The sequence below is a fragment of the Virgibacillus xinjiangensis genome, assembly GCF_042643145.1.
GTDB classification, from domain to species: domain Bacteria; phylum Bacillota; class Bacilli; order Bacillales; family Amphibacillaceae; genus Virgibacillus_O; species Virgibacillus_O xinjiangensis.
Genome location: NZ_JBHRSA010000047.1, coordinates 1 through 57,671 on the forward strand (window position 1 = coordinate 1; position 57,671 = coordinate 57,671).

At 48.9% G+C, this 57,671-nt stretch carries 54 protein-coding genes, 1 pseudogene and 1 riboswitch (1 of these 56 running past the window's edge); of the genes and pseudogenes, 20 read left to right on the forward strand and 35 right to left on the reverse strand.

All coding sequences use genetic code 11. The annotated features are described in order from the left end of the window. Positions 1-127 precede the first annotated feature (127 nt). From ACFOGI_RS13355 to ACFOGI_RS13365, 3 genes are read right to left on the reverse strand one after another with little or no spacing between them, the layout of a single operon-like run. The gene (locus ACFOGI_RS13355; protein WP_390273518.1) at positions 128-811 is read right to left on the reverse strand and encodes an amino acid ABC transporter permease; all 684 of its coding nucleotides are present in this window, start codon (positions 809-811) and stop codon (positions 128-130) included. A 12-nt stretch (positions 812-823) separates the two neighbouring features. Continuing rightward, complete coding sequence (locus ACFOGI_RS13360; protein ID WP_390273522.1) at positions 824-1,702, reverse strand: transporter substrate-binding domain-containing protein; 879 nt, start codon at positions 1,700-1,702, stop codon at positions 824-826. A 59-nt stretch (positions 1,703-1,761) separates the two neighbouring features. Next, positions 1,762-2,628 (reverse strand): transporter substrate-binding domain-containing protein, encoded by an 867-nt coding sequence (locus tag ACFOGI_RS13365; protein WP_390273524.1) that lies wholly within the window; start codon positions 2,626-2,628, stop codon positions 1,762-1,764. Between the two features lie 238 nt (positions 2,629-2,866). On the opposite strand from ACFOGI_RS13365, the gene ACFOGI_RS13370 reads away from it, so the two are divergent. Then, a complete protein-coding gene (locus ACFOGI_RS13370; protein ID WP_390273528.1) occupies positions 2,867-4,807 on the forward strand; it encodes a heavy metal translocating P-type ATPase in 1,941 nt (646 codons plus the stop codon). 5 nt (positions 4,808-4,812) lie between these two features. Here the strand turns inward: ACFOGI_RS13370 and ACFOGI_RS13375 are convergent, their stop codons facing one another. The 3 genes from ACFOGI_RS13375 to ACFOGI_RS13385 are packed head-to-tail and all read right to left on the reverse strand — an operon-like array spanning position 4,813 to position 6,457. Further along, complete coding sequence (locus tag ACFOGI_RS13375; RefSeq protein ID WP_390273531.1) at positions 4,813-5,637, reverse strand: YihY/virulence factor BrkB family protein; 825 nt, start codon at positions 5,635-5,637, stop codon at positions 4,813-4,815. A gap of 20 nt (positions 5,638-5,657) precedes the next feature. Then, positions 5,658-5,972, reverse strand: coding sequence for a YtxH domain-containing protein (locus ACFOGI_RS13380; protein WP_390273534.1), 315 nt, complete (start codon positions 5,970-5,972; stop codon positions 5,658-5,660). A gap of 14 nt (positions 5,973-5,986) precedes the next feature. Continuing rightward, on the reverse strand, positions 5,987-6,457 hold the full coding sequence (locus ACFOGI_RS13385; RefSeq protein ID WP_390273537.1) for a low molecular weight protein-tyrosine-phosphatase: 471 nt from the start codon (positions 6,455-6,457) through the stop codon (positions 5,987-5,989). A gap of 155 nt (positions 6,458-6,612) precedes the next feature. Here ACFOGI_RS13385 and ACFOGI_RS13390 point away from each other — a divergent pair, with 155 nt between their 5' ends. Further along, positions 6,613-7,974: an alanine/glycine:cation symporter family protein gene (locus ACFOGI_RS13390; RefSeq protein ID WP_390273540.1), complete on the forward strand. Its 1,362-nt coding sequence runs from the start codon at positions 6,613-6,615 to the stop codon at positions 7,972-7,974. Positions 7,975-8,021: 47 nt separating this feature from the next. Here the strand turns inward: ACFOGI_RS13390 and ACFOGI_RS13395 are convergent, their stop codons facing one another. From ACFOGI_RS13395 to ACFOGI_RS13415, 5 genes are all read right to left on the reverse strand, one after another. Further along, a complete protein-coding gene (locus ACFOGI_RS13395) occupies positions 8,022-8,408 on the reverse strand; it encodes a hypothetical protein (protein WP_390273542.1) in 387 nt (128 codons plus the stop codon). Positions 8,409-8,592: 184 nt separating this feature from the next. Further along, on the reverse strand, positions 8,593-8,919 hold the full coding sequence (locus tag ACFOGI_RS13400; RefSeq protein WP_390273544.1) for a hypothetical protein: 327 nt from the start codon (positions 8,917-8,919) through the stop codon (positions 8,593-8,595). 38 nt (positions 8,920-8,957) lie between these two features. After that, a complete protein-coding gene (locus ACFOGI_RS13405) occupies positions 8,958-9,623 on the reverse strand; it encodes an SOS response-associated peptidase (protein WP_390273546.1) in 666 nt (221 codons plus the stop codon). Between the two features lie 19 nt (positions 9,624-9,642). Beyond that, the gene (locus ACFOGI_RS13410) at positions 9,643-10,638 is read right to left on the reverse strand and encodes a glutaminase (RefSeq protein WP_390273548.1); all 996 of its coding nucleotides are present in this window, start codon (positions 10,636-10,638) and stop codon (positions 9,643-9,645) included. Between the two features lie 243 nt (positions 10,639-10,881). Then, on the reverse strand, positions 10,882-11,853 hold the full coding sequence (locus tag ACFOGI_RS13415; RefSeq protein WP_390273550.1) for a CAP domain-containing protein: 972 nt from the start codon (positions 11,851-11,853) through the stop codon (positions 10,882-10,884). Between the two features lie 444 nt (positions 11,854-12,297). Here ACFOGI_RS13415 and mreBH point away from each other — a divergent pair, with 444 nt between their 5' ends. From mreBH to ACFOGI_RS13430, 3 genes are all read left to right on the forward strand, one after another. Next, positions 12,298-13,305 carry a rod-share determining protein MreBH gene (gene mreBH, locus ACFOGI_RS13420; RefSeq protein WP_390273649.1) on the forward strand — a complete coding sequence of 336 codons (1,008 nt, stop codon included), beginning with the start codon at positions 12,298-12,300 and terminating at the stop codon, positions 13,303-13,305. Between the two features lie 384 nt (positions 13,306-13,689). Beyond that, a complete protein-coding gene (locus ACFOGI_RS13425; RefSeq protein ID WP_390273552.1) occupies positions 13,690-14,832 on the forward strand; it encodes a CaiB/BaiF CoA transferase family protein in 1,143 nt (380 codons plus the stop codon). A 22-nt stretch (positions 14,833-14,854) separates the two neighbouring features. Continuing rightward, positions 14,855-16,057: an acyl-CoA dehydrogenase family protein gene (locus tag ACFOGI_RS13430; protein ID WP_390273554.1), complete on the forward strand. Its 1,203-nt coding sequence runs from the start codon at positions 14,855-14,857 to the stop codon at positions 16,055-16,057. 87 nt (positions 16,058-16,144) lie between these two features. On the opposite strand, the gene ACFOGI_RS13435 is transcribed toward ACFOGI_RS13430, so the two are convergent. The 5 genes from ACFOGI_RS13435 to ACFOGI_RS13455 form a co-directional block, all read right to left on the reverse strand. Further along, positions 16,145-16,462 carry a DUF3870 domain-containing protein gene (locus ACFOGI_RS13435; protein ID WP_390273556.1) on the reverse strand — a complete coding sequence of 106 codons (318 nt, stop codon included), beginning with the start codon at positions 16,460-16,462 and terminating at the stop codon, positions 16,145-16,147. A gap of 154 nt (positions 16,463-16,616) precedes the next feature. Beyond that, complete coding sequence (locus ACFOGI_RS13440; RefSeq protein WP_390273559.1) at positions 16,617-17,780, reverse strand: saccharopine dehydrogenase family protein; 1,164 nt, start codon at positions 17,778-17,780, stop codon at positions 16,617-16,619. Between the two features lie 36 nt (positions 17,781-17,816). Then, positions 17,817-19,313, reverse strand: coding sequence for an aldehyde dehydrogenase family protein (locus ACFOGI_RS13445; protein WP_390273561.1), 1,497 nt, complete (start codon positions 19,311-19,313; stop codon positions 17,817-17,819). A 19-nt stretch (positions 19,314-19,332) separates the two neighbouring features. Then, a complete protein-coding gene (locus ACFOGI_RS13450; protein ID WP_390273563.1) occupies positions 19,333-20,994 on the reverse strand; it encodes a thiamine pyrophosphate-dependent enzyme in 1,662 nt (553 codons plus the stop codon). A 3-nt stretch (positions 20,995-20,997) separates the two neighbouring features. Continuing rightward, positions 20,998-22,170, reverse strand: coding sequence for an aminotransferase class I/II-fold pyridoxal phosphate-dependent enzyme (locus tag ACFOGI_RS13455; RefSeq protein ID WP_390273566.1), 1,173 nt, complete (start codon positions 22,168-22,170; stop codon positions 20,998-21,000). 161 nt (positions 22,171-22,331) lie between these two features. Here ACFOGI_RS13455 and kynU point away from each other — a divergent pair, with 161 nt between their 5' ends. The 5 genes from kynU (at position 22,332) to ACFOGI_RS13480 (ending at position 28,113) form a co-directional block, all read left to right on the forward strand. Further along, positions 22,332-23,603: a kynureninase gene (gene kynU, locus ACFOGI_RS13460; protein WP_390273569.1), complete on the forward strand. Its 1,272-nt coding sequence runs from the start codon at positions 22,332-22,334 to the stop codon at positions 23,601-23,603. Then, a complete protein-coding gene (kynB, locus tag ACFOGI_RS13465) occupies positions 23,603-24,241 on the forward strand; it encodes an arylformamidase (RefSeq protein ID WP_390273571.1) in 639 nt (212 codons plus the stop codon). The genes kynU and kynB overlap by 1 nt, the downstream gene beginning before the upstream one ends. A 1-nt stretch (position 24,242) precedes the next feature. Then, complete coding sequence (kynA, locus tag ACFOGI_RS13470) at positions 24,243-25,091, forward strand: tryptophan 2,3-dioxygenase (RefSeq protein ID WP_390273573.1); 849 nt, start codon at positions 24,243-24,245, stop codon at positions 25,089-25,091. A gap of 298 nt (positions 25,092-25,389) precedes the next feature. Next, the gene (locus tag ACFOGI_RS13475) at positions 25,390-26,733 is read left to right on the forward strand and encodes a sodium-dependent transporter (protein ID WP_390273575.1); all 1,344 of its coding nucleotides are present in this window, start codon (positions 25,390-25,392) and stop codon (positions 26,731-26,733) included. 39 nt (positions 26,734-26,772) lie between these two features. Further along, on the forward strand, positions 26,773-28,113 hold the full coding sequence (locus ACFOGI_RS13480) for a CoA-disulfide reductase (RefSeq protein WP_390273577.1): 1,341 nt from the start codon (positions 26,773-26,775) through the stop codon (positions 28,111-28,113). Here the strand turns inward: ACFOGI_RS13480 and ACFOGI_RS13485 are convergent. The 11 genes and pseudogenes from ACFOGI_RS13485 to ACFOGI_RS13535 all read right to left on the reverse strand — a co-directional run bounded on the left by ACFOGI_RS13485 (position 28,098) and on the right by ACFOGI_RS13535 (position 38,272). Continuing rightward, complete coding sequence (locus ACFOGI_RS13485; RefSeq protein ID WP_390273579.1) at positions 28,098-28,844, reverse strand: hypothetical protein; 747 nt, start codon at positions 28,842-28,844, stop codon at positions 28,098-28,100. The genes ACFOGI_RS13480 and ACFOGI_RS13485 overlap by 16 nt on opposite strands. Before the next feature lie 76 nt (positions 28,845-28,920). Next, positions 28,921-29,592, reverse strand: coding sequence for a hypothetical protein (locus ACFOGI_RS13490; RefSeq protein WP_390273581.1), 672 nt, complete (start codon positions 29,590-29,592; stop codon positions 28,921-28,923). Between the two features lie 113 nt (positions 29,593-29,705). After that, positions 29,706-30,758 carry a C45 family autoproteolytic acyltransferase/hydolase gene (locus ACFOGI_RS13495; RefSeq protein WP_390273583.1) on the reverse strand — a complete coding sequence of 351 codons (1,053 nt, stop codon included), beginning with the start codon at positions 30,756-30,758 and terminating at the stop codon, positions 29,706-29,708. Positions 30,759-31,012: 254 nt separating this feature from the next. Next, a complete protein-coding gene (locus ACFOGI_RS13500; protein ID WP_390273586.1) occupies positions 31,013-32,902 on the reverse strand; it encodes an ABC-F family ATP-binding cassette domain-containing protein in 1,890 nt (629 codons plus the stop codon). 31 nt (positions 32,903-32,933) lie between these two features. After that, the gene (locus ACFOGI_RS13505) at positions 32,934-33,146 is read right to left on the reverse strand and encodes a hypothetical protein (protein WP_390273589.1); all 213 of its coding nucleotides are present in this window, start codon (positions 33,144-33,146) and stop codon (positions 32,934-32,936) included. A gap of 139 nt (positions 33,147-33,285) precedes the next feature. Then, entirely contained in the window at positions 33,286-33,753 is a 468-nt protein-coding gene (gene ribH, locus ACFOGI_RS13510; RefSeq protein ID WP_390273592.1) for a 6,7-dimethyl-8-ribityllumazine synthase, read from the reverse strand. A 35-nt stretch (positions 33,754-33,788) separates the two neighbouring features. Next, a pseudogene (gene ribB / locus ACFOGI_RS13515) lies at positions 33,789-34,397 on the reverse strand (3,4-dihydroxy-2-butanone-4-phosphate synthase); the annotation flags it as partial. A gap of 14 nt (positions 34,398-34,411) precedes the next feature. After that, complete coding sequence (gene ribE, locus ACFOGI_RS13520; RefSeq protein ID WP_390273595.1) at positions 34,412-35,062, reverse strand: riboflavin synthase; 651 nt, start codon at positions 35,060-35,062, stop codon at positions 34,412-34,414. A 182-nt stretch (positions 35,063-35,244) separates the two neighbouring features. After that, positions 35,245-35,392, reverse strand: a riboswitch (FMN riboswitch). Between the two features lie 282 nt (positions 35,393-35,674). Next, positions 35,675-36,706, reverse strand: coding sequence for a 4-hydroxy-2-oxovalerate aldolase (gene dmpG, locus ACFOGI_RS13525; RefSeq protein ID WP_390273597.1), 1,032 nt, complete (start codon positions 36,704-36,706; stop codon positions 35,675-35,677). Then, complete coding sequence (locus ACFOGI_RS13530; RefSeq protein WP_390273599.1) at positions 36,703-37,605, reverse strand: acetaldehyde dehydrogenase (acetylating); 903 nt, start codon at positions 37,603-37,605, stop codon at positions 36,703-36,705. Before ACFOGI_RS13530 ends, dmpG begins: the two co-directional genes overlap by 4 nt. Continuing rightward, positions 37,586-38,272, reverse strand: coding sequence for a GntR family transcriptional regulator (locus ACFOGI_RS13535; protein WP_390273601.1), 687 nt, complete (start codon positions 38,270-38,272; stop codon positions 37,586-37,588). The genes ACFOGI_RS13530 and ACFOGI_RS13535 overlap by 20 nt, the downstream gene beginning before the upstream one ends. 345 nt (positions 38,273-38,617) lie before the next feature. Between ACFOGI_RS13535 and ACFOGI_RS13540 the strand changes: the two genes are divergently transcribed. Beyond that, a complete protein-coding gene (locus ACFOGI_RS13540) occupies positions 38,618-39,604 on the forward strand; it encodes a DmpA family aminopeptidase (RefSeq protein ID WP_390273604.1) in 987 nt (328 codons plus the stop codon). Between the two features lie 266 nt (positions 39,605-39,870). Here ACFOGI_RS13540 and ACFOGI_RS13545 read toward each other — a convergent pair whose 3' ends face one another. The 3 genes from ACFOGI_RS13545 to ACFOGI_RS13555 form a co-directional block, all read right to left on the reverse strand. Then, positions 39,871-40,776, reverse strand: a complete 906-nt coding sequence (locus tag ACFOGI_RS13545) for an RluA family pseudouridine synthase (protein ID WP_390273606.1) — start codon at positions 40,774-40,776, stop codon at positions 39,871-39,873. A 26-nt stretch (positions 40,777-40,802) separates the two neighbouring features. After that, entirely contained in the window at positions 40,803-41,033 is a 231-nt protein-coding gene (locus ACFOGI_RS13550; protein ID WP_390273608.1) for an excisionase family DNA-binding protein, read from the reverse strand. An 87-nt stretch (positions 41,034-41,120) separates the two neighbouring features. After that, positions 41,121-41,405 (reverse strand): GNAT family N-acetyltransferase, encoded by a 285-nt coding sequence (locus tag ACFOGI_RS13555; protein WP_390273610.1) that lies wholly within the window; start codon positions 41,403-41,405, stop codon positions 41,121-41,123. A gap of 263 nt (positions 41,406-41,668) precedes the next feature. Between ACFOGI_RS13555 and ACFOGI_RS13560 the strand changes: the two genes are divergently transcribed. The 3 genes from ACFOGI_RS13560 (at position 41,669) to ACFOGI_RS13570 (ending at position 45,656) form a co-directional block, all read left to right on the forward strand. Next, positions 41,669-42,544 carry an ATP-binding protein gene (locus tag ACFOGI_RS13560; RefSeq protein ID WP_390273651.1) on the forward strand — a complete coding sequence of 292 codons (876 nt, stop codon included), beginning with the start codon at positions 41,669-41,671 and terminating at the stop codon, positions 42,542-42,544. A gap of 10 nt (positions 42,545-42,554) precedes the next feature. Then, positions 42,555-44,465 (forward strand): vWA domain-containing protein, encoded by a 1,911-nt coding sequence (locus ACFOGI_RS13565; protein WP_390273613.1) that lies wholly within the window; start codon positions 42,555-42,557, stop codon positions 44,463-44,465. Positions 44,466-44,696: 231 nt separating this feature from the next. After that, a complete protein-coding gene (locus ACFOGI_RS13570; RefSeq protein WP_390273616.1) occupies positions 44,697-45,656 on the forward strand; it encodes an AEC family transporter in 960 nt (319 codons plus the stop codon). Between the two features lie 807 nt (positions 45,657-46,463). Here the strand turns inward: ACFOGI_RS13570 and ACFOGI_RS13575 are convergent. Together ACFOGI_RS13575 and ACFOGI_RS13580 are read right to left on the reverse strand one after the other, a co-directional pair. Then, entirely contained in the window at positions 46,464-46,712 is a 249-nt protein-coding gene (locus tag ACFOGI_RS13575) for a hypothetical protein (protein ID WP_390273618.1), read from the reverse strand. A gap of 35 nt (positions 46,713-46,747) precedes the next feature. Then, positions 46,748-48,025, reverse strand: coding sequence for a GTPase family protein (locus tag ACFOGI_RS13580; RefSeq protein WP_390273621.1), 1,278 nt, complete (start codon positions 48,023-48,025; stop codon positions 46,748-46,750). Between the two features lie 227 nt (positions 48,026-48,252). On the opposite strand from ACFOGI_RS13580, the gene selD reads away from it, so the two are divergent. Both selD and mnmH read left to right on the forward strand, forming a co-directional pair. After that, entirely contained in the window at positions 48,253-49,305 is a 1,053-nt protein-coding gene (gene selD / locus ACFOGI_RS13585; RefSeq protein ID WP_390273624.1) for a selenide, water dikinase SelD, read from the forward strand. Positions 49,306-49,364: 59 nt separating this feature from the next. Continuing rightward, entirely contained in the window at positions 49,365-50,414 is a 1,050-nt protein-coding gene (gene mnmH / locus ACFOGI_RS13590) for a tRNA 2-selenouridine(34) synthase MnmH (RefSeq protein ID WP_390273627.1), read from the forward strand. An 85-nt stretch (positions 50,415-50,499) separates the two neighbouring features. Here mnmH and ilvB read toward each other — a convergent pair whose 3' ends face one another. The 3 genes from ilvB to ACFOGI_RS13605 all read right to left on the reverse strand — a co-directional run bounded on the left by ilvB (position 50,500) and on the right by ACFOGI_RS13605 (position 53,542). Next, entirely contained in the window at positions 50,500-52,155 is a 1,656-nt protein-coding gene (ilvB, locus tag ACFOGI_RS13595; protein WP_390273629.1) for a biosynthetic-type acetolactate synthase large subunit, read from the reverse strand. Between the two features lie 132 nt (positions 52,156-52,287). Continuing rightward, entirely contained in the window at positions 52,288-52,686 is a 399-nt protein-coding gene (locus tag ACFOGI_RS13600) for a hypothetical protein (RefSeq protein WP_390273632.1), read from the reverse strand. Positions 52,687-52,864: 178 nt separating this feature from the next. Continuing rightward, positions 52,865-53,542 (reverse strand): serine/threonine protein kinase, encoded by a 678-nt coding sequence (locus tag ACFOGI_RS13605; protein ID WP_390273634.1) that lies wholly within the window; start codon positions 53,540-53,542, stop codon positions 52,865-52,867. 432 nt (positions 53,543-53,974) lie between these two features. On the opposite strand from ACFOGI_RS13605, the gene ACFOGI_RS13610 reads away from it, so the two are divergent. The 4 genes from ACFOGI_RS13610 to panC form a co-directional block, all read left to right on the forward strand. Continuing rightward, the gene (locus ACFOGI_RS13610) at positions 53,975-55,204 is read left to right on the forward strand and encodes a CynX/NimT family MFS transporter (RefSeq protein ID WP_390273637.1); all 1,230 of its coding nucleotides are present in this window, start codon (positions 53,975-53,977) and stop codon (positions 55,202-55,204) included. A 350-nt stretch (positions 55,205-55,554) separates the two neighbouring features. Beyond that, on the forward strand, positions 55,555-56,397 hold the full coding sequence (locus ACFOGI_RS13615; protein WP_390273639.1) for a Rossmann-like and DUF2520 domain-containing protein: 843 nt from the start codon (positions 55,555-55,557) through the stop codon (positions 56,395-56,397). Then, positions 56,394-57,221, forward strand: coding sequence for a 3-methyl-2-oxobutanoate hydroxymethyltransferase (gene panB / locus ACFOGI_RS13620; RefSeq protein ID WP_390273641.1), 828 nt, complete (start codon positions 56,394-56,396; stop codon positions 57,219-57,221). The genes ACFOGI_RS13615 and panB overlap by 4 nt, the downstream gene beginning before the upstream one ends. Positions 57,222-57,262: 41 nt before the next feature. Further along, positions 57,263-57,671 carry the start of a pantoate--beta-alanine ligase gene (panC, locus tag ACFOGI_RS13625; protein ID WP_390273645.1) on the forward strand. The gene runs 434 nt beyond the window's last position, so the window shows 409 of its 843 coding nt (coding positions 1-409); the start codon lies at positions 57,263-57,265; the stop codon falls past the right edge of the window.

Here is a 57,671-nt window from a genome sequence, read left to right on the forward strand (position 1 = left end):
TGCCTTTAGCTAACGGTTACAATGACCTTCACCGCTCGGGACTCGAACCCTAAAGCGTGCGCACATGCCGGGCACACAAAAATGCGGAACAACTTATGACTCCAGTTGTTCCGCATTTTTCTTTTCACTATAAGTAGCTGCTGTACCTTTTCTCCAGACGTTCCTGCATGAACCCGATTACGATACAGACCGGCCAGTAGATGAAGGCAACCAACAGATACATGGTCATGGCATCAAATTCCCTGCCGGCGACTATCTGCGTCTTCTGGAACAGTTCCGGCACGGTAATGACTGCTGCCAGCGAAGTTGCTTTGACGATGTCCATGAATACATTGGTCAGCGGCGGAATGGCAATCCTGGTGGCCTGGGGCAGGATGATTTTCCTTAAGGCCGTCCAGTAGCCGATGTTCAAAGCCTTTGCCGATTCCCACTGACCCTCGTCGATACTGTTCAGCGAGGAACGGTCGATTTCCGCAATATAGGCGGCACTGTTGAGGCCGAAGCCGAGAATGGCCGCCGTGATGGCATTGAATTCGATACCGACAACCGGCAGGCCGAAATAAAGGATGAACAGAAACACAAGCATCGGCGTACCGCGCATGAAGGAGATATAGATTCTCGACGGCCAGCGGAGAAGCAGTTTCTGCGACCCCCGCGCCAAGGCCAGGAAAAGCCCCAGCACCAGACCGATCGCCATCCCTGCAATTGCAATCAGCAAGGTGACCGGCAGACCCTCCAGGACAAAAGGCAGACTGCGCCAGGCAAGTTCCACATCAAACAGGCCGCCGAAATCGAAGCCATTTACACTCATCATCAACTCTCCTTACAGATCCAGTCCTTCCAGCTCTTCAATCTCCTCTTCCGGAGGGCGGGAGGCGTCTTCTTCATAGAATTTGATGGCCAGTTCTGTCAGTGTGCCGTCTTCCCGCATCTCTTCAAGCGCACTATTGATCTCTTCCGTCAGCTTGTCCGCACCTTTCGGAATGACTACCGCCTGTTCCGTCGGATGGAATTTCAATTCAGGATGAAGATGGATATCGAATTGTGGAAATCCTGCGACACCGAACTTCGTCAGGAAATAATCGTTGATTACGACGTCTGTCCGGCCGTTATGTACATCACGCAGGTATGCCTCGTTCGGTGCATTCCCGTATGTTATGACTTCGGCCCCGAAGTGTTCGGCAATCTGACTGTAGATTGTCGTGGCACCCCCGCCAGCCTTCTTCCCTTCCAAATCTTCCAAGGAGTGGATGCCGGAATTGTCCTCTTCTCTCACAGCCATGGTAGTATAGGAATATTTATATGGCTCACTGAAGTTGAACTCCTCTTTCCGCTTATCGGTGGCTTCAATGTCATTGGCAGCTACATCGATCCGCCCGTTTTGGACGGCTGGGAGCATGCTGTCGATGCCCATGATTTCAAAAGAAACATCCAGTCCCAACCGTTCGGCTACCTCTCTCATCAATTCCACATCATAGCCTGTCAGCTGGTCCTGGCTTTCGCCTTCCCCCTCGTAATAGGAAGCAGCAATCAAGGTTCCAGACGTTCCTACCACCAATTCTCCAGATTCCTGGATTTCCTCCCACCTCTGATCCGTACTTTCTTCTGATCCACTATCGCTCTGCTCATTTGATTGCCCACAGGCACTCAACAGTACCAGCAAGGAACTCAATAGGAACAGATAAAAATATGTCTTTTTCAATGGAATACCTCCTCAATCATATAGTTTGTTCGTCCATAGGCTCCCGGACCCTTTCAGTTTTAGAGGTCCAATCCTTCTACCTCTTCTATTTCTTCGTCCGGTTTCTGTGAAGCATCTTCCTCAAAGAATTCTATTGCCAGTTCGGAAAGTGTACCATCCTGGCGCATCTCTTTCAAAGCATCATTGATTTTCTCTGTCATTGCCTCTGCACCTTTTGGAATGACGATTGCCTGCTCTGTCGGACGGAATCGCAGGTCCGGATGCAAATGGATATCGAGTTCCGGAAACTCGGCAATTCCGAATTTCTGCAGATAATAATCATTGATCACTACATCGGTCCGACCATTATGTACGTCTGTCAAATAGGCTTCATTCGGCGCATTTCCATAGGTGACGACTTCCGCTCCATAATGTTCAGCTATCTGACTGTATACCGTAGTGGCCCCGCCACCGGCCTTCTTCCCTTCCAGGTCTTCCAAGGATTCGATACCCGAATTGTCTTCTTTTCGGACAACCATCGTCGTGTAAGAATACTTGTATGGATCACTGAAATTGAACTCCTCTTTTCGTGTATCAGTAGGCTCGATATCATTGATGGCCACATCCGCACGGCCATTTTTCACGGCGGTAAGCATGCTGTCGACACCCATGATCTCGAATGAAATATCCAGGTCGAGCCGTTCTGCCACTTCCCGGATCACTTCTACATTATACCCGGTCAGATTATCTTGATTCTCCTCTTCCCCTTCATAATAGGAAGCAGGAAACAATGTGCCTGAGGTTGCTACAACCAACTCGCCAGACTGCTGGACATCTGCCCATCTTTCATCCTGGCTGTTTCCCCCTGCATCGTCCTGACTGCCGGAGCTGCCACAAGCGGCTAACACAACCGTAACTGCAAGCAGCAGATATATCAGATGCTTCATTTTTTCGCCCCTTTTCTAACCTGTTATACAAAATTCATAAAATTTATGATAACAGTTTTCCCTACAATAATCAAAGGTTGTTTTCCTGTATTATCCATAATGTGCTTCAAGGAAAAACAAGGGTTTTTAAATTTACGGAATTTTTATGAATTTAGTATTCACTTTCCGGCTGGCAAACACTATAATTAAAACAGGTACAAATTGATAATGATTTTAATCTGAAAGGAGCTTTGAGTTTATGACCAGTGATTCAACTGCCCTCCAACCAGAAGTACCAGAACAAAACAACGATCCAGACAGAACTGTAAGCTTGTTTGCAAAAATAAAAGAACATGGGGAACTCATTGCTGCCCTTGTAAGCGGGGCGATCATCCTGTCGGCTTGGATGATGGGAGACCAGCTATCCCAAACATTATGGGTCAACCTCCATCTGACAGCCTTCGTCATTGGTGGTTATGCCAAGGCGAAAGAAGGCATCACGGATACCATCCGCACCAAAGAACTGAATGTAGAAATGTTGATGATATTTGCAGCCATCGGTTCAGCAGCTATCGGGTATTGGACAGAAGGCGCGATCCTCATTTTCATCTTCGCCTTATCAGGGGCATTGGAAACCTACACGATGAACAAAAGCAATAAAGAAATAGCATCCCTGATGGATCTGCAGCCGGAAGAAGCTGTACTGCTCAAAGGCGGGGAGGAATCCATTGTCCCTGTCAAAGAACTGGCAGTCGACGATGTCATCTTTGTCCGTGCAGGCGAACGGATCCCTGCCGATGGACAGATCATCAAAGGGGCCACTTCCGTAGATGAAAGTGCCATCACCGGTGAGTCGATGCCCGTCCGGAAAGCGAACAAAGAAGATGTCTATGCCGGGACTGTCGCCTTGGATGGTTCTATTACGGTTTCCATCACTACCAAACCGGACGATACATTGTTCCAGAAAATCATCCAGATGGTCCAGAACGCACAAGATGAGAAATCTCCATCCCAATTGTTCATTGAAAAATTCGAAGGGAAATATGTAAAAGCGGTCCTGGCTGCCGTCGCATTGACGATGGTTATGCCTGCCCTACTGTTCGGCTGGTCCTGGTCGGATAGCATCTACCGGGCGATGATCCTCCTGGTTGTCGCCTCCCCTTGTGCCCTGGTAGCTTCCATCATGCCTGCTACACTTTCGGCCATTTCCAACAGTGCAAGAAGCGGGGTGCTGTTCAAAGGCGGGGTCCACTTGGAGAATCTCGGGCATGTCCATGCCATCGCTTTCGACAAAACAGGCACTTTGACGAATGGAAAACCAGTAGTGACAGACGCCTATTTCAATAAGGATTTTGATAGACACAAAGTCATTTCCATTGTTGCTGCCATCGAAAAGGAATCCACCCATCCACTGGCAGCAGCCTTGACCTCTTATGGCGAGGACGTCCTCTCCGCTGCTCCGAAAATGGATGTCCATCATATGACGACCGTCAGCGGCCAGGGTGTTTTTGCTTATATCGACGGACAGAAGTGGGAAATCGGCGGGCCTGGATTCATTGGAAAAGAACTGGTGGAAAACTTCCAGGACGGCATTGCTGCTGACCTGGCATCCGAGGGCAAAACCGTCGTGTTGGCCAAAACAGGAAACCGGATTGCCGGTGTCTTCGCCTTGAAGGACACCGTACGGAACACGACAAAAAGGGCGATCAAACAGCTGAAGGAGCAGGGAATTCATACGATCATGCTGACGGGGGACAATGAAATTACAGCCAGAGCGGTCGCTGAAGAGGTTGGAGTCGATCGTTATATCTCCAATTGCCTGCCTGGTGAAAAAGTGGAGCATGTAAAAGAACTGATGGATGAATATGGAAATGTGGCTATGGTCGGAGACGGCATCAATGACGCTCCCGCCCTCGCCACTGCAAATATCGGCGTAGCGATGGGTGAAGGGACGGATGTAGCGCTCGAAACTTCCGATATGGTGCTGATGAAAAACGACCTGTCCCGCATCACTGGTGCCACCAGCTTATCCAGCCGGATGAATCGTGTAATCAAACAGAATATCGTTTTTTCCATCGCTGTCATCGTTGTCTTGATTTTCTCGAATTTCTTCCAGGTCATTGACCTTCCACTAGGTGTCATCGGCCATGAAGGGAGCACCATCCTGGTTATTCTGAACGGTCTGCGGCTGCTGCAATAGCAGCCTCACCCGGCCGGGCGCCGGCGCTTGCGCAGGGCTGCGTTCAAGAAACCTCCAGCCATGATGATGATCCCTGAAATATAGAACCAGATCATCAGGACAATCACCGCTCCCAGACTCCCGTACGTTGCGGAGTAGTTTCCCATGTTATTGACATAAAAGGAAAAACCGAGGGATACGAGCTGCCAGCTGAAGGTAGCAAAGAGAGCTCCCCAAATGCAATTTTTGAAGTAGATGCGCTTGTTCGGCGCCAATTTGTAAAGCGAAACGAACACGATGAAAAAGATGACGGAAGAAATCACATAGCGCAATGTTTCCCAAACGGCGAGAAATCCTTCCGACAGACCGAACAGGGAAAAGATGTACACGCCGATCATCCTCCCGAATACAGGCAATAACAATGCAATACAGATGACAGAGACCATGGCGACAGTCAGGACGATCGCGATCAGCCTGGATACAAAAAAAGAGCGGTTCTCCCCTACATCATAGGCTCTGTTGAACGACCGGGTAAGTGCATTGATTGCATTCGAAGCCGCCCAAAGCGTGCCAATGAGACCGACAGACAGCAAACCGCCATTATATTCATTCAAGAGATTGGTGACATTGGTATTGATCAACTCCATGATCTGGTCTGGTGCATAATCCCCGATCATCCCGATCACCGACTGCATATCGACCGGCAGGTAGCCGATCAGGTTCAGCAGAAACAATAAAAAAGGGAAGAGTGACAAAAGGAAAAAGTAAGCCAGTTGTGCTGCCAGGCCGAAGACATCCTCTTCCATCATTCTCTGATACACCTGTTTGCCAACCGAAACCATATCCTTCATGCCGACTCCCCCATCATTTCTTATTGATCGAGTTCTTCGAGCTGTTTCACTTCACCGTTTCTGTTTCCGGAAACTTTCTCCAACTGCCTTTCCGCTGATTCCAATGCACTGAGGACATTGGAAGCATTATCCGGAAAGCTCTCACTGAATTTATCCAGGGCCGTCCGGACGTTATGTACCGCTTCCGATGGATGCTGGGCCCAGTAAGAAGAGTTTTCCTTGACTGTATGCAGCTTCTCCGTCGTATATTCCCTTGTCTGTTTATCAAATAATGTCACAATTCCTCCGACAGCGGCACCTGTAAGGATCCCTGTCAACAATCTGCGCTTACCCATCTGCAATCTCTCCTTTATAAGTCATGTTTTTCTTTCAAAAAAGATAGGAATTGGGAACATCCTTCCTGCACCAATTGATACGTATAATCGAAATTCCCGGTATAATATGGGTCTGGAACGTTTACATCCTGCGGTTCTTCAACAAAGTCCATGAGCTTTTTGACGACGGTCCCTTCCGTTTGACGGTCCAGGCTCCTCAAATCGCTGACATTTTCTTCATCCATCGCTATGATGTAATCGAACCGTTCCCAATCCCTATCCTCAATCTGCCTTGACAAAATACCTTCATAGGAAATATTATTTTGATCCAGCAAATTTCTGGTCCCCTGGTGCGGACGGGAACCTGCATGTGTATCACTGATCCCGCTGGAATCAATCTCGATTTCACCTTCCAAGTTCTCCTTGTTGATCATATCCCTGAACACAGCTTCTGCCATTGGTGACCTGCAGATATTTCCCAGGCAGACGAACAGCACCTTAATCATCTTATCACCACCCTAATTCTATTTACATTATAATCACCAATCTAGGTGATAAGCAAAAAATATCCAGGGATAACCGCTAAATTTGCAGAATCACTTGACAATCCATTATATTTTTCGGAATATTAGTATTAATACGAACAAAGGGGGAGGAGATCATGCAAGAGGTCATTAACGCCATCAGCGGCTTTGTATGGGGGCCGCCGATGCTCATACTCATTATTGGGACAGGGATATTTTTAACGATCAGGCTGGGTTTTATGCAGTTCAAAACCCTGCCATATGCAATCAAACTGTCCTTCAGCCCGGAAAAGCAGGAGAATAAAGCCAAAGGGGATATCAGCCATTATCAGGCATTGACCACCGCGATGGCAGCAACGATCGGGACCGGTAATATCGTCGGTGTCGCCACCGCCGTCGTCCTCGGGGGCCCTGGAGCTGTATTCTGGATGTGGATTTCCGCACTCTTTGGAATGGCGACAAAGTATTCGGAAGCAATCCTTGCGGTGAAATACCGCGTCACCAACAGCAAAGGTGAAATGTCTGGAGGTCCGATGTATTACCTGGAACGCGGACTGAAGCAAAAATGGCTTGGGGTGCTTTTCGCCATTTTCGGCTCGATCGCTGCTTTCGGAATAGGCAATATGGTGCAGTCCAACGCAGTTGCTGGTGCATTGGAAACAGAGTTCAATGTCTCGACATGGGTAACAGGTATCGTGCTGACTTTACTGGTCGGATTGGTCATCCTGGGCGGAATTAAAAGCATCGGTAGAGTAACAGCCTTCTTCGTACCGATCATGGCTGTGCTTTACATACTCGGAGGACTCATCATCATGGTCATGAATTTTGATATCGTCCCGCAGGCCATCGGGCTGATATTCACCGATGCATTCACCGGCAGTGCTATCGGCGGCGGGATTTTGGGTACCGTCATCCGATATGGTGTAGCCCGCGGCGTATTCTCCAATGAAGCAGGTTTGGGGTCCGCACCGATCGCCGCAGCAGCAGCCCGGACCGATTATCCCGGCCGGCAGGCGTTGGTATCCATGACCCAAGTATTCTTTGATACCATCATCGTCTGTACGATCACTGGTACCACCATCGTCATGGCCAACATGTATGGAAACGGAGAGCTTTCCGGCGGGGACCTCACCGCCGCGTCATTCAGCTATTTCCTTGGTGATTTCGGAGCACTTGTTGTAACAATCGGTATTATACTATTTGCATTCTCCACCATGGTCGGCTGGTCCTATTACGGGGAAAAGTGTTTCTCCTACCTGTTCAATGACAAGGCGATCCCAATCTATCGAGTCGCCTTCGTACTCGCCGTATTTTACGGGGCCATTGAACAGCTGAATATCGTCTGGGGAATCGCCGATATCATGAACGCCCTCATGGCCGCGCCGAACTTGATCGGACTGCTCGGTCTCTCAGGAGTGGTCGTCTATGAAACCAAGCGCTTCCTGAAAGTAGCCAAAGAAGAAAAAGAACAAGAGAAAGCTAAAGCAAAAGGAGCCTGATCCTTCTAATAGAAAAAGCTGCCTCCATCCACGTGGAGGCAGCTTTTTTATGTAGCGTCCGATGACTGTGCGTGGTAATTCATTTGGGCTCCGATTTGTCTCCGGCGGATATCCTGCATCTCCTGCCGATAACGATGTGCTTCGGCGGATATCCTCCGCCTGCTGCCGATAACGACGCGCTCCAGCCGATTTCCTGCTCCTTCTGCCGATAACACCGCGCTAACGCGGATTTCCTGCATCTCCTGCTGATAACGACGCGCTCCGGCGGATATCCTGCATCTCCTGCCGATAACACCGCGCTCCGGCGGATTTCCTGCTCCTCCTGCCGATAACGCTGCGCTTCCGCGGATTCCCGCGCCTCCTGCTGATAACACCGCGCTCCGGCGGATTTCCTGCATCTCCTGCCGATAACGCCGTGCTACCGCGGATTCCACGCGCCTCCTGCTGATAACACCGCGCTACCGCGGATTCCACTCGCCTCCTGCCGATAACGCCGTGCTACCGCGGATTCCCCGCACCTCCTGCTGATAACACCGCGCTAACGCGGATTCCACTCGCCTCCTGCCGATAACGCCGTGCTACCGCGGATTCCCCGCACCTCCTGCCGATAACGACGCTCTAACGCCGATTTCCTGCTCCTTCTGCCGATAACACCGCGCTAACGCGGATTTCCTGCATCTCCTGCTGATTACGACGCGCTCCGGCGGATATCCTGCATCTCCTGCCGATAACACCGCGCTCCGGCGGATTTCCTGCTCCTCCTGCTGATAACACCGCGCTAACGCGGATTCCACGCGCCTCCTGCCGATAACGACGCGCTTCCGCCGATTCCACGCGCCTCCTGCTGATAACGGCGCGCTCCAGCTGATTTCCCGCCCCTCCTGCTGATAACGACGCGCTCCGGCGGATATCCCGCGTCTCCTGCCGATAACGACGCGCTCCCACGGATATCCTCCGCCTCCTGCCGCATGTCAGCCAGCACTTCAAGCAATCGGCTTAATGCATTGTTCATCGTTGTTCTTCGCTGTGTTCACATAATTGGCCACATCATAGGCCGTAAAATCCTCATCATGCAGCGACTCCAAAAACTCCCCCGCCTCGTTCGGCGGCATTTTCTCCGGCTTGATCCAATCATCTTCTTTCTCCTTTGGCAGGATAATCGGCATCCGATGATGGATTTCCTGCATGAAAGGGTTGGCTTCCTTGGTAAGGATGGTACAGGTGAACAGTGTTTTTCCATCATGGTTCCACTTATCCCACAGACCGGCAAATGCGAATAAGCCGCGGTCTTTCAGCTGGATCCGTTTCGGTTGTTTTCCCTCTTCCGTTTTCATCCATTCATAAAAACTGTCAGCGACAATCAGGCAGCGCTTGCGGGACATCAGCTGTTTGAAGCTCGGTTTCTTGTGTGCTGTCTCACTTCTGGCATTGATCATTTTATAGCCGATGCGTTCATCTTCCGCCCAGGAAGGCACCAACCCCCACCGCAGATAGCCTGCCCTCTTCTCGTTTCCATCATGGATGACAGCGAGCACATCCTGCCCTGGGGCTATATTATAACTAGGATGGTAATTTTCCACCGGCTGGTCGATCCCGAACTCCTGCAAGATCTCCAATTCATCGGCAAGCAAGGTATATCTTCCGCACATGTTTTCTCCCTCCTTGCTTCTAAAATATACTAAGATCCCATTTGTTGGCAATATGCCGCAATAGCCGGATTCCCGCAATGCTGTTCCCCTGTTTATCCAGGGCCGGGCCGTATACGCCGATTCCACAGCCATCAATGAATGGCAGTTCCTCGTCACGGACCCTAGCCGGTGCAAGGGCGATGATCCCGCCGGCTACTCCACTTTTTGCGGGAATGCCGACATATGCCGCGAACTTTCCGGATGCATCATACATTCCACAGGTCAACATCAATGCCTTGGCAAGACGGGCAACCTGACGCGGGATGATTTCTTCCTCTGTGGAAGGGTCGAATCCGTCATTCGCCAAAATCATGCCGATTCTGGCCAGGTCATCAATGGTCACTTCTATGGAACACTGCTTGAAATAGGCCTCCAATGTGATATTCAGGTCGTCCTCCAGATACCCCATTTCCAGCAGATAGTAGCCGATTGCCCGGTTCCGCATGGATGTGTCCCTTTCCGATTCATAGACATCAATGTCCAGATGCGGCCGGTACCCCAGCATCTTTTCCAACAGATTGAACAAAGATTCCAGCTTCTGGTCGGACGACTTTCCTTCCAGCATGGAAGCCACTGTGATCGCTCCAGCGTTCACCAGGGGATTGAAAGGTTTTTTCAGCTGTTTCATCTCCAGATGCATGATGGAATTGAAGGCTTCTCCGGTAGGTTCGACATCCACCCGGTCAAGCACATAGCCGATGCCCCGTTCCATACAGGCCACAATAAAGCTTAATACCTTGGAGATACTCTGGATGGTGAAAGGAACATCTACATCCCCGGAGCGGATATTGGTCCCATTCTTGCCGACAATGGAAATTCCCAGATGGTCGGCATTCGCTTCCTGGAGGACAGGTATATAAGATGCCACCTCCCCATCACTTGTATGTTTCCGATAGAATGCAACCCAGTCATCTATATATTGCTGCAGCCATTCCTCTGTCGTTTCAGTATTCCAGTTAGTGGCACCTTGTACCAATATGATCACCTCGCATATAGTATGTGTATCCAGTGGGAAAACAATCGTTTTTTCCTTCTAATTGCATGTTACCCTTTAACCTATGAGGGCAATCGTATAGTGTTCAAATTGATGCAGCAATCTTCCACAGCAGCGCCATGTTTCCTTCAGCTGCCGTGCATCCAAAAGGAGGTTTATCTGCCAGAAAAAAAGGGTATATAAAAAGGAGACTGATTTCGCATCAGTCTCCTAAAAGAAAATCTATTATTTGCCAATGAACTGCTGTGTCCAGTGGTTCCCATCTTCTACATATCCTACACCGATATGAGTGTAGTCGGCATTCAGGATGTTGGCACGGTGGCCTTCACTGTTCATCCATCCATTAACCACTTCTTCCGGTGTGCGCTGCCCTTTGGCAATGTTTTCACCGGCAGTACGGTACTCGATGCCGAAGCTTTTCATCATATCGAATGGAGAACCATAGTTTGGACTGTTGTGGGCAAAATAGTTGCTTGTTGCCATGTCACGGGATTTTTCCCGGGCTACTTTGCTCAATTCCGTGTCGATCTTCAATGGGCTCAAGCCTTGCTTCGCTCTTTCCTGGTTGGTCAGTTCTACTACTTCCTGTTCAAATTGGTTCAGTTCCTGTGATGCAGTTGGAGTCTGCTCCTGTTGTTCAGATGCAGGCTGTTGAGGTGCTGGTGCCTCTGGCTGTTCCACTTGCTCTTCTGCTTGTTCAGGTTGTGGCTGTTCTTCTTTCTGCTCAGGCTGTTCATTCTTTGGCTGTTCTTCTTTTTGTTCAGGCTGTTCATTTTGTTCAGGCTTTGGCTGCTCTTCTTTTGGTTGCTCAGGCTTTTCAGCTTGTGGCTGTTCTTCCTGTGCAGGTTCTTTCGGCTCCTGTTCAGCAGGCTCTTCTTTTTCTTCTGCAGGCTGCTCAGGTGCTGGTGTTTCTTCTGAGTGTTCAGGCTTGTCTTCCTGTTTGTTGCCTTCTTTGAAGATCTTCTCCCAGTCTATTTGATTCCAATCAATATTCAACTGGCTCAATGCTTTATCTACCACTTTGTTCATATCAGACTCTGAGAAATTGCCTCCCAGATAGTTGACAGAGTAATAGATTTTATGGTTATTTCCTGCATTCTGCCCTTCTTTAGAAAAAGCATCTGCTGTGGAAGTGAATGCTCCACTGAATAGTAATGCTGTTGATAAAGCAGTGACTACACTTAGTTTCTTAAACAATTGCTGCACTCTCCTTTTGGGTTTGTTTTTTTGACAAATTCATCATAGCACGGCTTTCCTGTAATAATTATGGCAGCCATTGCCAGACCCCCTGGCCAGAAATCCAATATCCCCCTCGTTATACAAAAACCCTTGCACCGATAGGGATTGCTAGATAACCAGATTGAGGGCAGTTTGCCACCACATGGGGAAACTACCATATTTTGTCGAAATAAACGGCTTGACACCTTTCTGAATTCCCTGTTTTTATTACAAACACCCAGAAATTGTAATGTTATTGTTACTTGATTTTATGTCGCACCATCGTTACTTTTAATAGTAGGGAAAAAGAAACATCGTATATTGCCAACATATATCATTTTCTTTTCTACCATTCTATGAAACATAACCGACACGAAAAAAATATAGGAAAAAATGTCATCATTGGAGGAACACTTTATGCCCATGTTATCTAATGCAGAACTCGGAATTGACTTAGGTACCGCCAACGTCCTGATCTATTCAAAATCAAAAGGTGTTGTATTGAACGAACCATCTGTCGTGGCCATCGACGTGAATACCAAAAAAGTTGTCGCTGTAGGGGCGGAAGCCAAAGAAATGGTAGGAAAAACACCTCAGAACATCATTCCCATCCGTCCATTGAAAGACGGTGTCATTGCCGACTATGATGTGACAGCCCAAATGCTGAAAGAATTACTGAAAAAAGTGAGCAAACAGGTTGGCGCTTCCATGAGAAAGCCGACCGTCGTCGTATGTACGCCATCCGGCAGTACGACCGTCGAGCGTCGTGCCATCCATAATGCTGTATCCAGCTATGGTGCAAAGCAGGTACATCTGATTGAAGAGCCTGTGGCAGCAGCCATTGGAGCTGACCTCCCGGTAGACGAGCCAATCGCCAATGTGATCGTCGATATCGGGGGAGGTACATCCGAAGTAGGGATCATCTCCTTCGGTGGAGTTGTTTCCTGTAACTCCGTCCGTACAGGCGGAGACAAAATGGATGAAGAGATCGTCCAGCATATCCGCAAGAACTATAACGTTCTCATCGGGGAACGTACTGCGGAGAATATCAAAATGGAGATCGGCAATGCCCTCCCCGACCACAAGGAAGAAACCATGGATATCCGCGGACGTGATATGGTCACAGGCTTGCCGAAGACAGTCTCCATCACATCTACAGAAATCCATTCTGCCTTGAGGGAATCACTGGAACAGCTGTTGGAGACTATCCGTGCCACACTGGAAAGTTGTCCTCCTGAGCTGAGCGGAGATATTGTCGACCACGGTATCGTCCTTACCGGGGGCGGCGCCCTGCTCAAAGGCATGAAGGATTGGCTCTCCAACGAAATCAGCGTGCCTGTCCACCTGGCACCAAATCCACTGGAGTCGGTAGCCATCGGAACCGGCCGCGCCCTTAAAATGATCGAAAAGCTGGAAAAAGCAGCGAAATAAACAACCTTCAAACCCTGCCTCCATAAGGAAGCAGGGTTTTCTATAGGAAAAAGACAGCTGCTCCAATCCGTCCTTCCCACCTTTTCCAAAAAAAGTCCAAGAAACCGTTTACAATATTTCTGAATTCATGTACAATAAAGATAATTAAATCATGGCAAAGCGTCTCCGCGTATATTCCCATGATTGATCCGAACACTCGGGTCCATTTTTTAAAACCAAAACCAAAACCTACTGCCTAGCCTGTTCACAATTCCACACCGGAAATTGTCCCAACAGGTAAGAACCAGTTCCATGATGAATTACAGTATCCATCTGTAATCCATTGGAGCTGGTTTTTTTATGACAGAACAGCCTCATCCCATCTTATAGAAAGGAGGCCGGCAGATGAGTGGTGCGTTGGAGCATATCAAAGTGCTGGACCTGTCCCGTGTGCTTGCTGGCCCGTACTGCACCATGATCCTCGGTGATCTTGGGGCGGAAATCCTGAAAGTCGAGGCGCCAGGCGGAAGTGACGATACCCGGAAGTGGGGGCCCCCTTTCCAAAAGGACGTGAGCGCCTACTACCTCTGCGCCAATCGCAATAAGAAAGGCATCACGGTTGACCTGAAGACGAAAGAAGGAGTCGAAACCATCAAGGAACTGGTCCAAGAGAGTGATATCATCATCCATAACTTCAAGTCAGGAACCATGGAAAAATTCGGCTTGGACTACGATACATTGGAAAAAATCAATCCCGGAATCGTCTACTGTTCCATAACCGGCTTCGGAGAAACTGGCCCCTATAAACAAATGCCCGGCTATGATTTCATCATCCAGGCGATGAGCGGTCTGATGAGCATCACCGGGGACTCTGAATCAGGCCCACAGAAAGTCGGGGTGGCCATCACCGACATACTTACCGGCTTATATGCCTGCATCGGTATCCAAGGAGCACTCCTGGAGCGTACGATGTCCGGCCGCGGCCAAAAGCTGGACCTGTCCCTTTATGATTCTGCTGTAAGTTCCCTGGTCAATATCGGGAGCAATTATCTGATGTCCGGCAACGTACCGCAAGCACTCGGAAACCATCATGCCAACATCGTTCCCTACCAGACATTCCAGGCAAGCGACAAGGAAATGGTCATCGCCGTAGGAAATGACCATCAATACCAGGCACTATGCCGTCTGATGGGACGAGAGGAATATGGCAAGGATGAAAGGTTCCAAACCAATCCTGCCCGTGTCGCCCATCGGGAGGATCTGATCCCTCTGCTGGCAGCAGAGTTCAGCAAACACCCGGCCGACTACTGGCTGGAACAATGCAGAAAGCATGGAATCCCCTGCGGTCCGATCCAGACCGTTGATGAGGTTGCCACAGACCCCCAGTTGAAGGCAAGGAACATGTTCATCGAGGCAGAACATCGGACCGCAGGCACCATTCGCATGATCGGCAGTCCATTGAAGCTGTCGCGTACGCCGGTCAATGTCCAGTACGCGCCTCCCGAACCCGGTGAGCATAATGAGGAAATCCTTGACCGTACCGAATAAAACTAATAAGGAGATGAACCATATGAACTTTGAATTTACCGAAGAACAGCAAATGCTGCGCCAAACCGTCAGGAATTTTACCGATAAGGAAATCATGCCATATATCGCAGAGTGGGACCGTGAAGGACAATTCGATTCATCGATCCTGCCGAAACTCGCAGAACTAGGGTTGATGGGGGTATGCATTCCTGAAGAATACGGTGGAAGCGGCATGGACTATAATTCACTTGCCATCGTCTGTGAAGAACTGGAACGCGGAGACACTGCCTTCCGTACGGCCGTATCGGTCCATACTGGGCTGAACAGCATGACCCTCCTGCAATGGGGAAATGAAGAGCAGAAAAAGAAGTACCTGACCCCACAGGCCAAGGGAGAAAAAATCGGCGCTTTCTGTCTGACGGAGCCGGGTGCCGGGTCTGACGTAGCATCCATGCAGACGACAGCGGTAAAAGATGGCGACCATTATATTTTGAACGGTCAAAAAACATGGATCTCCCTTTGCGACATCGCTGATCATTTCCTTGTATTCGCCTATACCGGAGATAAATCGGAACGCCATAAAGGGATCTCCGCATTTATCGTGGAACGGAATTGGGAAGGATTCTCTTCCAAAGCCATCAAAGGGAAGCTCGGTATCCGGTCCGGCAACACTGGGGAAATCTTCTTTGATAACGTGAAAGTGCCGAAGGAGAACCTGCTCGGCGAAGAAGGAGAAGGGTTCAAGATTTCCATGTCCGCCCTGGATAATGGCCGTTTCACTGTAGCTGCCGGAGCTGTCGGCCAGATCATCGCCTGTCTGGAAGCCAGTGTGAAATACTGCCACGAGCGCAAGACATTCGGCAAAGAGATCGGCAAACACCAACTGGTCCAACAGATGATAGCCAATATGGAAGCTGGGCTGCAGATGAGCCGTCTGCTCGTCTATCGTGCCGGCGAATTGAAAAACCAAGGGAAACGGAATACAAGAGAAACGTCACTCGCCAAATGGCAGGCATGCGACTTCGCCAATAAAGCAGCAGATGATGCTGTCCAAGTGCACGGCGCCTATGGATTCTCGGATGAATATCCGGTAGAACGTTACCTGAGGAATTCCAAAGCACCAGTCATCTACGAAGGAACCCGTGAAATCCACACTGTCATGCAGGCTGAATATGTACTCGGTTACCGGGAAGATAAGCCGCTCAATAAAATGCTCCCTGCCTGGGAACGCGAGCTGGTAAAGTAGTTGGTCTGTTGCACGCTGGAGACCGGTTCCTCATGGAAGAACAGCAGAAACCGCTTGGGATGGAGTTATCCCAAGCGGTTTTATGTATCAGACCGTTCCTTCTTTATAGCTGGTATATTGTTTATATAAATCCTTCAGCGCGGAAACCAACGCATTTCCGGCTTTCCCGCGATAATGGGCTTTCACAGCTTCCACCGGCGCCTCAATCCCATCCTGCAGACTGTAGCCACGCAGTAGATGTTCAATGAACTGCCTGCCATGCTCCGTAGCCAGTGTGCAGTTGGCTGCAACAATCACGGCGTATTTCTTGTCAATCTCTGCGGTGATGGTCAATGTTTCATACATGCTCTGTGCGGCCATTCCGGCGGGCAGCCTGGAGTGTCCGGCAATAAAAACTGTATTCATTTTACCCCTTCCCTTCCCCTATCTTTATCTGTATTATACCAGAAGTCCCCACCCCTTAACGAAAACAGTCTGATTGACCAGTGAGTCTGCCTCCTCCTGTTAAAGCCCCAAAATAAAAAAGCGGACCGCTACAGATTGGCGGCCCTTCCTCCATTTATTTATCTTCCTCATGCAGGGTACATTCGTTTATTTCCACTCCCCGTTTTGCCATTTCTTTGATATAGTCGGCACCGGGGACGATTTTCTCCGGTGGATAGACGCCACGCATTCGAATGGTGCCTGAAGCAATCATCTGGGCGACGACGGAAACCGTATTTGCCGTGGCCCTAGCCATAGCGGTCACATTGGTCTCCGGATCCCTGTAGGTCGTCATCTCATACTGGTGGACGACAGAAGAACCATTCTGTTCACCGCCAACCAGCACCCGGAGCAGGACAGCATCCCTCTTCCCCTTCAAATCCACAATCGGATCCAGCACTTTGAGCAGCACCTGCCTTGGGTTGATGCTCCTGCCTTCCACTTCCACTTGATAATCCATCCGTGTCAAATTCAAGTCCACCAGCAGCTGGAATTTCTCCGCATGTCCTGGGTAGCGGATCGTCTTATATTCCAAGGTTTCCAGCTCCGGATAAGATAGTGACAATGTGGAAGTTCCCCCCGATGTATGGAAAGCCTCCAGGGGACCGAAATGTTCAAAATGCACACGTTCCACCTCAGAGAGGGAAGGGATTTCCTGTTTCATGCCGTTACGGATGATCAACGACGGATCGGTATAATGATCAAATACCCCTTCCATCGAGAACACATGATTATATTCGAGCGGCGGTTCCGGCTTCACTGGAATCCCGCCGACAAACAGCCGGATGGATGAGAGCTTATCCAGTTTTCCTGCACCGAAACCGGACAGGATATTGATCATTCCCGGTGCTACGCCCAAATCCGGAATTAAAGTGACCCCATTCCTTTTGGCATTCTCATGCTGGGCCAGCACCTTATCCGTCATATGGCCGATATGGCCTCCCAGATCGATGGAATGGACCCCTGTCCGGATGGCAGTCTTTGCCACCACTTCATTGAATGAATAGAACAAGGCATTGATGATACAGTCGAATTTTTTCATGAAAGCCGCCAGTTCCGCTTCATTGGAAGCATCAACTTGGTATGCCTTCAGCTTGGGAGAGCCCAACTGCTGGACGACCTGCCGGGAACGCTCCGGATCAATATCCGCCAGCCCCACTGTTTTCACACCGGGACTTGCCGCCAAGTCTCTTGCCGCTTCTTTGCCCATCAAACCGGAACCCAAGACACCTATTTTCATCCGATTCCCCCCTTAATGACTTTGCTGGAGTGCTCCCTATTCCACATCAATCTGCGCACGTTGCAGTTTCCCACTGTAATCCACATAGACGGCTTTCCATTCCGTGAATACATCGAGTGCCTGGACGCCTGAGTCACGATGGCCGTTGCCAGTTCCCTTTGTTCCTCCGAATGGAAGATGGATCTCCGCTCCGGTCGTTCCGGCATTGACATAGACAATACCCGTATCCAAATCGCGCTGAGCCTGGAAGACCCGGTTCACATCCCTAGTGAAAATCGAGCTGGAAAGACCATACTCTACCCGATTGTTGGCTTCTATTGCCTCTTCCAGACTTTTCACAGGAATCAGCGACACCACTGGTCCGAATATCTCTTCGGTAGATATACGCATATCCGGCGTGGCATCAGTGAATAAAGTCGGGGCAAAATAATATCCGCCCTGAGATGCCTCCGATTCCAGTGAGTGGCCGCCTGCCAGCAGCTTGGCGCCTTCCTTTTTCCCTATATCGATATAACTCGCAATCTTTTCCAGTCCCGCCTGATTGATGATCGGCCCTACTTTGTTCGCCTCATCCAGCCCGTCACCAATCGTGAGTGTTTTCATTTTCGCCAACAGGCGCTGTTCCAGATCTTTTTTCACCTTTTCATGAACAATCACCCGACTGCAAGCCGTACAGCGCTGTCCGCTCGTACCGAAGGCGCTCCACAGGATGCCGTCGACCGCCAAGTCCAGATCGGCATCATCCATGACGATCACTGCATTCTTTCCGCCCATCTCGAGAGAGACTTTCTTCAGCTGTCGGCCGCATTCCCCAGCAATATTCCTGCCCGTCTCATTGGAGCCGGTGAAGGAGATCACCCGGATATCTGGATGGTGGACCATCGCATCCCCGACAACCGAACCTTTGCCGAATACGACGTTGACGATCCCCTTCGGAAGACCTGCCTCTTCGAAAATTTTTGCCAGTTCATAAGCCATGATCGGTGTCTCTGTTGCCGGCTTCCAAATGACGGCATTCCCTGCGACTATTGCCGGAAACGACTTCCATGTGGCAATGGCGATTGGAAAATTCCATGGCGTGATGATGCCGACAACTCCCACGGGTGCCCGCTGGCTCATCGCAAATTTATCCTTGAGTTCGGCAGGGGTAGTATGTCCGAACAACCGCCGGCCCTCGCCTGCCATATAGAAGGCCATATCAATTCCTTCCTGCACCTCGCCACGCGCCTCCTCGAGCACCTTGCCGTTTTCCATGGTCAAGAGTCGGGAAAGCCGTTCCTTCCGTTCTTTCATCAGATACCCGACTTGATAAAGCACCTCCGCCCGCTGAGGGGCCGGCACAAGGGTCCATTCTTTCTGCGCCTTTTTCGCAGCCCGCACCGCTTCCACCACGGCGGCCCGATCAGAGAGGGGCACCTGGACGATTTCTTCCCCTGTTGCCGGATTGACCACCGCTGTCTTCTGCTGGACCTCTTGCCATTCCCCATTGATAAAATTGGCCAGTCTATCGGTCTCCAATGCTATTGCTCCCATTTCCATACCTCCCCTATATTCATCCATTGCGATTGCGCAACTGACTGATGGTCGAAGAAACGGATATCCGTTCCTTATCTGTCTTTATTTCGATCAAAGCCGGACGCCCATTGCGCAGTGCCTGTACCAAGGCGGACGAAAATTCCGCCTCCGTTCCGGTTGTGTATCCGTCCGCACCAAGGCTTTTGGCATAATCTGTAAAGGATATCTGCCCGAGGTCGGTACCGATCACCTTCCCCGGATAGTGAATTTCCTGGTGCATCCGGATGGTACCATACATCATATTATTGAAAACGAGACTTATGACAGGAATATCATAGCGGACAGCAGTCTCCAATTCCTGTCCGGTCATCATGAAGCCGCCATCACCGGAAAGGGAGACCACCGTCTTTTCCGGGAAAGCAAGCTTTGCCCCAAGGGCTGCCGGCATGCCGTATCCCATCGCTCCTGAAGTAGGGCCGACAAAACTGTGCTTTTGCCGGAACGGATAGAAAGCATGGAGCCAGCCGGCGAAATTCCCGGCATCCGTGGTCAATATCGCATCTTCCGGCAGCTGTTCTGCCAAAATGGCTATCACCCGTTTGTTCATGGGATCCCCTTGCTGCGGTTTTAGACTGCTGAAATTCTGGTAGGCGCGCCCCCGTTCCTCCACCCATTGTGGCGAGACAGGTTCCCCCGTGATCGCCAGGAATTTTCCGAGTGCTTCTTTCATATCCGCAACGATGCCGAGGTCCGGCGGGAAAACCTTCCCGATCGTTTCCTCGCTGATATCGACATGCACCAGCTTTTGCCCTTTGTGTGGCAGGGTATAATCCTGTGTGGTCACTTCTGACAGCCTGGTGCCGAACGCCAGGACACCATCCGCATCCCTTACAGTCGTAAGAATCTCCCGAGCCGTTCCAAGGCCTAAATGGCCGGCATAATACGGATGGTCATTTGGAAAAACATCATGCCGGCGAAAAGCCGTCACCACCGGGATCTGGAAGGCCTCTGCAAAACGGACCAGCAATTCTTCTGCCCCTGCTGCCTTGATCCCTCCACCGGCTATGATCACCGGCTTTTTCAGATCAGCAAGGATGTCTCCCACCATCCGAGTTTCTTCATCTGACGGTACAGGGCTTGGGCGGTGGACTTTCGGACCGAAATACATCTCTCTCACCAGTGGCAGGACATCCTCCGGCAGTGAAACAGCTACAGGGCCGGGTCTTCCCGTCTGGGCCACCCGGAACGCGCGCTGGACAACTTCCGGCATGCGGGCCGGATCATCGACTTCTGCCGACCATTTCGTGAACTCTTCCAGATAACGCCCAAGGTCTGCTTCCTGGAATCCTTCCCTGCCCTTGAATCCGCGATGGACTTGGCCGAGAAACACCACAAGCGGAGTCGAATCCTGGAAGGCTGTATGGATGCCAATAGAGGCATTCGCCGCTCCGACTGCCCTTGTGGCGAATACCACTCCCGGTTTTCCAGATGATTTGGCGTAGGCCTCCGCCATGAATGCGGCGCCGCCCTCCTGTCTCGCCGAAACGACTTCGATATCCGGTTCATCATGCAATACATCCAATATCGGCAGATAGCTCTCTCCCGGCACACAGAACACCCTGTCGATCCCTTCTATTTCCATACAGGCGACTAGCGCCCGTGCAGCCGACATCCTGCTCCCATCTTCCTCCTTTTTCATCCATCAGTCCCCTCCCGTTCCGAGTTTCTTCCACCTGCGAATGACTTCATTCAGCCGTTCCACCGGCACTGTCAATGCAATCCGGAAATAACCCTCACCTTCCTTCCCAAAGGCAGAGCCCGGAGTGACGAGCACACCTATTTCTTCCAACAGCATATCTGCAAACGCTTGGGATCCGCATCCCTCTGGCACCTCTGCCCATAGGAATAACGTCCCCCGCGGTTTTTCTGCTTTTATGCCGATTTCTTGTAATCCTGCATGCATTGTTTCCATCCGTCTTTCATACATCCGATTATTTTCCTCTACACTTTCCAAGCCACCATTCAGCGCCTCAGCCGCAGCTTTTTGGATAGGCAGGAACTGGGATGTATCCATATTGCTCTTCAAGGTGGAAAGCCCTTCGATGATTTCCCTGTTCCCCACCGCATAGCCGATTCTCCAGCCGGCCATGCTGAAGCTTTTGGACAGGGAACCGAATTCGACCGCCCTCTCCTTTGACCCGGGCACCTGGAGAATGCTCGGTGCTTGATAGTCTCCGAAGGTTACAAGATCATAGGCCGCATCATTCACTACAGCAAGATCATGTTTTTCTGCATAGGTGATCGCCTGCTTGAATATATCGTATTCGACGGTAGCAGCCGTAGGGTTGCCCGGATAGTTGAGCAGCATCAATTTAGATCGCTCTGCGTCTCCAGGGGCAATCCGGTCAAAACAAGGGATATAGCCACGACGGGAATCCAGCGGCAGACAGACCGCTTTTCCGCCAGCCAGATGGATGCCCTTGGCATAGACAGGGTAGCCAGGGTCCGGAACAATCACCTTCTCCCCCGGGTCAATGACAGCCTGCATCACATGGGCGATGCCTTCTTTGGAACCAATCAAGGCCAGAACCTCTTTTTCCGGATCCAATTCCACTTGGTAATGGCGTTCATAAAAAGATGCAACCGCCTCCTTGAATTCCTTACAGCCACTATAGGGCGAATAACGGTGGTTTTCCGGATGTTGCAGCTCTTCTATCAACCTTTCACGGATGAATACGGGCGGAGCCAAATCCGGAGCCCCGATGCCCAGGTCGATGATATCGTGCCCCTTGTCCTGAAGCTCTTTTTTCTTCCTGGCAAACTCAGAAAACAGGTAGGCCGGCAGACTGGCTACGCGCCGGGAGATAAAGGCCATCCCATAACCTCCTCCAGTTCATTTCATATCAATCTTGTCTATTACCGGGTCAACAGAACCCTGCTGTTCCATTTTATTTAGAAACTTTGCCATTTATACGGAAACAGGACATGAATTTGTTAGAATGTTAGACAACAAATATTTTTAATAGAGGTGTATCTATGAGTTTCGACCGTTCCTATGCAAGGCAGTTGGATGAAAACGATGAGCTCAAAGACTTCCGGAATGAGTTTTATATAGATGAAGAGAAAATCTATTTCGATGGGAACTCGCTTGGCCTGTTGTCCAAACGGGCAGAGGCTTCTGTCATCAGCCTGCTGGACTCCTGGAAGAACCATGCCATCGACGGGTGGACAGAAGGGGAACATCCATGGTTCTATTTATCGGAAAAACTCGGTCAATTTACAGCTCCCTTGATTGGTGCCAAGCCGGAGGAAACCATCATCACCGGTTCCACCACCATCAATCTTCATCAACTTGCAGCAAGTTTCTATCGACCAGATGGCAAGCGGACGAAGATTCTTGCCGATGAGTTGAACTTCCCCTCCGACATCTATGCACTGAAGAGTCAGATCAAGCTGCATGGTTTGGACCCGGAGGAGCACCTTGTGCAGGTAAAAAGCAGGAATGGAAACACCCTGGAGACTTCCGATATAATAGAAGCAATGACAGAGGATATCGCCCTGATCGTCCTCCCCGGTGTCCTTTACCGGAGCGGACAGATTCTCGATATGGAAGCATTGGCGAAGGAGGCACAAAAACGAGGCATCCCGATCGGTTTTGACCTCTGCCATTCCATCGGATCTGTTCCCCATCAATTGTCCGATTGGGGAGCTGATTTCGCTTTCTGGTGCACCTATAAGCATTTGAATGGAGGACCGGGCAGTGTCGCTGGGTTATATGTGAATGAGAAGCACTTCGGCAAAGAACCGGGTCTCGCCGGGTGGTTCAGTTCTTCGAAAGAAAAGCAATTCGATATGGAACACACACTCTCCCCCGCTGAAGATGCAGGGGCTTATCAGATCGGCACCCCACATGTCCTGAGTGCTGCACCACTGCTAGGTTCACTGGAGATGCTGAGTGAAGCGGGCATCGAGCGGATCCGGGGGAAATCCCTCCGTTTGACGGACTATCTGATGCAACTGATTGAGAACAGGCTGAAAGGGCATGGTTTCACGATTGCCAACTCGAGGGAGGAGAACGAGAGAGGCGGGCATGTTTTTCTCGAGCACCCCCAGGCAGCAGCCATCTGCAAAGCATTGAAAGCGAAAGGCGTGGTGCCCGATTTCCGGACACCGAACGGCATTCGGCTTGCCCCAGTCGCCCTGTACAACACGTTTGAAGAAGTATGGAAAACCGTGGATCTATTGAGAACCATCATGGATGACAAAGATTATGAGCAATATGACAATGAACGAGGAGTGATTGCCTGATGACGAAGTGGATTGATATATCTCAGCCATTGACCAATGACATGGCCAGTTTCCCTGGGGATGCCCCCTTCTCCTTCGAACTGACCTATAAGAAAGAGGAGACCGGCAGTGTCAACGTCGGACAGATGACTGCGAGCCTCCACACAGGAACCCATGCCGATGCTCCCTTCCATTATGATGAGGATGGGCAGACGATCGACCAAATGGATCTCAATCGCTATATCGGAAAAGCGCTTGTCGTGGATGTCAGCAATTCCAACCCGATAACAGCCGCAGACTTGGAGGAGATTACAGGCAAAGGAATCAGCCGCGTCCTGCTGCATACATCCCTGCCCAACAACCCAAAACGTTTTCCAGATCATATGCCGGCATTGGATCCTGACATCGCCCCTTTCCTGAAAGAACAGGGGGTGGATCTCCTCGGCGTGGATATTCCAAGTGTGGACCCAGCCGACAGCAAAGATCTCGATACCCATCATGCCCTATACCGGAATGGCATCAATATCCTGGAGAATCTGATGCTCGATCAGGTACGTCCGGGGATCTATGAACTGATTGCCGTGCCACTGGCCATCCATGGTGCCGATGGAAGCCCGGTCCGTGCGGTACTCCGTCCGATTCCCGGAGAGGAGGATTAGCATGTCCGAGCGCCCCTCTGATAAAAGATTTGAAATGGAGACAGACATCCACACAGATTTCAAAGAAAAAATGACCTATGGGGATTATCTGCAATTGGATCAACTCCTATCGAGTCAAAAGCGGCTGTCCGGCCACCACGATGAAATGCTGTTCATCGTGATCCATCAGGTCAGTGAATTATGGCTCAAGCTGATCATCCATGAGATCGAAGGGGCCATCAAAGCCATCAAGCAGGATGAATTGCAGGCATCATTCAAGATGCTTGCACGGGTCTCCCGTACGCAGACACAGATCATCCAGGCATGGGACGTCCTGTCCACCCTGACACCTGCCGAATACATGGAGTTCCGGGACAGCTTGGGGAATGCCTCGGGGTTCCAGTCCTACCAGTACCGGCTGGTCGAATTCGTCCTCGGCTATAAAACACCGCATATTCTCAAGATTTACGAAAAAGATCCCGAACTCCATGCCATACTGGAGGAAGCATACCGGTCCCCCGGCCTCTATGATGTAGCCATCCAAGCACTTGCACGGCAAGGTCTGCCAATTGATCAGACCGTGCTGAAACGTGACTTTTCCAAGACCTATATACCGAATGAAAGTGTCGAGGACGCCTGGCTTACGGTATACCAAGATGTGGACCGCTATTGGGACCTCTACCAGCTTGGCGAGAAGCTGGTGGATCTGGAAGACTGGTTCCAGCAATGGCGGTTCCGCCACATGAAGACCGTGGAACGTATCATCGGCCATAAGAAAGGAACTGGCGGCTCTTCGGGTGTCGGCTATCTGAAAAAGGTGCTGGATCACCAATTTTTTCCTGAACTATGGAGCATCCGCACACGGCTGTAGCACTTGACTTTTTCCTGAAAGAAAAATAGAATTTGAAAAATGCTCGCGAAACGCGTAACGTATATATGGTGTCCGCCTAAGCAGCATTGAGTAGCATTCACCTGCCACAATGGAAATTTGCCCAATCGCTGGGCTATGCTTCTGTTTTATGCATCAGTCGCATCGGCCCAGCCTGCAATACAACAGCGGCTTTTCACCCAGTGAACAGGAAAGGCCGTTCATCCAAGGGAGACACAGCATTCATTCAGAAAAACTACTACATGGCACATAACCCACAGCAAAGAAAGGAAATCATACCATGCGCAACAAAACAGACCAATGGGCGTCCAAGCTCGGGTTCATCCTCTCCTCGGCTGGAGCAGCGATCGGCCTCGGGGCAATTTGGAAATTCCCCTACATGACAGGGATGAACGGCGGTGGGGCTTTCTTCCTCGTCTTCATCGCATTCACCATTCTGATCGGACTGCCCATCCTCATCGCAGAATTCATCATCGGAAGAGGCGCTGAAAAAGAAGCCGTCAGCGCTTATCAAAAACTGGCTCCTAAAACACCTTGGTCCTTCATCGGACATTGGGGTGTCGTAGGCGCTTTCCTATTGATGTCCTTTTATAGTGTCGTCGGCGGCTGGGTACTGATCTACAGCCTTGTCTCGATCTTCGGCGGAATCATCACAAGCGGAGCCAATTATGAACAGTTATTCGCCGACATTACCGGAAATCCGCTGATCACCATCGCTGGACTGGCATTCTTTATGCTCATCAATATCATCGTCGTCTCATTCGGCATCAAGGACGGCATTGAAAAATCAAGTAAAATCCTGATGCCGCTGTTATTTGTCTTTTTCATTATCCTTGTCCTACGCTCCATCACCTTTGAAGGAGCCATGGACGGCATCCGCTTTTTCCTTGAGCCGGACTTCACCGCACTGACAGGGGAAAATATTCTCTATGCACTCGGCCAGTCATTCTTTTCCTTGGCCGTGGGAATTTCCGTAATGGTGACCTACAGCTCTTATCTCGGAAAAGATGTGAGCCTGCCGATGTCCGCCGGCTCCGTATCCATCATGAATATCTTTGTATCCTTGCTGGCTGGCCTGGCCATCTTCCCGGTGGTCTTCGCCTTTGGGCTGGAGCCCGCAGAAGGACCAGGACTGCTATTCATGGTGCTCCCGGAAGCTTTCAGCCAGATGCCGTTCGGTGAACTGTTCCTGAGCTTGTTCTTATTGCTCTTCCTGTTCGCCGTACTGACTTCATCATTCAGCATGCTGGAAATCATTACATCGGCATTTACCGAGAAGAAGGAACGCTCCCGGAAGAAAGTGGCAGCAACTGCTGGAGCGATTGTATTCATCGCCGGTATACCTGCCGCCCTTTCATCGAGCACACTGGCGGATTTCCACATCTTCGGCCTGACCGTCTTTGATGCGACCGATTTTCTGGTAAGCAATATCATGCTCCCTGCAGGATGCTTGTTCATCGCTCTGTTCATCGGTTTTAAAATGGACAAAAGCCTTATTCGACAGGAGTTCAACTATAGCACCGGTTTGAACTCAGGCGTCTATCAGGCATGGTTCCAGCTCATGCGCTGGGTCGTTCCGGTGACCATCATTATTGTATTCCTAGGTTCAGTCGGCCTGATTTAGGTAATAATAATACCAATAGGCTAGTGAGGAGTGGAATGAATGGCACAAAAGATTGTTGTCGTCGGCGGTGTCGGCGGGGGAGCTACCGTTTCCGCCCAAATCCGACGGAATGATAAAGACGCAGACATCATCATTTTTGAAAAAGGTGAGCATATCGCATTCTCGAACTGTGGAATGCCTTACTACCTCGGAGGCGTCATCAAAGACAAGGAAGATATTCTTGTATCGGTGGACCGCTTCCGCGAAAAATATAACGTGGATGTCCGCACAGGTACAGAGGTTATCTCCATCAACCGGAAAGATAAAAAAGTGATATGCCAGAATGAATCCGGGGAACAGGAAGTGAGCTATGACAAGCTGATCATTTCTCCTGGTGCTTCCCCCATCGTCCCTGATGTGGATGGCCGTAATGAGGCGTGCATTTTCACGCTTCGTACGATTCCGGATATGGAGAAAATAAACAACTACATCGAGCAGAACCAGCCCAAAAAAGCGGCGATCATCGGCGGTGGATTCATCGGTCTGGAGATGGCAGAAAATCTGCACGAACGGGGAATTGCCTGTACCGTGATCGACCGGTCTTCGCAAGTCATGAAGGTCGTTGACAAAGAAATTGCAGAAGTAATCCATGAACATCTTCGGGAGAAGGGGATCGAACTGATTCTGGATGATGGCTTGGAAGGTTACTCTAATAATGGAAAGACCGTCCATCTGAGCAGTGGAAGTACATTGCAGGCAGATATGACCCTGATGGCAACCGGGGTCAAACCAAATACCGATCTCGCCGAATCAGCCTCCCTGAAATTGGGCAGGAGCGGAGCAATAGAGGTCAACAACGATATGCAAACCAATGACCCTGACATTTACGCACTCGGAGATGCTGTGGAAACCAAGGATTTCTTCACCGGCGAACCGAGGCATGTAGCACTTGCCTGGCCTGCACACCGGCAGGCCTATTTGATCGCCAGCCACCTGGCTGGGGAAAAAGTGGAGAACCATGGAATCATCGGCACCTCCATCTTTAAGCTGTTCGACTTGACCATCGGATCGACCGGCCATAACAAGGCCACCCTGGAGGATGCCGGAATTTCCTATAAGGAAGCCTTCTTGGAAACTTATTCGCATGCCAAGTACTATCCCGGCTCAGAAAAGCTGTGGTTGAAAATCGTCTTTGATGCAGAAAAAGGAACCATTTATGGCTGCGACGTGATCGGATTTGACGGTGCCGATAAACGGCTTGGTGTATTGGCAACCGCCATCCGAGGCAAAATGACAGTTGCCGACCTGGAAGAAGTGGAACTCGGGTATGCCCCGCCCTACTCTTCCCCCAAAGACCCCATCAACATCCTGGGTTATAAAGCCAATCAGCAATTGTCCTGAAAAAAGCTGCCGGAATGACTCCGGCAGCTTTTTATATGTGTATAGTTCCGAATGAAGCTGAGCAATTGCGGATATCGTGAGCGTCCTGCCGATATCGATGTGCTCCTGCTGATTCCACGCGCCTCCCGCTGATATCGCCCCGCTCCCGCTGATTCCGCGTGCCTCCTGCTGATACCGACGCGCTCCTGCTGATTCCGCGCGCCTCCTGCCGATTCCACGCGCCTCCTAGCGATATAGACGCGCTCCTGCTGATTTCGCGCTTCTCCTGCGGATATCGCGAGCGTCCCGCCGATTCCACGCGCCTCCTGCCGATATCGCCCCGCTCCCGCTGATATCGACGCACTCCTGCTGATTCCGCGCGCCTCCTGCCGATATCGATGCGCTCCTGCTGATTCCACACGCCTCCCGCTGATATCGCGCCGCTCCTGCTGATTCCACACACCTCCCGCTGATATCGCGCCGCTCCTGCTGATTCCGCGTGCCTCCTGCCGATATCCCCCTGCTCCTGCTGATTCCACACACCTCCCGCTGATATCGCGCCGCTCCTGCTGATTCCACGCGCCTCCTGCTGATTCCACCCACCTCCCGCTGATATCGCCCCGCTCCCGCTGATTCCGCGAGCGTCCTGCTGATACCGACGCGCTCCTGCCGATATCACGCGCCTCCTGCCGATTCCACGCGCCTCCTGCTGATTTCGCGCTTCTCCTGCCGATTCCCCTGCTCTCTCCCATAAAAAAACTGCACATCCACATCGAATGCACAGTTATCTACGGCTACTCACCAGCTGCCGCTATTAAAATTTCCACCCTACAGGTCTTCCTCAAACCGGTAGACAAGTTCAAAGTTGTTTTCATCCAGGAGTTCTGCCACATGGACACGCACCCCATGGCCGAAGACGACTTCATCCTCTGTCATGGCGACTACCATTGCTTTCGTTTTCTGACGGACATCCACGTAAATATCGCCAACGACAGGCTTCAGTGACTCATCCTTCTCGGATAGGTAAGAGATTGACTCATCCTCGATTTGCTGGGATTCAGGAACTCTGCTCTTATCATAATAGGCAATTTCCCGGCTTGCATCGGTCTTACCTGGCACCAGTACGACATACTCATGGTGTTTTACCCCGTTATCCCGTGTGGTGGTGACATTTCCATCCTCCACGGTCTCCACTTTTTCGATTTCATTAAGGGAATAATGATCAAGAAAGTCTGGGGCAGGTTTTGTAATCAAGATATAATCGCCTGGCTCCGGGCGCTTATCTTTATCAATTGTGTATCGTTTACCATAAAAGATGAATGTATCATTATGTTGTGGGCGGATCAGCTCGATTTCACTGGCTCTTGTCAGAATCTGCTGCATATCTTTCAGACGGTATAAATGGATGGATTTTTTGAATACCGGCTTAACAGCATATACTTTATGCAGTTCATTGTTATAAAAAACGAGTTGCCCTTTCCTCACTTGGTATAGCTTCATGTGACGTTACCTCCTAAATTGTTCTGTCCTTAATTATAACCATATTTTATGAAATGAAAAGCCTTCTTGTAAATTCCCTGAATCCATGGATGTTCAAACATGAAAATCAATGGTCAGCTCTTCTTCCAGTCTGAATGGACAAACTGGATGTCCGTATCAAGTTGGCCGTGAAGCTGCTGCAGATCCAAATCTTCTCCTTCCAGCCATTTGTGGAAATCGAATAAATATGGTGTCTGGTCTCCCCCCAATGCAAACCAAGCCTGATTCTGTTTCGGGAGATAGGCAGAGGTATGAATCGTGCCGGCCCATGCCTTGTACTTTTCAGAAAACACCCCACCGCTCCGATCATTCAGCATCTGGAATGCTTCTTCTGCACCCATGTCTATCTTCTGTCGCTGATTGATGGCATTCATCCGCTTATAAGAATCATGGAGATGATGGCGGTTTTCATCTTCTAGCATTTCAAAATGGTTGGTGCAGACATTGGACTCCCGGACAACCACACTTCTTGGCGTTGCTTCCACCACATAGGTGACGCCACTCCTATCCAACACGATATAGCTGAATGAATGACGGTGCGGGATATCCTTCAGCATAGATACGGCCTCGTCTACATTTGCACATGTTTCCAGCACCATGCGCCCGATCATATTGCAGATGAAGCCATCGCCCGGCTTTTTGCGGTGCATGAAGTTATAGCCGAGTGCAAGGCCTTTCTCGTTCATCCCATCCATCCGCCCTGTCGTTCGCTGGGATGGACCGATGATAGCGTAACCCTGGTCATCCGGCTGATAGATTGTATAGCAGCCATCATATGTCTTTGGATGATAATCATAATTGCGGATCATGTAATCAGTGCCTGTATAAATGGAACAGCCGCTCTTCTTATATTCCAGCCGGTATCCGCCAAATTCCTGCAGCACATCTGTCATCTTCCATTCCAACGCATCCCTGATACCGAGCAGTTCCTCCCATACTCCTGGAGCATAGGCTGTGATGGCCTGTTTCGTATCCTGCACATCGATCTGGAAACGCGGCCTTCTGATCTTCCATTCTTTTTTTCGGTTCCTTATCGTATGGGAATCCTTAAGACGCTCCCCCTGCATCAAGCCGAAGTCGTAGTGGCTCCCACGGAATTGGATGACCTCATTAAATACTTGCTGCATCAACTCATCCCTTTATGTCATAGTGTCTGTAAAATTTCCCAGTATATGTGTATTATTTATCATTTATGCAAATAAAACCCTCGTTTATCGACGGAAATCCAAACATATTGTACTCTTCTTTTTCCCCATTGTAAAACACTGCCACTCCAAAGCGTAAAGGTGCATCACAACCAAGCTGTCATACCATCGGACACGCTCGCTTAGAGCCTATGTCACTGCAGCTATCCATAAAAATAAGGCCCTCGAAGGAGGCCTTACTTTTCCGTTCCATTATTCAATTCCTCTACTTGAAGGGAAAGTTCTTCCCAGCGTTCCATTTTTGCTTCGAGTTCTGCTTCGGTCTTCTGCTGTTCCGCAAAAAGTTCTTGGACTTTCTGTGAATTGCTCCCTGCTTCCACTACTTCTGTCTGCAATTCCTCGATCCTGCCCTCGAGTTCCATGATGTCATCCTCAATGGTTTCCCATTCCTTTTTCTCATGATAGGAGAGCTTCTTTTTCTTCGGCTTTTCTGTTCTGGGAGCAGATTTTCCCTCTCTTTTCGGCACCTCCACTTTCTGCTTGGTTTCTTCCAAGTAATCCGTGTAGTTCCCGTAAAAGCTCCTCGTATGGCCGTTCCCTTCAAATACAATCAGCTGATCTACGACACGATCCAGGAAATAGCGATCGTGCGAAACGGTGATGACGACGCCAGGAAAATTGTCCAAGTATTCCTCAAGTACTCCGAGTGTCTGGGTATCCAGGTCATTGGTAGGCTCATCAAGGAACAGGACATTCGGTTCACACATCAACACTTTCAAAAGGTATAATCTGCGTCTTTCCCCACCTGACAGCCTATGGATATATGTCCACTGATCCGGCCGTGAAAACAGGAATCGCTCCAGCATCTGTTCGGCAGTGATCACTTCGCCGTCTTTCGTATGGATGACTTCAGCAACTTCTTTGATATATTCAATGATCCGCTGGTCGCCATCGAGTTCTTCTTCACCTTGGGTATAATAGCCGATTTTGACCGTTTCCCCTGTCTCAATTTCCCCATGATCCGGTTGGATCCGGCCTGCCATCATATTCAGCAAGGTGGTCTTTCCGGTGCCATTGGGCCCGATGATACCGATACGATCTCCGGGAACGATCAGCCGGCTGAAATCCCTCAGTATCCTCTGATCCCCGTAGCTCTTTTCGATATCCTTCAATTCCATGACTTTTTTCCCGAGTCTGGTGGAGCCCACTTGAAATTCCAAGTTCTCCTTCTTCGTATCGAAGGTCTTTTCCTTCATTTCATGTACCCGTTCCACCCTGGCCCTCTGCTTGGTCGATCTTGCCTTCGCACCCCGCTTCAGCCAGGCAAGCTCACGCCTCAATGTATTCTGATGCTTCTGTTCATAGCTCCGTTCCAGTGCTTCCCGTTCTGCTTTCTTCTCAAGAAAAACTTCGTAATTACCCTCATAAATATAAAGGTTACCTTTATCGAGTTCATAGATCCGGTTGGTCACACGGTTCAGGAAGTATCTGTCGTGGGTGACCAACAGCAAGGAACCTTTATAGGACTCCAGATATTTCTCCAACCATTCAACTGTTTCATTGTCCAAATGGTTGGTCGGTTCATCCAAAATGAGCAGATCCGCCGGCTGGATCAGTGCCTTGGCAATGGCTACCCGCTTTTTCTGTCCACCGGATAAATCGGTCACCTTCTTATGAAAGTCGGTGATTCCCAACTTAGTAAGCACTGTTTTGGCTGCTGTATTGGCCTCCCAAGCGTCGTATTCATCCATCTGCTGCTGCATGTCCATCACCGCGTTCTGGGCATCAGCATTTTCAGGATGCTCATTCAGCCGGGAAAGAGCCTGTTCATAGTCACGCATCACCCGCATGATCTCCGCATCCCCATAGTAGATTTGCTCTAAAACAGTTCGGTCCGTATCCATAACCGGATCCTGGGCCAGATATTCTATATGATAATCCTTAGGATGTTTGATCGTTCCCTGCTCCGGTGTTTCCAAGCCGGCGATGGTCTTGAGAAACGTGGATTTGCCCGTTCCATTCACACCGATCAGACCGATTCTCTCCCGATCGGTGATGGTGCAGGTAATGTCTTGGTACAATACTTTTTCCCCATAGGATTTCGTCAAGTTCTCGATCGTTAGCATAGTAATCCTTCCTCGCACATAAGTATGGCAGTTACTGTCTTCGATGTTTCCTTTCTTTGATCAGCCCTTTCACAATCATGACGATCAGAAACAACATCCAGGATGTGACAAGATGGAAGATGAATTGATTCATATTCGACATCTCTTTATAGAAAAAAGCCATCCCGGACCACACAATCGCAATGACCGCAAGCTGAACGGCTAATAGCTTGATATTGATGATGATCCCCTCCGATAGTTTCATGCCTACCTTCTAGTTTAGCTTAACAAATGCTGATTTTCCAGAGCAAAAACAGCCCCCCATGCGTCCCGAGCCAAGACGGCTATCAAAAAACCGGAACTGCTGGCAAAGGCCGCACTTCCGGTGAATCGTAGCCGTGATATCAGTTTTCGAGTTGTTTGACGAGATTGGCCATCTCTATCGCTGAAACAGCAGCTTCCGCCCCTTTGTTGCCTGCCTTTGTACCAGCACGCTCAATGGCCTGCTCGATCGTGTCGGTCGTAATGACGCCGAAGATGACCGGCTTGCCGGATTGACTGGAAGCCTGCGAGACGCCTTTAGCCGCTTCATTGCAGACATAATCGAAGTGTGGCGTGGAGCCGCGAATCACCGTGCCTAGTGTAATAACCGCATCATAATTTCCTGCCGCCATTTTCTGCGCAGCCAGCGGAATTTCAAAAGCGCCGGGAACCCATGCCACCTCGATACTGTCCTCGGACACCCCATGCCGCTTCAGTGTATCAACTGCTCCATCGAGAAGCCTGCCGGTAATGAAATCATTGAACCTTGCTACAACAATTCCTATTTTGAGATCTGTTCCTACTAAATTACCTTCATACATCTTCGTCATCCCTGCTATCTCCCTTCCTTGACCATCAATCTGTTTAATTCTGTATCTTTTTTGCGATATGCAATCAAATCTTCAATCGTAATCATTTTCAAGTCGAATCTTTCTGTCATGGCCTCCAGGTCGTCCCGGCGGGCCATCGTTCCATCCTGCTTGATGATCTCGCAGATAATCCCGGACGGGAATGCACCGCTCAGCAACGCAAGATCAACGGCTGCTTCCGTATGCCCTGGTCGCGAGAGCACTCCTCCTTCTTTTGCAATCAATGGAAAAACATGTCCTGGGCGTTTGAAATCTTCCGCTACGGTATCGACCTCTGTCAACGCCTTGATGGTCTTCGCCCGTTCTGCTGCACTGATTCCCGTCGTCGTATCCTTGTGGTCGATGGAAACGGTGAATGCTGTCCCCAATGGATCTGTACTCTGATCGGTCATCATCGGAAAATTTAGTGCTTCCGCCAATTGTTTCTGGACCGGCGTACATACAAGTCCTTTTGCATGGGTAATCATAAAGTTGATCACTTCCGGTGTCGCCAATTCGGACAGTGCGACCAAGTCGCCCTCATTTTCCCGGTCCTGATCGTCCACCACGATAATCGGCTTTCCTTTTTTCAGCTCTTCGACAGCTTGCTCGATTGTATGAAACATTCCGTTTCCTCCTTTTACATGAATCCGTTATTCTGCAGGAAATCACGGCTGATATCTTTTTTATCCTGCCCGGATTCCCCGATTATCATATTGCGAACATATTTTGCCAGCATGTCACATTCTATATTGACAATATCTCCTTGTCCCTTCTCACCTAAGATGGTTTCCACCACCGTATGGGGAATCAAGGAAATAGTGAACACATTGCCTTCCACACCAAAGATGGTGAGGCTTGTACCGTCCACAGCAATGGAACCTTTATGCATCAGATAGGGACTCAGCTCCTCGTCGATCTCTATATCATAATAAATGGCATTTTCCTGTGCCTGCTTGCGGATAATCTTTCCTATGCCATCCACATGTCCGGAGACAAAATGACCGCCGAATCTGCCATTTGCTCCCATGGCCCGTTCCAGGTTGACCTTCGAACCGATAGACAGTGTCTTTAATGAGGTTGCCTGAATGGTTTCCGGCATGGCATCTACCGTGAAGGATGAAGAGGAGAAATCGGTAACCGTCAGACAGATGCCATTGATGGCAATACTGTCGCCAAGCTTCATATCACCCATGATCACTGCTGCTTCAATGGTCATTTCCACTGCCTGCTCTGAAACCTGCCGGGTATTTTTAATGGTTCCCTTTTCTTCAATGATTCCTGTAAACATACATTTCTTCCTCTCTTCTCTGCAAGATCCCTCCACCAGACATAGCAAAAGGCCCCTGAATGGACTTCAGGGGCCTACTGGTCGAATTTTACAAGCAAACAGGATACAAGTATATACGTCGAAAGAACGTCTGCCTGAAAAGGAGACAGTCCTGACGAATCGCAAACGATCCATGCGCCGAAAAATTCCTTCTCCCATCCAGACTTTGACTGTCGGCTCTGGAATCTCACCAGATCCACCGCTTGGCATCACTGCCGCACGGGTCACGGACTTAGAAGCAGCTGCTTCCTCACCGCCGGTTGGGAATTGCACCCGACCCCGAAGGAATATTGCATATTAATTTCTTCATAGTATACCACTGTACTTATCAGAAAACAAGAGGACATTCTGCTATCGTGCAAGATAATGGAAAATGGAGGTGCATTGGTCAGCTTATCCGTTCGTATGTAATCCTTCCTTTTGATGCAGGTGTTCACTGTAATAGAACATACGTCACCAGACCGGTGATCAATGCCGCGGCAGTTTAATAAGGGCCCAGTATCCGCATTCCAAACAAAAACAGCCCTTTTCCAGAGTATGAGTTCCCCTGGAAAAGGGCTGTTCTCTATGCAATTATACAGTCACACTATCCTGCTTCTTTTCCTTAGCCAAATCCTGGGCAACACCGATGATCCAGTCTTCTTGTCCACCTACTGCACCCATTTCCGCTATTTTCGTCAGAATATCCCGAGGATCTACGCCATATTCTTCCCCTGCACGTTCTGCGAAAAGCAGAAAGCTGGAATAAACGCCAGTGTATCCTAATGTGAGGCTGAGACGGTCTATTTGCACAGGACGCCTCATCATTGGCTTCATGATATTTTCCGCTGCGTCCATCGCTTTATAGAGATCAATCGAATGAGGGATGTCCATCTTGTTCATGACAGCTACCAGTTCTTCTGTAGCTGTATTCCCTGCGCCTGCGCCCATGCCTGCAAGGCTTGTATCAATGCGCCCGGCTCCTTCTTCCAATGCGGCAATAGAGTTTGCTACACCAAGTGAAAGATTGTTATGGCCATGGAAGCCGATTTCCGTGCTTAAATTCTCTTTGAATAGAGAAATCCTTCTTCTGGTATCATCCATGGTCAATGCACCGGCAGAGTCCACCACATAGATGGTGCTGGCTCCATAGGATTCCATTTTCTTCGCTTCTTCCAACAACTGTTCAGGCTCTGCACGATGGGACATCATCAGGAAGCCTACCGTATCCATTCCAAGGTCACCGGCCGCCTTGATATGCTGTTCGGATACATCCGCTTCTGTACAATGGGTTGCCACACGGACGACGGAAGCTCCCCATTCTCTGGCGCGCTTCAAATGGTCAATCGTACCGATTCCTGGCAACAGCAGGACGCCGACCTTCGCATTTTTGACATTTTCAACGGCTGTGGTAATGATATCCTTTTCCGTTTCTTTGGAAAATCCATACTGGATGGAGCTTCCTCCCAGGCCATCCCCATGAGTGGCTTCGATGATATCTACTCCCGTATCATCCAGTACCCTGGTAAGCTCAGCGATCTGCTCCTTGGAGTATTGATGGGAAATTGCATGCATGCCGTCACGCAGCGTTACGTCATTGAAAATCACTTTCTTTTGGTCTGTCATTTTGCGGCCCCCTCTGTTAATAGATGTTCTGCCATGATTTCTCCTGTCTTCAATGCTGCTGATGTAATGATATCCAGGTTACCTGCGTATGTTGGAAGGAAGTCTCCCATGCCTTCTACTTCCACAGATACTGTTACAATGTCACCTTTTACTACCGGATCTGCCTTATAGCGGTAGCCTGGCACATACCCCTGAACAGTTTCCACCATCGCATCCAGAGACTTGAGAATCTCTTCCTTCTTCTCTTCAGCGGAACCTTCTGTCTGGACATGGATGGTATTTCTCATCAAGATTGGAGGCTCTGCCGGGTTCAAGGTAATGATCGCCTTTCCTTCTCTGGCACCGCCTACTTGCTTCAATGCCTCTGCCGTAGTTACCGTGAACTCATCGATATTCTGCCGTGTTCCAGGGCCAGCACTCTTACTGGAGATGGAAGCAACAATTTCAGCATAATCGACTTTCACCACATCAGAAATCGCTTTCACGATCGGCACAGTAGCCTGGCCGCCGCAAGTAACCATATTTACATTATCCAGTTCTCTAACCTTGTCTTCCTGCAAGTTGACAGAAGGGACGAGAAACGGTCCTACTGCAGCCGGTGTCAAATCGATCGCCTTTTTCCCCATATCTTTAAGAATCGGAGCATTATGGGCATGGGCTTTGGCTGACGTAGCTTCATAGACGATATCCGCAAGCTCCGGCTGCTCTACCAGTCCGTCGATACCATTATAGATCGGAGTCAAACCATGATCCTTTGCCAATGCCAGCCCTTTGGACTCACGGTCAATACCGATCATGGACGTCAATTCAAGCTTGTCGCTCCGCAATAGCTTATACATCAAGTCTGTCCCGATATTACCTGATCCAATAATGGCACACTTAATTTTTTGTGGTGACATCTTCATCTCTCCCTGTGTGTAAGTTTTTTCCCCTGCAATAATAAAGGGATGCTTCCTTCAAGTGATGGGCCAATATACCCTGGGCCTTCTCCACTTCCCCTGCTTCCAATGCATCGGCGACTTCCTTGTGGTAGCCGATAATTTTTTCTTGATTAGATTCGGACACCGATACTTCACTGGTAATATCAATCAGTGTCCGGAAAATGCCTTCCAATGAAGACCACAACTGCACGAGTGTCTGGTTCTTGGACATCTTCACCAACAGCTTGTGAAACGCCAAGTCAGAGTCAATATCCCTGACACCGGCTTCAAAGGATTCATGCATTTGGTCGATATACAACCGCATCAGACGCAAATGGTCTTGCAAAGCGGATGAATCAATCTGCGTCAATGCATGTTTTTCCAGCAGCATTCTGCTGTCATACAAATTGATAATATCTTCGGTGTCGAATTTCTTAACAACTGTCCTGCCGTTGGAGTGCCTCTCCACCAGGTTTTCTGCCTCCAGCTTGGCAATCGCTTCACGGATCGGCCCTCTGCTGACTTCAAGCTCCCTTGATAGCTGTGCTTCCGCTAACCGGTCGCCTTCCCTCCATTCATGTAAAATGATCTTTTTTCTGAGATGTTCTAACACTTGGTCACTTATGCTCTGCTTTTCAATTCGCAATGGAAGTACTCCCTTAAAGTTTTCTGAAAAGTTAACAGTTAACAATTACTTATGATTATAAGGGTAAATATCCCAACTGTCAACGCCTTTTGCTAAATAGTTTGTCAATTTTATTCGAAAAATGGAGGCGCCCCTCATTCGGGCCTCAGCTCCCTCCGCTCGGGCCTTGACACCCTCCACTCAGGCATCAACTACCCCTGCTCGGGCTTCTACAACTCTCACATAGGCGACACCCCCCCACTCGGGCGTCGTGATCTAAAAGGATCTCCAGTTTTGATAGTGAAAAGGGTTTAGTGAAGGATCTCTTCTGCTATAATGTAAACGAAAATAAAAAGGAGAATTGCCATGTCACTACCAAAAGGGAAAAACAATTGCATTACAGATATCGAAGGAGTAAAAGTCGGACATGTGACGTTATATGAAAAGGTCGACGAAGAAACGACCATCTGTACAGGAGTCACAGCCATTCTGCCTCATAGCGGCAACCTTTTTCGCGAAAAAAATGCGGCAGGAAGTTCTGTCATTAACGGATTCGGCAAGACCACCGGCCTGGTACAGTTGGAAGAGCTGGGATTATTAGAGTCGCCAATCATGCTGACGAACACTTTCAGCGTCGGCGCGGTTACGGAGGGGACATTGAAGTACATGTTGGAACAGACACCGGAAATAGGTGACACCACTGGTACGATCAATATTGTCGTCGGTGAATGCAATGATGGCTATTTGAACTCCATCCGCAGACAGGCCATTCGGCCAGAGCATGCCATCCAGGCGATCGAGCAGGCTGAAGCCGGCCCTGTAGAAGAAGGAGCTGTAGGCGCTGGCAAGGGAATGGTATGCTTCGGTCACAAGGGAGGTATCGGAACTGCTTCCCGTACCATCATAGATAAGGATGGAGAGTTCAACCTCGGCTGTCTCGTAGTGAGCAATTTCGGAAATCCGGAAGAGGCACGGTTTGCTGATCTGACCGAAACAAATACCGATACACCGGACGGCTCGATCATGATGGTGCTTGCCACCGATGCTCCGTTATCAGATCGGCAGCTGAAGCGGCTTTCCAAAAGATGTGCAGCAGGACTCGGCCGTACAGGCAGCCATATTGCCCATGGAAGCGGAGATATCGCCGTTGCATTTTCCACAGCATCTACATACCCGCATCAATCAAACAGCCTGACGGAAACCCGTGAGTTCATTCGCGATGAGCATCCGATCATGAACAGGTTGTTCCAGGCAGTCGTCGAAACAACGGAGGAAGCAGTCATCCGCTCCCTCCAGCAGGCAGAGACCACCGAAGGGAGAAAGGGACGTGTGGTGAAAAAAGCACCTTTCTAAAAGGAAGTAGGAACACCTGGATGAGGATAATGACGCCTGAGTGCGTCCTATTGTGGCCCAAGCGGGGTTTGCTGGCGCACGAGTGCGCCCTGCTGCGGCCTGAGCAGGGATTGCTGGCGCACGAGTGCGCCTTGTTGCGGCCCGAGTAGGGATTGCTGGCGCCTGAGTGCATCCTGCACCAAAAAAGGAAGCATACCGATTTAAGATGGTATGCTTCCTCTATAGTCACTCAATCTTTCCTATAAATTTGTTGTAAAATGGTCAACCTACCGTGATTTTTTATAAAATATCTTCGGGACATCTGCTTCAAATCGCATCATTTTTCCATTGGCAGGATGCTTAAAAGCCAGTACTTTGGCATGCAGGCCGAGCCGGCCGATCTTGTTGCCTTTGGAACCGTATTTCTTGTCCCCAATTACCGGATGGCCGATATCCTGCATATGGACACGGATCTGGTTTTTCCTCCCTGTCTCCAGTTCTACTTCCAACAGGGAATAGTCCTGGTTGGACTGGATCACCTTATAATGGGTCACAGCATGCAGGCCATCATCCTTGGTATGGCTTGAATACATGAGGTGGGTCTTGCTCTCTCTCAGCCACGATTCAATGCTGCCTTCCTGCTTCTCCACTTTTCCTTCCACAAGAGCAATATAGGAACGCTCCCGGACCATCGACTTCCAGGCATTCTGAAGCTTATGCTTCATATGCTCACTTTTGGCGAACATCATCACACCCGATGTATCCTTATCCAGCCGATGCACAACGAATATCCGGTTGCTCGGGTCTTCTTGTCTGACGTATTCCATCAACTGATGATGGGCGGTCTGCTTCCGTTCCTTCTGACTGGCAATTGACAGCAGTCCGGCTTCTTTATTGATGACAATCAGGTGTTCATCCTCATATACGATGGACAGGCCGACTAATGCGGTTTTTTTGACAGCTGCCTTATTTTTCAGGATGGAAACAGACTGTCCGGGCTTCAATGGATAATTATGCTTCGTTTCAATATGATCATCCACTGTCACTTGCCCTCGTGTCAGAATGGATTTTACAGAATTCCGGCTGCGGTTCTCCATGACGGACCGCAGGAATGGGAGGAGTTCTGTTTTCTCCTGGACCGTGAATTGCAGCGTGTTTGCCGGTTTCTTTGAAGTTTGATGCTTTTTTGCCATGTGTCAATCTCCTTTATCCGGACGTTTCAATCTTCGTCCTTTACATCGATGTCTTCCGGGATCGGTTCGCTTAAATATTCTTGGATCATTTGCCGGTATTTTTCGACCTGATCCAAATGGGTAGTGAATTGCTCTTTATTGATCAAAAACTGCTCCCCGTCATGGACTGACCGGATTCTGCCCTGCAGGACGAGCGCCCGTATTTTCGCCTCATCCATGGACAGGTATTCGGCTGTTTCTCCGACAGAAAGATACACACAAATCACCCCTTCCTTACATATTCTCTTCCTATTATGTGAAAAATCAGGATATCCCTTGCAGAGAAATCCTGATTTTCCATACAGTTATTTTTGTTCTATGAGTACATCGTAAAATTCCGGTGTTTTTTCCATTTTACTTTTGGCATAGGGACAAAGCGGCAATACTTTCCGGTCTTTTTCCCTGGCAAGTTCCACTACTTTCCCCACCAGCTGTCCTGCGATCCCTTGACCGCGAAGTTCTCCGGAAACAAAGGTATGATCAATGACCAGCTTGCCTCCGCCGTTTTGGATAAACGTGATTTCTGCCAATGGATCCCTTATATCATCTCCGACATAAAACTTATTTTCACCCTTATTGATCTGTGTCATAAAATAAGGCCTCCAAAATAATTGATTTATCATATGTAGATAGATATCATCTACTCTTTATCATATCACTTTACATACACTTTACACAATAACCCGTGTTCGCAAAATTGTTAAAAATATCTACCCATATAGGGAATATTTCCCGGATATCCAGGAAAAGACATGAAATGGTCGTTTCCCCTCCCATGGACTCGGGAAATTCGGTATATTAGCCATTGCAGCCTAAAAGTTTTACAATAGCCCGTGAAAGGAGCACGACGATGATGAATAATTATCAATTGCCTGACCAGATCAGTCATTTATTAGAAGAAAATAAAAAACGAGAGCAACAGGAATTCAGAGATTTGATAAGAGAAGGCGGCTATGTGCCACCGGAGAACGAATTGCTGGTTGATGCAGTAACTGCCTTGAGCATGGGGAAAAATGTCCTTCTGAAAGGGCCGACCGGATCGGGGAAAACCCGCTTTGCCGAAACCTTGTCCCATCTATTCAGCCAGCCCATGTTCAGTGTGAACTGCTCCGTGGACCTGGATGCAGAAAGTCTTCTCGGCTTCAAAACACTCGCCTATCAGGATGAAAAGCAAGTGATAGAATTTGTACCCGGTCCAGTGACCAACGCCATGAATCACGGTACATTCCTATATATAGATGAAATCAATATGGCCAAACCGGAGACACTGCCACTGATCAATGGTGTCCTTGATTACCGCAGGACCATCACCAACCCATTCACCGAAGAAATCATCACAGCAAAAGATGGGTTCGGCGTTGTTGCTGCTATTAACGAAGGGTATGTCGGTACCGTCCCTTTGAATGAAGCATTGAAAAACAGGTTTGTAGTCATCGATATTCCTTATTTGCAGGGAGAACAGCTGAATCAGCTGATCAAAGACAACACCCGACTGGAGGATGACCGCATCATTGACCTGTTTGTCCGGTTGTCTGGAGATTTGATCCAAGCAGTCTCCCAAGGAAAGCTTTCAGAGGATGCTGCCTCTATCCGTGCCTTGCTGGATGCATGCGACCTGAGCGTCCTTATCCCGCCAAAACGGGCGATTCTTCGCTCGATCATCGACAAGCTGGATGAGGACAGAGAGAAAGACTTTGTCTTGAATCTGACAGAGACCTTATTCGGATAGGAGGAGACAGATGCGATTTCGTGAGACCAATGTGGACACCCACCTGTTCCTTCAGCTGCAGGACCTGTCATCCGTCTTGTCCGGCATATCTGGCCTGAAGTTCGACTATGCGTATGGATCGGCAATCGATATCAATGAATACAAAGTAACAGCCAGCTCCAACTGGGGGATCGGCAATGCCCGGGCAAAGGAGGCAGGATTGAAGACGGACATCCTGCTGCGGACCATCGGCACGCTTCATCATTCCAATATTCCGGTCATGAAGGAGTATTTGGAAATCGTGTCCGAGTCCACCCTGCCTAAGTTCGCCGTCCAGCTGTTCACCTTGTTCGAAGATATCCGGCTGGAGGAAAAGGTAAAGAAGGAACGGCCAGGCACTGTCACTCAATTTACCATTCGCAGGGACTATTTAAAGCAGTATTTTACCCAGCAATTAAGAGCCAATGTCACGAGGAGCTTTGCCCTGGATGAATTGTATTGCCTGATCTACCTGCTGATTCAGTCCGACTCGCCGGACCCTTCCTTCCCGCAAGCCAATGGAAAACAAATCGACAGACTGGATGAACTGAAGCCAATTCTGTTCCAACTATTTGAGGCTGACAGTACTCGAGAAATTGCCCGTGCAGCGGAACAGGTCGTATTCCGTCTGGACAGAGACTATCAGGACACGATCAATGAATATTTCATCTTTCCGATCGCCGACCTCTCAAGCTATACCGAATCCAATGCTTTCGATGAGTTGACCAGAACAGACCCTCTGGCCAATGACGATGAGGAAGTAGTCAAGGAAGAGGATAATGAAGTTTTTCAGGAGAAATTCTCTACCTGGCACGGTCAAAATGAGAATGAAGACCGGAAACAGAATTTCCTGGAATTCGAGCTGGAACAAGGCACGAAAACCAGCCTGATGGGTGACGGCGCCCGAGAAACCGAAGAAGGCGACCAGGCTATGGCATCCATTCAAGGTGCCTCCGGCGAAAGTGATCAGAATGATTATTCCAGCATGGAAGCCATGCAGAAAAAAGAGGCCGGCCAAGGGGAAGAATCATCCGGCAGAGCATATGGAGAGGAAAACAAGTTCGCCGTAAAAGTGGTCAAACATGCGGAGAGGCCGACCATTGAAGAGGAAGAGCTTTACCGTCAGTACGCGGCAGAGATTGCTCCATTCGAACGCAAGCTGTCCAAGACGATCGAAAAGATGCTCGAGCATAAGCAGAATGCCCCGCGTCGCGACCTGATCGCCGGCCGCCTGTCCAAGAAACTGTTGAATGTGGTGACCGAGGAGTACCCGCGCCTATTTTATAAGAAGAATCAGGAATCAAGGGACATGGATGCAGCGTTCACCCTGTTGGTGGATTGCTCGGCATCTATGCTGAACAAGATGGAAGAGACGAAAAAGGGCATCATCCTCTTCCATGAAGTGCTGAAGTATCTGAACATCCCACATTCCATCATCGGATTTTGGGAAGAAGCGACCGAAGTGAAAGCTGAATACCAGCCGAACTACTTTCATGTCATCCATTCCTTCCATGATTCGCTTTACCAGGATAACGGTGCCAAAATCATGCAGCTGGAAGCCCAGGAAGATAATCGCGACGGCTTCAGCATCCGGGTTGCTGCTGAGGAATTGGAAGCACGCAAAGACAAGAACCGGTTCCTCCTCGTATTCTCGGACGGAGAGCCTGCCGCTTCCGACTACAACGAAAATGGCATCATCGATACGAATCTGGCCGTCTCTGAAGCACGGAAAAAAGGGATCGATGTCGTCGGTATGTTCCTCGCAGAAGGAGAAGTAGGCGAACAGGAGGACAACTTGATGCGCAACATCTACGGCAAGGAACGCATCATGGTGCCAACTGTTGCCGAGCTGCCTGAGCACTTCTCCCCATTACTGAAAAAGCTGCTGTTAAAAGCGATCTAAATAAATGAACCCTTGCAGAAAGCTGCCAAGCTGATGAAAAAGCGTGGCAGCTTTCTTTCTATCTTTTGTCCCCGGTCGGCCCTCTATTCCTGCAACTCGTGCTCTAATACACTTCGCTCGGGCCACGCCTCCTCCCGCTCCGGTCCCGGCATACTACACTCGGGCCGCAACTTCCTCCTGCTCATGCCATTATTTGTGATAAGATGGGCCATATATAAGGGGGACCAAATTATGGGAATTTTATTCGAGGCTGTCTTACCGATTTTCGCTGTCATACTTTGCGGTTTTCTGGCTGGCAGGCTATCGTTGCTGCCTTACAGCGGCTCTTCTTCTTTGAACTACTTTGTTTACTATTTCGCCCTTCCTGCTTTGCTGTTTTCTTCTTTGGCTCAGGCACCTGTCGAACAGCTCGCCAACAGGAATTTCCTTTTAGCCAACCTGTTTACTCTACTGGGGTGCTTCCTATTGACCGTCCTCATCTTCCGGTTCATTTTCAAGAGACGTTTTCCGGAAGTGACCATGTACGGAATGATTACGACGTACGGAAATACCGGCTTTCTCGGCATTCCTTTATTGGTGGCTCTATTTGGACAGGAAGCTGCGGTGCCAGCTGCGATCGTCACCTTCATCTACGACCTGACCATTATCACGCTTGTCGTGCTATCCTTTGAATCGGCAAAAAAACTCACCGACAGCCAAGAAAATGGAACCATGCTCCGTTCGATTGTTCGTTCCATTCTGTTAAACCCAATCAATGCATCCCTGTTGGCAGGCATCCTTGTAGCCGTTTCAGGTTTGCCTATTCCAAGCCCAGTGTTTATGTTTACGGATATACTGGGACCCGCCGCAGGACCTGCAGCATTGTTCTCCTTGGGACTCGGGTTATCGGCTGAGAGGCAGGTATTGAAAAATAAGCATTACCACATCGGCGAGTTCTTAACACTTCTCACCTTAAAACTGTTGGCGCTTCCTCTATTAGCAGCCGTGGCAGTTTACTTCATATTTCCTGTAGCCGATCCTCAATGGGCCGCATCTATCGTCATCTTGTCTGCCCTTCCTACAGGAGCTGTTGTCTATGTATTTGCCGAAAAATATAACACATTGGTGAACCAGGTACCTTTTTACACACTGGCCACTACGGCAGTTTCCATCATCAGCCTCTCGGTTTTCCTCATGCTCTTGATCGGGTGAAATGTTGTGCGATGCCGGGACCAACTCCCGGATCGCCAGTACCACTCCTAAAAAACACACTTCCATTTTAGAAAAAAAGTAGTAAATGAGCGAAAACGTAAGAAAAAGGGAGATACATCCGTTTTCATTTTCAATGTTCCCGTTTTCATGAAAGATGTTATCGATTTCACGCGCGTTGTGAAATTCTTCCTTTTCCCCGATAATAAAAGTAACAAAAGAAAGGGGAGATAAAACATGAAAGAACTTATTAAAAAACTCGTTAAAGAACCGATGGACCTGTACGTTGATGCTTACGCAAGACTTAACCGCAAGTAAATTCATTAATAACTGGAGGTGCATATATTGTTTAGAAACCCACTAAAGAAACTTGACCGGCATTTCAAAGCGAATGCAGAGATTTATCGAAAAGTATTCTGGAACCACTAAAAAAGAAAATAGAGTAAGGGTGTTATTATGCTATTGAATTTCTATCAAAGTGATCCCATCAACCGATTCTGAAAAGGAAAACAAGAATCGGTTTTTAATTTGCCATTTTTTCGGATATGCTAATCCCCCTGTATCTCTCTCCCGCCGATACCCGCCGCCTCCTGCTGATATAATATCTCTCCTAGCGATATAAACCGCCTTCTGCCGATATAGCCTCTCTCCCGCCGATACCTACCGCCTCCTGCCGATATAACCTCTCTCCTAGCGATACCTACCGCCTCCTGCCGATATAACCTCTCTCCCGCCGATACCCGCCGCCTCCTGCTGATATAGCCTCTCTCCCGCCGATACCCTACGCCTCCTGCCGATATGTCCTCTCTCCTAGCGATACCTACCGCCTCCTGCCGATATAACCTCTCTCCCGCCGATACCCGCCGCCTCCTGCCGATATAACCTCTCTCCCGCCGATACCCGCCACCTTCTGCCGATATAGCCTCTCTCCCGCCGATACCCGCCGCCTCCTGCTGATATAATATCTCTCCCGCGGATACCGGCCACCTTCTGCTGATATAACCTCTCTCCCGCCGATACCCGCCGCCTCCTTCTTATTCCAAACTCTCCAATCTGCATCTCCCCATCTCCTATCAAAAAAAGCCGCAGATGAATTACATCTGCGACTCGTTTCCGTTTCCAACTTCCTGTTCTTCCTTCTTCCGTTTTTCCTCAAATCGATGCTTATAAATTTCCCTCACGGTGGTTAGTGATTTTTTATCGATGAAATAGGCAATCGATGCTTCACTGAGTGCATAGGTCCCGCTGGTGGCAATGACGCCTGAAATCACACTTCCTGCTCCTGGGAAAATCCGGACAAGCTGGCGGGCGACCTGTCGGAAGGCGAATCCTGCGGCTACATTCACGCCGAGTGCACTGAGGAATTCTTTCAGGTCCTTCCTTTTCAGCCGCTTTCCGCCGAGCAAGGCGATCGTGCTGATCATGGCCATCTGCAGACCGGTTATGACCGGGAGATCTGCCACCGGAATGGGGTTCGCGCCAATTAGCCCAGTGATCCCTGAAATATTCCTTCCGACTTTGCGGGCCAATTTCTTTTGGACGGATTTCACTTTGGCCAGCTTGGCAAGAATCATCTGGGCATCATTGGGTAATTGTTCGATCAGATAATCGACTAGTCTATCAATATTCCAACGCGTGTCGTATACGATCTGATCCCCTTCCACTTCGAAATAGGCGGAAACAGGGATGACCTTCACCGGGGCATCTGCCACTTCTTCCAGCTTTTCCGCCAGTATCTCTTCGGCTTCCGCAATATTCCTCTGCTTGGCCTCATGATCAAACGGCGGCTTGTCCACCGACTTTGGACTCAGTTCGTCGACCTGCGTAACCACCCCGATGACCGGGACCTGATAGTCATGATACTGCCAGACCGACTGCTTGAGTTCCCGAAGCTGCTGGATATCTTCGTCAATACGGGAGCTGACTTCTTTTGCTTTGCTTAAGAAAAGAATGGCGTCTGGGCATTTATCCTGGATAGATGCCTGCACTTCCTCTACGGCGGTTCTCTCCGAAAACGATTCTTCCGGCTGATCGGCTTCTCCGAGTCCGCGGGTATCAAGTATTTCCAAAATCCCTGAATCAGAAGTATAGGAGTGCCATTTTCCTGCACCCGTGCGCGCCTTCACATCTCCGACTTCTGCCCGCACCTCACCGAAGATAGCATTGATCAGACTCGATTTTCCGGCTCCCCTTCTGCCCACAATGGCAATCCTAGCCGGCCGTGCATCCAGGACGAACCGTCTCAACTCATCCAACTCTTCTACAATCAACCCTTTTGCCTTGGATGGAATCTTCGCTTTTTCCAATCCTTCATCAATGAATGTCAGCAAATCCTGTATCTGTTGGTAGTTTTCCTTTCCATGTTCACTCATATATTCGTCTCCCATTGAATGACCTATTTGTTACTTCTACTATAACAAAAACAACCAGCTATGTTCACCAATAACCGGCAAAGGCATTCCCTTTTTCTTGAGAGAGTCAAAAATGCCACTGATTGCCAGTCAATCATTCCTCTGTCATAAAGAGGATCACCCGGCCTCATGTTGACATGGTGATTTATAATAGAGATATAGTACACATATAGAGAGGTCGTTTTTCTATGTCAGAAACTAATCAACCTATAAAACTTACATCCCTATCTTCCAAAGGTGGATGCGGGTGTAAAATCGGACCAGCGGATCTGTCTCAGGTTCTCAAAGAGCTGCCGCAGACGGATCCACACCCGAACCTGCTGGTCGGACTTGATACCAGTGATGATGCTGGTGTTTATAAATTGAATGATGAGATGGCCATGGTACAAACCTTGGACTTCTTTACTCCGATTGTGGATGACCCTTATGCATTCGGACAGGTAGCCGCCGCCAATGCGATCAGCGATGTATATGCCATGGGCGGAAAACCGCTGACCGCATTGAATATTGTGGCGTTCCCGATCCATACACTGCCTAAACAGGTCCTGACGGAAATTCTTCGCGGTGCGGGGGATAAAGTGAAGGAAGCAGGAGCTACTCTAGTCGGGGGCCATTCCATCGATGACAAGGAACCGAAATTCGGTTTGGCCGTGACAGGAATTGTTCATCCTGATAAAGTCCGTACCAATACCGGTGCCAAACCGGGGGACAAACTGATTTTAACCAAACCGATCGGTGTGGGCATTTCCACTACCTCGATCAAAAGAGACCTGCTTACAGATCAAGAAGTTGATAAGGTGACAAGCGTCATGGCGACATTGAATAAAACTGCTTCTGAAAAAATGGAGTCCTATCACGTCCATGCTTGTACCGATGTTACCGGGTTCGGCTTGCTGGGACATGCCTCCGAAATGGCAAAAGGCAGCAAGACAGGTCTGACCATCACCAGTGAAGACGTTCCTAAACTGCCACGTGTCAGGGAACTTGCTGAGGGAGGAGCCGTACCAGGCGGAACGAAGAATAACTTCGCCCATCTAGAAGGCGATGTCACTTTCCCGGAAACCATGGATCAGATTGATCAATGGATCCTTTGCGATGCAGTGACCTCCGGTGGCCTGTTGATCGCGGTGGACGGCAGTGAAGCGGAAAATCTGCTGTCAGACCTCATCGGTGCTGGTGTCGAGGCAGCAATCATCGGTGAAGCAACCGAAGAAAATCCAGGACATATTACCGTCTTGTAGAAAAGGCCTGACTGCCGATTTTTATACACCCGTATCGTACCAAGAAAGGTGGCTATAACATGATGGAGGATATATCCATTGATGAACTGCTTGCTTTGAAAGACAGAGGGGAACTGACCATCATAGACGTGCGGTCACCCTCCGAATATAAAGATGCAACCATTCCGGGCAGCTTGAACATCCCTTTTTTCAGTGACGAGGAAAGAGCAGAAGTCGGGACCCTTTATAAACAGGTAAGCCAACAAGCAGCAAAAGAACGGGGACTTGAAATCGCATCTGCCAAATTGCCTGCCTTCGTCAGAGAATTCAGCGGTATACGGGGAAAGAAAGCAGTATTCTGCTGGCGCGGCGGCATGAGAAGCCGGACCTCCGCCACGGTTCTTGACCTGATGGGCATCAAAGCACTTCGACTGGACGGAGGCTATCGCGCCTACCGTAATTGGGTCATAGAAAAGCTGGATTCCATGGAAATCAAACAGGATGCCTTCGTACTGAACGGCCATACAGGCACTGGGAAAACAGCCATCCTTCATAAACTTCGTGACGAAGGCTTCCCCGTCATCGACTTGGAGAGGATGTCTAATCATCGTGGCTCCATATTTGGACAGATCGGTCTTGAACCGTATAACCAGAAAACATTCGACTCCTTACTAGTGGAAGAACTGCAGAAGTTTGAGAACTCATCGAACCTGCTTTTTGAAGGAGAAAGCAGACGGATTGGTAAAGTGATGCTTCCCGACTTCCTGATGGAAAAGAAAGAACAGGCCATTCAGTTGTTCATCTATATGCCTATGGAAGAAAGAGTCACGAATCTACTGGAAGACTACCAACCATGGGAGCATCAACAGGAGTGCCTGGAAGCCTTCAACCGTATAAAGAAACGGATCCATACCCCGGCCGCCAAGCAGATTGAGGAGGATTTGCAGGCAGAGAACTACTCATCCGCTATAAGACTACTGCTTGAATACTACTATGATCCTTTGTATGAAAAATCAACCGGGGGCTATCCCGAGTCCCAGCGGGTCACTCTGGAAGTGAAGAATATAAAGGAAGGTGTAGAAGCTGTCCGGGATTATATAGCGGGTAGAATAACTCCAGTAGGCAGTTGACACCCAGTTCATCCAAAAAAGGAAGTGACGATTTCTCCATTGTCACTTCCTTTTTTTATTCAACTGGTGCTTGTGAGCCTAAAGGTTACCGGCGTCCATCATCCAATGCATCTGTATTATTTCCTCCAGGAGGTACAATCGGATAGACATTCTCTTCCTCTTCAATGGTGAATTCCATCACCACCGGTCCCTGAGTGCGGAACGCCTGCGCAATGATGGCCTCTGCCTGCTCCTGTGTCTCTGCGCGGAGGCCGACTGCTCCATAACTCTCAGCAAGAATTGCGTAATCGGGTGAAGAAATCTTAACGTGAGAATAGTTCCGTTTGTAAAAGAGCTGCTGCCACTGGCGCACCATTCCGAGATAGCCGTTTTTCATAATGGCTATCTTGATATCCAGTTGATATCGGACCGCCGTCATCAGCTCCTGAATATTCATCTGAATGCTGCCATCTCCACTGACACAGACGACCTGCTGATGGGGAGAAGAAACAGCTCCACCAATAGCAGCCGGAAGACCGTAGCCCATGGTGCCGAAACCTCCTGACGTAAGAAATCGTCGCGGACGCTTAAAGCAATAGTGATGGGCCGTCCACATTTGATGCTGGCCGACATCGGTAGCGATTAGGGCATCCTGATTGGCATGTTGGTTCAGTGTCCGAATAATGAAATCCGGTCCGATCAGGTTATGTTTCGGCTCATGAAACTGGGCCGATTTTTTACTCCAGCTTTTTACGGACTCCCTCCACTCTGGATCGGCCGCCGACAACACCCGTTCATTGATTTTTTTCAATACATGCTTTACATCGCCAATCACCGGATAGTCGACGATCACGCGCTTATTCACCTCTGCCGGATCTATGTCTATCTGAATCTTTTTCGAATGGGGTGAGAACCCCTTGATCCGACCGGTGATCCGGTCGCTGAACCGGACGCCGAGACAGATGAGAAGATCTGCTTGATGTACTGCCCGGTTGGCAGCAAATGTCCCATGCATCCCGACCATTCCCAAATGAAGCGGATGATCTACTTCTAAAGCTCCCAGCCCCATGAGCGTACTTGCATATGGCATCCCGGTTTCCTCTAAAAAGGTATGTAACTCTTTGCCTGCACCGGAGATTACCGTTCCACCTCCCACAAGCAGGATTGGCTGTTCCGCCTCATTCATCGCTTCAACAATGGCATCGATTTTATGCATGGAAACTTCCTTGGTAGGACGGATTTTATGGTGCCGAGCATGAGTGTCGAAAGGTTCCACCATGTCTTGAAGAATACACTCGGGGTAGTCTACCACCACTACTCCGGGACGATCGCTGACCGCTATATGGAAGGCCTTTCCTGCTGCTGTCATCAGCTCTTCCATCGAATGGGCAGACAAATTATGTTTCGTGACACCTTTTGTGATTTCCTCCACACCCAGCTGATATTCGATATCATTCGATGGATGCTGGACAAATATTACCAATGGTACAGAATCAAGCTGAGCCGTCCCCATGCTTGTCACCGCATTGGTCAACCCGTATTCCGACATAATCATGGCAACGCCGGCTTTCCCGGTTGAACGGCTGTAGCCATCGGCCGCATGTACGGCTGCTTGTTCATGAATCAAAGAAACCTGGCTGAAAGAAGCAATCGGCTCAAATGATTTTTTGTTTGTATGAAAGACGACGGAAACATCCTCCTGTTTCAGGATCGAAGCGAATAGGTCCAATCCCTTCTGCTTCCCCTCTGCCATTTCCTGCATTTGCATCACTCCTTATTATCCTACAATTTTACCTTTTCGGATAATTGCGTGTAGTGATGCAAATCACGGTCCTGTGGACATAACAAAAAAGAGCCTTTTCTAGAAAGACTCCTGTTTTAGGAAGGGGCGTCATCATTCCATGCATGCATACATCTGCCGGATCCACTGTTCATCGATAGGTGTGTTCTCCAGTGAATAATAATGATGGTTCACCATCATGATGTCTGTTCCATCGAATAAGACGAAAAAGTCAACCCCACGGTCCCCATGCAAAAAAATCATGCCTGCTTTCATCGGAATATAGTAAGGCTCCCTGCTGATCACGACATAGTCCAATGTTTGGAGATATTCTTCCACTTCTTGGACCAGCATCCGATCGTCTGTACGGTGATACTCTCCAGTTCCGGGCAGTGATATGGAGACCTCAGATATTTCTCCCGCTTTATTACTGATAAGATCTGACAACTGGTCTCTCTCCGCCGGGAGCTGTGACAATAATAGCAACAGAGCCAAGCCCATCATCAGCAGCACATAGGAAAAACCTTCATACCAGGCACCCCCTAAGCCCCTTCCTGCTTCTATTATGCTTTATTACCGATACAGAAGCATTGACGTACATCAAGAAAAGCGGGATAAATAGCCTGTAAAACATCTAGGTGCATATATTATCCCTATAGGCCAAGTCTATGAAATTCTAAACCCACCGCTCCTATTTCTTGATCGTCATATATTTGAGCACAAACTTCTTGAATTCCTCGAAAGAAGAGAAATACCTCCTCCGCTGGTGGTACCATTTACGGATAGCCTCTAGTATCCACGAAGGTACTGGCCTGCCATCCAGTAAATGATAATACTCCTCATACGCATTTTTCAGGTGTTCCCAACGCTGATCGTCACCAGGCAGTACATACTCTGAGACATCGATGATTTTCGCCCTGCCGTCTTGCAGCAAAATATTCTTCAGATGGATATCCCGAGGATTCAATCCCTTTTCCAGTACATATTTTCTTGCCTCTTCCACATCCGCGATTGCCTGCTGTGGTACATGGATGCCTTGCAGGAGACAATCAAACAAGGTCGGCCCTTCTTCATAGCTAAGCACAAGATAATGGTCTGTAGCTGAAAAGCAAGTAGAAAAATAGGAGGACTCCCCCAAAATGCCGTATACCTCTGCCTCTGTACCGATTTTTGACGTCTTATCTTCCGCGTAAACCTTAAAGGCATAGGAAGGGGCAAGGTTGGTTTGGAATACCGCAGCATCCGTACCTATGCCTACACATCTTAGCCCGTCCCCCTCACCAAAAAGGCTTACTGGTTCATTGCCTGGATTGGATATTACTGTAATCCGTGATAGGGACTCCCTTACTGCTGGCCAGTCATATTCCATCTCATTTCACCTTTCATCTTCAATTCCATCGATTACGGATTTGTTCACTGAATTATCCTATCTCCATTTTATCATGCCCTCGCTTCATCAGCTCAGCTGGAATGTTGATTCATCGAAATTGCATTCCATATAATATGCCCAGCGGAATGACCACCGCAATTTCCACCCATGGTACCCCGCCAGAACAAATGCCAATATATATTCCCAAACAACAAGGAGCCCATCCATCCCAAACCTCCTCGTCATTCATTCATCTCAGGTGTTGTACAACCATCTCCATCCCTCAACTTTGTTGGACGTATCATCCATATTCTTAAAAGGAAGAGTTGATGCGTTTCATAGTTTATATGCCATTATTTCCACATTGCATATCCCACCATGATGACATAGAATGAATCGGTGGAGATTCTTGAATGAAAGGTGGGGTCCATTATGGGCATCTATAAGTTCAAGGACATGCGGTCTTATAATCAATTACTGCTGATTACAGCAGTTATCATAGTTGCCTTCAATCTGCGACCGGCAATTACCTCTGTCGGCCCGCTCATCGGCAGGATGGAAGCAGAACTAGGACTCCCCAATTGGAGTCTGGGAATACTCACCAGTCTTCCCCTGGTCGGATTTGCTGTGATGTCGCCGATTGCTCCAAAACTGGGGAGCAGGTATTCCAATGAAGTTGTCCTGATCAGCGGAATGGCTGCACTATCAGCAGGGATCCTGCTCCGATCCGTGCCGATGCCTGTCTTTCTGTTCGGAGGAACACTATTGATCGGAGCAGGCATCGCAGTTGCCAATGTCCTCCTTCCTGGCATATTGAAAGAACGATTCCCGGATAAGGTGCCGTTGATGACCAGTGTCTATTCGACGGCTATGGGACTTATGGCTGCATTTGCTTCAGGTATCAGCGTACCTTTAGCCGAAGCCAACAATGCTGGGTGGGAATTCTCTCTCGCTGTCTGGGTGGTCCCGGCCCTTTTCGGCATTGGCATCTGGACATACTTTGTCAGGCATAGGCAATCCGCCAACGATGTCAGGGTCCAGTATATGGCTGCCAACGAAGCACGAATGTGGCAGTCGCGTCTTGCCTGGGAGGTTGCTCTATTCCTCGGATTGCAGGCATTTTTGTATTATGTAGTCATCGCTTGGCTTCCGGAGATCCTCCAAGCAAACGGCGCCTCCAGTGAAACAGCTGGATGGCTCTTATCCTACGCACAATTCATCGGACTTCCTGTCGGCTTCCTGCTGCCAGTGTTTGCAGGCAAATTGAAATCCCAGAGTAATTTGACGGTCGGGATCTGCATACTGGCGCTTCTCGGCAGTGCGGGTCTGCTTTTGGGAGACTCCTATACCGTCATGATGATCAGTGTATCCCTACTAGGTATATCAACTGGAGGCCTTTTCCCTTTAGCACTGGCCTTCCTGGGCATGCGTACCAGCAATGCACGGCATGCTGCGGAACTCTCCGGAATGGCCCAAGCACTCGGTTATTTCCTCGCCGCTATCGGCCCCATCTTGATTGGTTACCTCAGCGACTTGACCAGAGATTGGACCCTCCCGCTGATTGTTCTGATGGCCGTCATCATCGTCATGATGTTTGTAGGTCATGGAGCCGGCCGGAACCGCACCATCTCGGATGAGTATATGGACATGAGTGAAAAATAGAAAGTGTAGAAAATAGAGCAGCAGTGGCTAATGGTTCGGTATGGAATCACAAGATATGAAAAAGTAAATAAAAGTAAAGGCACCATTCACAAATGAATGGTGCCTTTACTTTTATCCCGATCCATTAAACAATTCAACAGAGTAACAGAAAAGGGATTTGAACATGTGCGAGATGCTTGTTATTCCTTGTTGGAGAAAGCTGTGTAGTAGTTATGTTTCTAAATTTCAATTGAATTGTTTATTTTTTAATAATTCTGGTATAAAGTATAATTGATAACAACTTCCAGCAAAGCCGATTATTTTATAAAACTTATGATCCTATCGAAGATGTATATGATTGGGGGGTGTTTATGAAGGTTGGATTTATTGGGGCAGGAAAAGTAGGGTGTTCCCTTGGAAAGTATTTAACCGAGCGAAACGTAAATGTGACAGGATATTACAGCAAAACTTTCACATCATCGATAGAAGCAGCAGAATTGACGAACACAAGAGCATATGAAAAAGCAAGAGATCTAGTCGAAGATAGTGATGCCATATTTTTAACAGTACCAGATGGAATCATTAGCGAGGTCTGGGAACAGTTGAAAATGCTTCCAATCGAAAATAAAGTAATTAGTCACTTTAGTGGTTCTTTGAGTTCGACTGTGTTTTCAGATAGCAGCAGGCATCATGCATTCGGTTATTCCATCCATCCTCTCTTTGCAATCAATGACAAGCATCATTCTTACAAAGAACTGTCAAAGTCTTTTTTTACAATGGAAGGACATGAGAAACATCTAAACCATCTATCCCGTCTATTTGAGAGTTTCGGGAATCAGGTAGTGGTTATTCAAGCAGAAGATAAAATGCGGTACCATGCATCTGCAGCTATGGTCAGCAATCTATATGTAGGGCTCGTCTCCTTGGGTGAGAGAATGCTGATGGATTGTGGTTTTACACCAGATGAAGCCCATGGGGCACTGAAACCTTTGATTCAAGGGAACACAAAAAACATTCTTTCATACGGAACAATGGATGCACTTACAGGACCGATTGAGAGAAATGATCTATCTACAATTTCAAACCATTTGCAGGTATTGAATTCACAGGAAAAGGAAGTTTATAAACTTCTATCCAGGCAGGTTCTGGAAATAGCGAAAGAGAAACATAAAGACAGGGATTTTGAAGAAATCAAGGGGGTTATAGAAAAATGAAAAATACAGTGACATCATTACAGAAACAAAAAAACGAAGGCGATAAAATTACCATGCTTACTTGCTACGATTATTCGATGGCAAAGTTAATGGATGAAGCTGAGATTAACATGCTGTTAGTCGGGGATTCTCTTGCACAAGTCATACTTGGATATGAAGATACATTGTCGGTCACGATGGAGGATATGATTCACCATTCGAGAGCTGTCAGCAGAGGAGCGAGCAATGCTTTTGTTCTAGCTGATTTGCCGTTTATGTCTTATCAAGCCTCCATTTATGACTCCGTAGTGAATGCTGGCAGATTAATGAAAGAAGGCCGGGCAAATGGCGTCAAATTGGAAGGCGGTGTGAAAATTTGTCCACAGATCAGAGCCATTGTAGAAGCATCCATTCCAGTTTGTGCCCACATCGGTCTAACACCACAGTCTGTAAATGCATTTGGTGGATTTAAGGTGCAGGGAAAAACCGAAGAAGCTGCCAGACAGTTAGTGGAAGATGCCAAAGCAGTAGAGGAAGCAGGAGCATTTATGGTTGTTTTGGAAGGTGTGCCTGCAAAACTGGCAGAACTAGTTTCCGAAGAAATAAGCATTCCGACAATCGGGATTGGTGCTGGTGCGAGTTGTGATGGACAAGTGCTGGTATATCAAGATATGTTGGGGATATTTTCCGATTTCAAACCAAAGTTTGTAAAGCAGTTTACAAATGCAGGGGAAATCATGAAACAAGCATTTGAGGATTATCGAATCGAAGTAAAGGAAGGATCGTTCCCTGCTGAAGAACATACCTATACCATTTCAGATGAGCTCATTGGTAATTTGTACTAATGAGAGGCTAATGAGAGAAGATTAAAGGGGCTAAATAGAAAATGCAGGTTGTATCTACTATCAAGGAAGTAAAAGACCTTGTAAAACAATGGAAAAGCGAAGGTCAAACGATCGGTTTCGTACCAACGATGGGATATTTACACGAGGGACACGGAAGCCTCATTACGTCTGCAAGGCAAGATAATAGCAAAGTGGTTGTCAGTATTTTTGTAAATCCAAAGCAGTTCGGTCCAACAGAGGATTTTGACAGCTATCCACATGACTTGGAAAAAGACCGTAGAATTTGCGAAAACCTTGGAGCAGATTTAATTTTCCACCCTGCACCAGAAGAGATGTATCCAAAAGACTTCTATACTCATGTTCATATGTCTGTATTGACTGAAGAGCTTTGCGGATCAAGCCGCCCAGGTCATTTTAACGGCGTATGTACGGTAGTCAACAAGTTGTTTC

Coding starts and splice junctions, on each gene's coding strand:
- ACFOGI_RS13355 (WP_390273518.1), bottom strand. CDS start 811: ATGAGTGTAAATGGCTTCGATTTCGGCGGCCTGTTTGATGTGGAACTT.
- ACFOGI_RS13365 (WP_390273524.1), bottom strand. CDS start 2,628: ATGAAGCATCTGATATATCTGCTGCTTGCAGTTACGGTTGTGTTAGCC.
- ACFOGI_RS13370 (WP_390273528.1), top strand. CDS start 2,867: ATGACCAGTGATTCAACTGCCCTCCAACCAGAAGTACCAGAACAAAAC.
- ACFOGI_RS13375 (WP_390273531.1), bottom strand. CDS start 5,637: ATGAAGGATATGGTTTCGGTTGGCAAACAGGTGTATCAGAGAATGATG.
- ACFOGI_RS13380 (WP_390273534.1), bottom strand. CDS start 5,972: ATGGGTAAGCGCAGATTGTTGACAGGGATCCTTACAGGTGCCGCTGTC.
- ACFOGI_RS13385 (WP_390273537.1), bottom strand. CDS start 6,457: ATGATTAAGGTGCTGTTCGTCTGCCTGGGAAATATCTGCAGGTCACCA.
- ACFOGI_RS13390 (WP_390273540.1), top strand. CDS start 6,613: ATGCAAGAGGTCATTAACGCCATCAGCGGCTTTGTATGGGGGCCGCCG.
- ACFOGI_RS13405 (WP_390273546.1), bottom strand. CDS start 9,623: ATGTGCGGAAGATATACCTTGCTTGCCGATGAATTGGAGATCTTGCAG.
- mreBH (WP_390273649.1), top strand. CDS start 12,298: ATGTTATCTAATGCAGAACTCGGAATTGACTTAGGTACCGCCAACGTC.
- ACFOGI_RS13425 (WP_390273552.1), top strand. CDS start 13,690: ATGAGTGGTGCGTTGGAGCATATCAAAGTGCTGGACCTGTCCCGTGTG.
- ACFOGI_RS13430 (WP_390273554.1), top strand. CDS start 14,855: ATGAACTTTGAATTTACCGAAGAACAGCAAATGCTGCGCCAAACCGTC.
- ACFOGI_RS13435 (WP_390273556.1), bottom strand. CDS start 16,462: ATGAATACAGTTTTTATTGCCGGACACTCCAGGCTGCCCGCCGGAATG.
- ACFOGI_RS13440 (WP_390273559.1), bottom strand. CDS start 17,780: ATGAAAATAGGTGTCTTGGGTTCCGGTTTGATGGGCAAAGAAGCGGCA.
- ACFOGI_RS13445 (WP_390273561.1), bottom strand. CDS start 19,313: ATGGGAGCAATAGCATTGGAGACCGATAGACTGGCCAATTTTATCAAT.
- ACFOGI_RS13450 (WP_390273563.1), bottom strand. CDS start 20,994: ATGAAAAAGGAGGAAGATGGGAGCAGGATGTCGGCTGCACGGGCGCTA.
- ACFOGI_RS13455 (WP_390273566.1), bottom strand. CDS start 22,170: ATGGCCTTTATCTCCCGGCGCGTAGCCAGTCTGCCGGCCTACCTGTTT.
- kynU (WP_390273569.1), top strand. CDS start 22,332: ATGAGTTTCGACCGTTCCTATGCAAGGCAGTTGGATGAAAACGATGAG.
- kynB (WP_390273571.1), top strand. CDS start 23,603: ATGACGAAGTGGATTGATATATCTCAGCCATTGACCAATGACATGGCC.
- kynA (WP_390273573.1), top strand. CDS start 24,243: ATGTCCGAGCGCCCCTCTGATAAAAGATTTGAAATGGAGACAGACATC.
- ACFOGI_RS13475 (WP_390273575.1), top strand. CDS start 25,390: ATGCGCAACAAAACAGACCAATGGGCGTCCAAGCTCGGGTTCATCCTC.
- ACFOGI_RS13480 (WP_390273577.1), top strand. CDS start 26,773: ATGGCACAAAAGATTGTTGTCGTCGGCGGTGTCGGCGGGGGAGCTACC.
- ACFOGI_RS13485 (WP_390273579.1), bottom strand. CDS start 28,844: ATGGGAGAGAGCAGGGGAATCGGCAGGAGAAGCGCGAAATCAGCAGGA.
- ACFOGI_RS13490 (WP_390273581.1), bottom strand. CDS start 29,592: ATGAAGCTATACCAAGTGAGGAAAGGGCAACTCGTTTTTTATAACAAT.
- ACFOGI_RS13495 (WP_390273583.1), bottom strand. CDS start 30,758: ATGCAGCAAGTATTTAATGAGGTCATCCAATTCCGTGGGAGCCACTAC.
- ACFOGI_RS13500 (WP_390273586.1), bottom strand. CDS start 32,902: ATGCTAACGATCGAGAACTTGACGAAATCCTATGGGGAAAAAGTATTG.
- ACFOGI_RS13505 (WP_390273589.1), bottom strand. CDS start 33,146: ATGAAACTATCGGAGGGGATCATCATCAATATCAAGCTATTAGCCGTT.
- ribH (WP_390273592.1), bottom strand. CDS start 33,753: ATGACGAAGATGTATGAAGGTAATTTAGTAGGAACAGATCTCAAAATA.
- ribE (WP_390273595.1), bottom strand. CDS start 35,062: ATGTTTACAGGAATCATTGAAGAAAAGGGAACCATTAAAAATACCCGG.
- dmpG (WP_390273597.1), bottom strand. CDS start 36,706: ATGACAGACCAAAAGAAAGTGATTTTCAATGACGTAACGCTGCGTGAC.
- ACFOGI_RS13530 (WP_390273599.1), bottom strand. CDS start 37,605: ATGTCACCACAAAAAATTAAGTGTGCCATTATTGGATCAGGTAATATC.
- ACFOGI_RS13540 (WP_390273604.1), top strand. CDS start 38,618: ATGTCACTACCAAAAGGGAAAAACAATTGCATTACAGATATCGAAGGA.
- ACFOGI_RS13545 (WP_390273606.1), bottom strand. CDS start 40,776: ATGGCAAAAAAGCATCAAACTTCAAAGAAACCGGCAAACACGCTGCAA.
- ACFOGI_RS13555 (WP_390273610.1), bottom strand. CDS start 41,405: ATGACACAGATCAATAAGGGTGAAAATAAGTTTTATGTCGGAGATGAT.
- ACFOGI_RS13560 (WP_390273651.1), top strand. CDS start 41,669: ATGAATAATTATCAATTGCCTGACCAGATCAGTCATTTATTAGAAGAA.
- ACFOGI_RS13565 (WP_390273613.1), top strand. CDS start 42,555: ATGCGATTTCGTGAGACCAATGTGGACACCCACCTGTTCCTTCAGCTG.
- ACFOGI_RS13570 (WP_390273616.1), top strand. CDS start 44,697: ATGGGAATTTTATTCGAGGCTGTCTTACCGATTTTCGCTGTCATACTT.
- ACFOGI_RS13575 (WP_390273618.1), bottom strand. CDS start 46,712: ATGCAGATTGGAGAGTTTGGAATAAGAAGGAGGCGGCGGGTATCGGCG.
- ACFOGI_RS13580 (WP_390273621.1), bottom strand. CDS start 48,025: ATGAGTGAACATGGAAAGGAAAACTACCAACAGATACAGGATTTGCTG.
- selD (WP_390273624.1), top strand. CDS start 48,253: ATGTCAGAAACTAATCAACCTATAAAACTTACATCCCTATCTTCCAAA.
- mnmH (WP_390273627.1), top strand. CDS start 49,365: ATGATGGAGGATATATCCATTGATGAACTGCTTGCTTTGAAAGACAGA.
- ilvB (WP_390273629.1), bottom strand. CDS start 52,155: ATGCAGGAAATGGCAGAGGGGAAGCAGAAGGGATTGGACCTATTCGCT.
- ACFOGI_RS13605 (WP_390273634.1), bottom strand. CDS start 53,542: ATGGAATATGACTGGCCAGCAGTAAGGGAGTCCCTATCACGGATTACA.
- ACFOGI_RS13610 (WP_390273637.1), top strand. CDS start 53,975: ATGGGCATCTATAAGTTCAAGGACATGCGGTCTTATAATCAATTACTG.
- ACFOGI_RS13615 (WP_390273639.1), top strand. CDS start 55,555: ATGAAGGTTGGATTTATTGGGGCAGGAAAAGTAGGGTGTTCCCTTGGA.
- panB (WP_390273641.1), top strand. CDS start 56,394: ATGAAAAATACAGTGACATCATTACAGAAACAAAAAAACGAAGGCGAT.